This is a genomic window from Pseudomonas sp. DF11 (genome assembly GCF_058148565.1).
Genome location: NZ_JBYVYN010000015.1, coordinates 57,672 through 111,085, shown reverse-complemented (window position 1 = coordinate 111,085; position 53,414 = coordinate 57,672). Strand labels below are relative to the sequence as shown.

Genomic DNA, 53,414 nt, shown 5'->3' with positions numbered 1-53,414 from the left:
ACGCTGCTCGTAACGCAGGCGCAGGGCGCGGCCGGCGCCGTTGTCCAGGCGGCTGATGTCGCCATGGATGTTGCGCTGGACCGTCAGGCGGTTGTCGTGGCGGTCGCTGAGGGCGATCAGGTGGCCGTCGCGAAAGTGCAGGAACGCGGCGTCCGCACCGGGTTGGGCGACGATCAGTTCGTCCGACTCGGTACCGAGGTAGATCGCCGCCCGGGCCAGGCTGTTATGGATCGCCGGACGCTGGGTGGTGGGCAGTGGAAAAGTCGTGCGGCGGTTTTCCTGGTCGACCCAGACGACCTGCTCGCCGTCGAGCTCCAGGCGATGGGCCAGGGCATGGCTCCAGCCGCGCCCGAGCCCGACGTCCAGGTCGGCGGCGCTGGTGCGGTACAAACGGGTGAAGACGAACGGCAAGCGGCCATCGAGGGTGCCGTCGTCGAGGGTCAGCAGTTCTTCGCCGGTGACCATCGACACCGGGCAGCCGCTGGTCTGGGTCTGGGCCGCGGTATCGGCGCTGTCGCCGTTGGGGTTTTTCGATTGGGCCGGGGCGTCGTCGTGGGGTTCGTGTTTTTTCAGCGTGGTGTGGCGTTGCGCATCCCAACGCAGTTGCATCCGACCTTTCTTTATCCCCGCCGCGATGCCTCGTGCCGCCACCGTTTTGTAACGGTCCACGTAGGTCATGAAGCCGTTGAGCACCGCGAAAATCCCACGGATGAAACGCTGCGTGGCACTCAGCAGGTGTACGCCCACATTTCCCAGGCGCATCGACAGATAAGCGATACCGGCCCCCGCCCCAGTGAAAGTCAGGACTGCGCCGATCAACAGATCGATCAACAGCTGCACCGACACCCTCGACAAGGCTTCGGCCGTTTCGCCAGCAACCTCACTGGGCGGCAGCATTTCCAGCCAGAGACTGGCGGTGCGCACCAACAGGCATAAAGCCGCTTCGTCGCTGGCCAACAGCTGCAGCTTCGCCATCATCTGCGGCGTTTTTTCCGCCAGCTCCTGTAGCTGCATGGCGCTTTCGCCCAACCGCTCAACGAACTGACCGGGGTCCTTGAGGATGTCCGAGAGCAGGCTGATGCTGTCCCACACACTTTCAATCGCCGCCCAACTACCGGCGAGCAACCCGTTCCCCACCGCAGCCGCCGACGTTGCCACGGACTGCTGCGCCCATCGCGGCTTGAAGCCTTGCCATTCGCCGCGCAGCCAGTCCGTCAGATCACGGGTCAAGCCATCGTAGGAAGAAAACAGCTGCTCGATGTGCTGGGGAGACACCTCGCCTTGAACGTGTACCCGATAGGACTTGCCCGCCTCGCCCTGGAAGGTCCCCAGCCCCTGGGCATCTAGGGCGACTGGCGTGACCTTGCCGCTGTCCACGTCCACCACATCCACCACGATGTCGCCCAGCGGGATGTCGTACACCGACTCGAACTTGCTCTCGATCGTCATCGTCCCGCTTTTGGGGCACTGGACGACCGTGGAGAGGAAATCATCGTCGCCGGTGCTGACAGCGGTGGTGCTGTCGCCGAAGCGGATCAGCCGCTCCATGCCCATCAGCGAGGGCAAGTCGGCGGCATGACTGGCCCGGTCCGCCGCGCGGCTGTACCAGCGTGCGAGTTGTTCGCGATAGACCGACAGAATGTCGTTGAAGCTGTCGAGTTCCTGCTCGATACGGCTCACCTGATCCATCAGGACGGGGCTCGCTCAAGGGCCGGCAGGAAAAAACGGTCGAACATGGGCAAACGTCTCGCAGCGCTCAGGGAGCGCGAGACTTTGCCGGGGATGAGTGGAGAGTTAAGTCAGGGGAAGGAGATAGAGCGCGTAGGGCGATTCGCTAAATTCGTCTGATTTGCACACGAATAGCCTGTGGATAACCCTAGAGGTCCTGATCTTCAAGTGATTTGAGCTTGATCTCGGCCAATGGATGCCCGGCTTTCGCCGCCAAGGTCCACCAACGTGCCGCTTCAACCGGGTCCGGCGTCTTGCTGGCTGTACCGGCCAGGCTGATCACGCCAACCTGGTAGGCCGCCTTGCCATCCCCAGCCAATGCCGCCAGCCGCAGCAGGCGAATCCCTTCTTCACGAGCACCCAGCCCTTGGCCGCGAAACGTGAGGATGTGCCCATAGAAGCTTTGCGCACCGACGTCGCCCAGGTTCGCCATGCGGGAAAACTGGCCCTCGAGCCAGGCCCAGCCACGCGGTTGGCGGACGAACCAGGACCAATGAAACAACCGACGCGCCAGCCAGTAACCGCCCCGCGCCTTGATTCGCCAGAGCATTCAGGCCTCCGCCGACTCGGGGTACTCGTATTCAAAAACCCGAACCACTTCCGAAGCGTGCCAGGAGGCTGCCGCCACGCCATCGGAAGGCCCGGAAAAGCGGCCCAGACGCTCAACGCACTCAAAGAACCCCGTGCGTGGCAAACGACTGGCGCCCTGGCTGATCACCAATGAACTGCGCAGCGGCTGTTCCGCCCGGGCGTCCAGCGCAGCCAGGTGTTCAAGGGCCGCGGTCAAGGTCTGCATGGCCGGGCTGGGCAGTTGCAAGCGCTCCAGCAACGCCCGGTAAGTCAACAAATGGCGCTGGCGACGCGCCTGGTCCAATTCACCCAACAACCCATCCCAATGCTGCCGACTGATGCGTACGCTCACGATTCATCCCTCCAACCCGGCACCGTCAACTCCCAGGCCAGACTGCGCCGAATCGCGGCATCGGGCTGACGCTCGCCGCTCTCGATCAAGGCCAGATAAGACGGGCTGATACCTACCGTGCGGGCCAGCGCCTCGATGGCGATGCCCTTCCCTTCGCGCAAACTGCGTAATTGATCCAGGCCAGGGAGAACCTGACCGGGTGCCGCCGCGTGACGGACTGTCGCTTCGCGCGGCGGTGCTTGCTCGATGCCTGCTGCCTTCAACAACGACTGGTACTGATCCCACGGTAAAACCGCGTATTCGGGCTCACCGTCGCGTGTGATTATTTGGATATCCATGTCTACCCCGTAGGACAACAACACTTAGCGAATCAGCCTTTTTCCTTGGAAGTGTAATCCTAATACCGGCTAAGGTCGCGGTGCGATGAATTCTCAGGGGCAAGTGCTAGCGAATCAGGTCTTTTTCTGGCCTTGAAGTTGGAGTTGCTCCGGGGTATCGGGAAGCCTTTCGACCTGGGCCAGCTTCTCGGGGGATTGTCGATAACGCCAGGCACGGAAAGCCTCGAGTTCAACGTCGAGGGTTTTCATGACCCATGCCAGCACCGCGATATCGTCGAACATGCCAAACATCGGCAAGATATCCGGGATCGCATCCAGGGGGCTGAGGAAGTACATGAGCCCTGCCACCACCGACAACATCGACTTGGCGCTGACAGCGCGGTACTCGCCTCGCCAGTAGGCCAGGCACAAGGCCTGCAGCAGACGCAGGTCCTCCTTGAGCTTACCCAGCCGTCCGCCCTCCCGGGCACCTTTGCTGGCGACGGCAAACAGCAATGTCGGCAATCGACCGCGGGCCAGCAGGCGGCCTGCCAAGGGCAGAAATCGCGCAAAATTCCACGGCGCCTTCATTTTTTCTCCCACTGAAATGTTATCCACACAAATTGTGGATAACCTTGTGAACAGAGCTGCATTTCCACGCTGAAGCCCCCGTTTCATAAGGGCCCGGCTTAGATCGGGCGTTTTTTACTCACATAAAAAAACCCAATATTTCATTGACTTGACCGGCTGACTGCGTCTAGCCCAGCGCCTGTATTGCCTATGACTGTAGCCTGCATCATGCGTTCGGTTTTTTTGCCATTTTGCCGCAGCCCAGATACGACAACGCCCCGCATGAGCGAGGCGTTGTCGTTATAGCAGACGCGATTACTTGGCTGCGTCTTCTTTTGCCGGATCCTTGATCCCCAGCAGTTCCAGGTCGAACACCAGGACCGAGTTGGCCGGGATGGCCGGGCTTGGGCTCTGGGCGCCGTAGGCCAGGTCGCTCGGGATGTACAGCTTGTATTTCTCGCCGACGTGCATCAGTTGCAGGCCTTCGACCCAACCCGGGATCACGCCGCTGACCGGCAGGTCGATCGGGCTGCCACGTTCAACGGAGCTGTCGAATACGGTACCGTTGGTCAGCTTGCCGGTGTAGTGAACAGTCACCACGTCGGTCGGCTTAGGCTGTGGGCCGTCGGCTTTCTTGACCACTTCGTACTGCAGGCCGGAAGCGGTAGTGGTGACGCCGGCTTTCTTGCCGTTCTCTTCAAGGAATTTCTTGCCGGCGGCTGCCGACTCTTCGCTCATCTTGGCCATGCGCTCTTCGGCACGCTTTTGCAGCGCGGCAAAGGCTTCGACCAGCTCTTCGTCCTTGAGCTTCTGTTCTTTCTTGCCAACGGCATCTTCGATGCCCTGGGCGACCGCTTTGGAGTCCAGATCGTCCATACCTTCCTGAGCCAGGCTCTTGCCCATGTTCAGGCCAATACCGTAGGAAGCTTTCTGCGCCGGGGTCTTCAGCTCTACGCTGGTCTGCGAGTCGCAACCCGCGAGTACCAGGCCAACCAGGGCCACCGCCGCCGCCAACCGATGCTGTTTCATGCTATTTCCTTGTTCATGCGCCTAAAGGGCAATCGAATAAAGCCGCGAGCTTATCAGGCGGCCACGACCAATGGCTACCGGCATGTGAGCCGTAAAGTAACGATAAGTTCAGGTCCGCAAACGCTTTTTAACCCTGGACGAATGAAGCATCTGTCATCTGTTACGTACAGGGACAAATTGCCACTCCCCTGCAGGCCAGCGGTAATGGCCACTTGCCCGCCGCGCAGCACTGAGGCATAAGGACATATCAAAAAAACAAGGACGTTACCGTGCGCCTTCTCTCTCGCATTCTCTTGTTGCTCCTCGCGCTGCTGATCGTCGTCGTGGCCGTGGTGCTTTATTACGTCGCCAATCCTCGCTTGCCGTTCTATACGCCCGTCGAACAGGTGCATTACCTGGATCAATGGAGCGCCGCCGAGCGCCAGACGTATTACTTCACCCCCCAGGGCACCCAGGTCAAAGGCCTGCGCTACGACTGGTTCACCGCCCTCGAATTGCCATTCTCGCAACAACGCTTCGCTTCGCCTGAGTATCTGGCGCGCTTTGGCTTCCTGGTCGATCCGGCGCAGAAAGCCTCGCCTGACAATCCCGGCAACTTGCCGGTAGGGTTTGCACGGCACCAGAACCCGGGCAGCAGCGAGCAGTTCCTAGATATCACTTGTGCGGCGTGTCATACCGGCGAATTGCGCTTCAAAGGCCAGGCGATACGGATCGATGGCGGTTCGGCTCAGCACGTGCTGCCTTCCAGTGTTCCTACATTACGCGGTGGCAGTTTCGGACAGGCATTGGTCGCCAGTCTGGCGTCTACCTACTACAACCCTTGGAAATTCGAGCGCTTCGCCCGCCAGGTGCTGGGCAAGGACTACGACGCCCGCCACGAGGAATTGCGCAAGGCGTTCAAGGTCTCCCTGGACACATTCCTGCGGGTGGCCTGGAACGATACCCATCGCGGCCTCTACCCCACCGAAGAGGGCCCGGGCCGTACCGACGCCTTCGGCCGCATCGCCAATGCCAGCTTTGGCGATGCCATTTCGGCAGAGAACTACCGGGTCGCCAACGCACCGGTGGATTACCCGCAACTATGGGACATATGGACGTTCGACTGGGTGCAGTGGAACGGATCGGCCCAGCAACCGATGGCCCGCAACGTCGGTGAAGCGCTGGGGGTTGGCGCCACGCTGAGTTTCTTCGACGCCCAAGGCAAACCGCTGCAAGGCGATGCGCGCTACCCCTCCAGCGTGCGTGTGCGCGACCTGAACAAGATCGAGGAAACCCTGCAACTGCTCAAGCCTCCGGTGTGGCCGGAAGCGCTGCTGGGTGCGATCGATAAACCGTTGGCTGCCAAGGGCCGGGCCCTGTTCAGCGAAAACTGCGCCGGCTGCCATGTGCCCAAAGTGGTCCAGGGCCCCGACAGGCCGGTGCAGCAACTGCATATGCTGCCGGTACAGGTGATCGGCACCGACCCGGGCACCGCCAACAACATCGCTGACCACCGCTTCGACCTGACCAGCCTGCAATGGGATCCGGCCGAGCTGGCGAAGCTGGAAGTGCAACTGCACCCGACCCCGACGGAGCCGCTGGACCTGAGCCAACTCTCGGTCGCCAAAGGCCTGGCCTACGTCACCGCATTCGTCGAAAACCGCGCTTACCGCGACGCCGGCGTCACCCCTGCCGAGCGCCCGGCCCTGGACGGTTTCGGCCTGCCCATTGGTGTACGCGAACTGCGCGCCTACAAGGCCCGGCCGTTGGCGGGTGTCTGGGCCACGCCGCCGTTCCTGCACAACGGCTCGGTGCCGACGATCTATCAATTGCTGTCGCCCCAGGACGAACGCGCAACCACTTTCTATAAAGGCAACTTCGAATACGACCCACGCCACCTGGGCTATCGCACCGAAGCCTTTACCAACGGCTTCCTCTTCGATACCCGGATTACCGGCAATCACAACAGCGGCCATGAATTCCGCGCGGGCGAGCGAGGCAATGGCGTCATTGGCCGCCTGCTGCAACCGCAGGAACGCTGGGCCTTGCTGGAGTATTTGAAGGTGCTGGGCGGGCCGTTGGAGTCGCAACTGTAATGATGAACCCCACAGGTAAAAGGATGTTGGCATGTTGATCACGCTCTGGCTGCGCCTCGGCGCCTTTTTGGGCAAGACGCTCCTGTGGCTGCTGGGCATCGGGTTGCTCGGCTGGGCCTTGTCCTCGGCCTGGTTCGCCTGGCAACACCGCGGGCCAGTCTCGGACAAGGAGCAGATTGCACCCGGCGAAACCGCCATGACCCAGGACATCATTCAGACCGCTATTCGCATCGTCGACCAGCACCGTGAAAGCACGCGCTATCTGCGCGACGCCCACGCCAAGGCCCACGGTTGCGTCATGGCCGAAGTCCAGGTGCCGAGCGACCTGCCGGCACCCTTGCGCCAGGGCGTGTTTGCCGAACCGGGGAAGACCTGGCAGGCGACGATTCGTCTGTCCAACGGCAACGCCTATCCGCAGTTCGACAGCCTGCGCGATGCCCGTGGGATGGCGATCAAGCTGCTGGACGTGCCCGGCAAACAGTTGCTGGCGGATCGGCAATCACACGGCGAGCAGGACTTCGTGATGTTCAATCATCCGAACTTCTTCGTCAGTGATGTCGCCGAGTACCGTCAGAATGTGGCCGCCCAGGCTGACGGGAAGAAGGCGATGGCTTTCTTTCCGAGCCTGGACCCGCGCACCTGGCAGATCCGCCATCTGTTCATCGCCCTGGCGACACTCTCGCCGCCTCCGGCTAGCCCGACCCAGACCACTTACTTCTCGGTGTCGCCCTACAAGTTCGGCGCGGCCAATGCCAAGTTTCGCGTAGCCCCGGACCCGGATAGCTGCCCGGCCTATACCCTGCCAGCGCAAAACCAGGACCTGCCGAATTTCTTGCGTAGCGCGCTGAACCAGCAGTTATCCACAGACCGGGTGCCGGCGTGTTTTGTCTTGCAGATCCAGCGCCAGGATCCGAGCAAGTACATGCCGATCGAAGACACCAGTATTGAATGGCAGGAAAGTGACGCACCGTTCGAGACCGTGGCCCACATCAAGGTGCCAGCCCAGGACTTCGACACACCCAAGCTGAACCTGGCCTGCGACAACCAGTCGTTCAACCCCTGGTTCGGCATCGAGGCCCATCGCCCCATTGGCGGTATCAACCGCTTGCGTAAAGCGGTGTATGAGGCGGTCAGCGATTACCGACACAGCCGTAACGCCGAGCAATAGAGGCAGGCAAATGCCAGACAGCAAAAAGCCCGCTCAATGAGCGGGCTTTTTGTGGGGACCTGGCGTTCAGCGTTCCAGGTGACCGAATATGGCGCAGCGGACGGGACTCGAACCCGCGACCCCCGGCGTGACAGGCCGGTATTCTAACCGACTGAACTACCGCTGCGCGTAACACTGAAAGTTTGGTGGGTGATGACGGGATCGAACCGCCGACATTCTGCTTGTAAGGCAGACGCTCTCCCAGCTGAGCTAATCACCCTTCACTTTCGATGCGGGGCGCATTCTCTCACAGTTTTTTGTAACGTGCTGATTTAATTAGCAAATTCAGCAAAAAAATATGAACGATGCACATCGCAGGAACTGCAAACAGCAAAAAGCCCGCGTTAGCGGGCTTTCTGTGGCGACCTGGCGTTCAGTGTTCCAGGTAACCGAATATGGCGCAGCGGACGGGACTCGAACCCGCGACCCCCGGCGTGACAGGCCGGTATTCTAACCGACTGAACTACCGCTGCGCGTAACACGTTGAACGAATGGTGGGTGATGACGGGATCGAACCGCCGACATTCTGCTTGTAAGGCAGACGCTCTCCCAGCTGAGCTAATCACCCTTCGCTTTCGGTGTGGCGCGCATTCTACGGAGCACTCTTTAAGCTGGCAAGCACTTTTTAAATTAATTTTTTCAGGCCTTCCAAAGGCTTAGCGAAGGGTTGGCCTATGGCGCCGCGAAGAGAATAATGCCCCCCTTTGTATAAAGGAGAGACTCACCCCATGTGGTTCAAAAACCTGCTTATCTATCGCCTGACCCAAGATCTGCCTTTTGATGCCGAGGCGTTGGAAACTGCACTGGCCAGCAAACTGGCGCGTCCATGTGCAAGCCAGGAGTTGACCACTTACGGTTTCGTCGCGCCGTTTGGCAAAGGCGAAGACGCGCCGCTGGTGCATATCAGCCAGGACTTCCTGCTGATCGCCGCGCGCAAGGAAGAACGCATCTTGCCAGGCAGCGTCGTACGCGACGCCCTGAAGGAAAAGGTCGAAGAGATCGAAGCCGAGCAAATGCGCAAGGTCTATAAAAAGGAACGGGACCAGCTCAAGGATGAAATCATCCAGGCGTTCCTGCCGCGTGCGTTCATCCGTCGCTCGTCCACCTTCGCCGCCATCGCGCCGAAACAGGGCCTGATCCTGGTGAACTCGGCCAGCCCGAAACGCGCCGAGGACCTGCTCTCGACCCTGCGCGAAGTCATCGGCTCGCTGCCGGTCCGCCCGCTGACGGTCAAGATGGCCCCCTCCGCGACCATGACCGACTGGGTCAAGACCCAGAAAGCCGCGGACGATTTCTTCGTGCTGGACGAATGCGAACTGCGCGACACCCACGAAGACGGCGGCATCGTGCGCTGCAAGCGCCAGGACCTGACCAGCGACGAAATCCAGCTGCACCTGAACACCGGCAAGGTAGTGACGCAACTGTCGCTGGCCTGGCAGGACAAGCTGTCCTTCGTGCTCGATGACAAGATGGTGGTCAAGCGCCTGAAGTTCGAAGACCTGCTGCAAGACCAGGCGGAGCAGGACGGTGGCGACGAAGCCCTTGGCCAACTGGACGCCAGCTTCACCCTGATGATGCTGACGTTCGGCGAGTTCCTGCCGGCGCTGGTTGAAGCACTGGGTGGGGAAGAGATTCCGCAGGGGATCTAAAGGTAACGGGTTGCCCTTGTGGGAGCGAGCCTGCTCGCGATAGCGGTATGACAGTCACAGAAATGTTGACTGATCCTCTGCTATCGCGAGCAGGCTCGCTCCCACACTAGTATTCGGTGTTCTTAACAATAAAGGATCAGGTCATGCGCGCACTGGCTGCATTGAGTCGCTTCGTCGGCAACACCTTCGCTTACTGGGTACTGATTTTCGCCGTCGTGGCGTTTGTGCAGCCGGCCTGGTTCATTGGTCTGAAAAGCGCCATCGTGCCGCTGCTCGGGCTGGTGATGTTCGGCATGGGCCTGACCCTCAAGCTCGATGACTTCGCCGAAGTCGCGCGTCATCCCTGGCGCGTGGCCCTGGGCGTCGTCGCGCATTTCGTGATCATGCCCGGTGTGGCCTGGTTGCTCTGCCAGGTGTTCCACCTGCCGCCGGAAATCGCCGTCGGCGTCATTCTCGTGGGCTGCTGCCCAAGCGGCACCTCGTCGAATGTCATGACCTGGCTGGCTCGGGGTGACTTGGCCCTGTCGGTGGCCATCGCCGCCGTCACCACCCTGCTCGCTCCGCTGCTGACCCCGGCGCTGATCTGGCTGCTGGCCTCGGCCTGGTTGCCGGTGTCGTTCATGGAGCTGTTCTGGTCGATCCTGCAAGTGGTGCTGCTGCCGATCGTATTGGGCGTGGTGGCGCAACGGCTGCTAGGGGACAAGGTACGGCATGCGGTGGAGGTGTTGCCGCTGGTGTCGGTGGTGAGCATCGTCATCATCGTCACCGCCGTGGTGGCCGCCAGCCAGGCGAAAATCGCCGAATCGGGCCTGCTGATCATGGCCGTGGTGATGCTGCACAACAGCTTCGGCTTTTTGCTCGGTTATTTCACCGGGCATTTGTTCAAGCTGCCCCTGGCCCAACGTAAATCCCTGGCCCTGGAAGTGGGCATGCAGAACTCCGGCCTCGGCGCGGCGTTGGCCAGTGCGCATTTCTCGCCGCTGGCGGCGGTCCCCAGCGCGTTGTTCAGCGTCTGGCACAACATTTCCGGGGCGCTGCTCTCGACGTATTTCCGACGCATGAGTGAAAAACAGGACCGCGAAACCCTCGCCGCCCGGCAGACAGCCGACTGAAGCAGACTTGATCGAGTGGTCAGTAATTGGCACTATCCATCCAGCGCGGGGACGACCCCGCCACTCGATCGAGTGCCTAAATCCGGGGACGACCCCATCCATCGATGGAGGTATGTGATGTCCTGGATCATTCTGTTTTTTGCCGGCCTGTTCGAAGTCGGCTGGGCGGTCGGCCTGAAGTACACCGACGGTTTCAGCCGCCCTCTTCCCACTGCACTGACAATCGCCGCCATGGCGATCAGCCTCGGCCTGCTGGGCCTGGCGATGAAGGAATTGCCATTGGGCACGGCCTATGCGATCTGGACCGGGGTCGGTGCCGTGGGCACGGTGATCGCCGGGATCATTTTGTTTGGTGAGTCGATGGCGCTGGTTCGCCTGGCCAGCGTGGCGTTGATCGTTGCCGGGTTGATCGGCCTCAAGGTCAGCGCTTAGGCCTCTACCGCTATCGCGAGCAAGCTCGCTCCCACATTTTGATCGAGTTGCCCAAGCTGGCCGCGATCCACTGTGGGAGCGGGCTTGCTCGCGAAGGCGGCGTGTCAGCCAACATCATCGTTGAATGTCAGTCACTATTCACGAGCAAGCCCACTCCCCACAGGTTTATGTGCAAGGCGCAGAACCACAGCGCACCGCTGATCCAATGTGGGAGCGAGCCTGCTCGCGATAAGTCGAAAGGTCGCTGCCTATCTGACAGTCCCGCGCAACTCCCCCACCAGCGCTTGCAACTGCGAAGGCGTTGCCGCCTCGACCGCCACCGCCGAACCCGCTACCAGCGTCACCCGCGACCAGAACCGCCGAAACAGCCCCTTGGCCGGGTCGCGACTGAAGAAACTGCCCCACAAGCCCTGCAGCGCCAGGGGAATCACCGGCACCGGGGTCTCCTGGAGAATGCGCGTCAGTCCGCTCTTGAACTCATTGATCTCACCGTCACCGGTCAATTTTCCTTCAGGGAAAATGCAGACCAACTCACCGTCCTTCAGGTATTGGGCGATTCGCTTGAAGGCCTTTTCGTAGATATGAATGTCCTCCTGACGCCCGGCAATCGGAATCGTCCCAGCTGTGCGGAAGATGAAATTCAACACCGGCAGGTTGTAGATCTTGTAGTACATCACGAAGCGAATCGGCCGACGCACCGCACCACCAATCAACAAGGCATCGACGAAGGACACGTGGTTGCAGACCAGCAACGCAGCGCCTTCATCGGGAATCGCCTCCAGGTTGCGATGCTCCACGCGGTACATGGAATGGCTCAGCAGCCAGATCATGAAGCGCATGCTGAACTCGGGGACGATCTTGAAGATGTAGGCGTTGACGCCGATGTTGAGCAACGAGACCACCAGGAACAACTGGGGGATTGACAGTTTTGCCAGGCTCAGCAACACGATGGAGACGATGGCCGAGATCACCATGAACAACGCGTTGAGAATGTTGTTGGCGGCAATCACCCGCGCCCGCTCGTTCTCGACGGTGCGCGACTGGATCAGCGCATACAGCGGCACGATGTAGAAACCACCGAAGACACCCAGGCCAAGAATGTCGATCAACACCAGCCAGGCGTGACCGAAGCCGAGCACTTCAAGCCAGCCGTGGCCCTCGACGCTGTCGGGGATCCCGCCGGAATGCCACCACAGCAGCAGGCCGAACACCGTCAGCCCGAACGAGCCGAACGGCACCAGGCCGATCTCGACTTTACGCCCGGAAAGCTTCTCGCAGAGCATCGAACCCAAGGCGATCCCCACCGAAAACACGGTCAGGATCAGGGTCACCACGGTTTCATCACCGTGCATCCACTCTTTGGCGTAGGCCGGAATCTGCGTCAGGTAGATCGCGCCGACGAACCAGAACCAGGAGTTGCCGACAATCGAACGGGACACCGCCGGGGTCTGCCCCAAACCCAGCTTCAGGGTGGCCCAGGATTGGCTGAAGATATTCCAGTTCAGACGCATTTGCGGCGAGGCCGCCGCCGCGCGCGGGATACCGCGGCTGGCCAGGTAACCGAGCACGGCGATGCCGATAATCGCGGCGGACACGACGGGGGCGTAATACGCCGAGGACATCATGATCCCGGCGCCGATGGTGCCCGCGAGGATAGCCAGGAACGTGCCCATCTCCACCAGGCCGTTGCCGCCGACCAGTTCATCCTCGCGCAAGGCCTGCGGCAGGATCGAATACTTCACCGGGCCGAACAGCGCCGAATGCGTGCCCATGGCAAACAGCGCCACCAGCATCAACGACAAATGGTCGAACAGAAAACCCACCGCGCCCACCGCCATGATGACGATTTCGCCGAGCTTGATCAGGCGAATCAACGCGTCCTTGGCGAATTTTTCCCCGAACTGCCCCGCCAGCGCCGAGAACAGAAAGAACGGCAGGATGAACAGCAATGCACAGAGGTTGACCCAGATCGAGCGGTCGCCGTCGATGGTCAACTTGTAGAGGATGGCGAGAATCAGCGACTGCTTGAATATGTTGTCGTTGAACGCGCCCAGGGACTGCGTGATGAAGAACGGCAGGAAACGCCGTGTGCGAAGCAAGGTGAACTGCGAAGGGTGACTCATCTTCCATGTTCCTGAGTGGCGTGGACGCTTATTGGAATGAACGTTTTTCGATCCAGGCCACACATTACCTGTCTTTAGCGATTATTTCGCCAGCCCCGCAATGCACGGCGATACAAACAACTCACCGTGCCAGGCGCCCAGGACCGTACGCCGCCCGACGATCAGCCACATCACCACCAACATCGCCACCAGCACGCAACCGAATACGCGGAAAAACGCCAGGCCGAGCAGGTCCGCAAGCTTCAGCGTGGTCAGCGCATACACGCCCAAGGGAAAGGTAAAGCCCCACCAGCCAAGGTTGAAGGGAATGCCGGCCCGTAGATAACGCGCAGTAATCAACAGCGCCATCAACATCCACCACAACCCCAGGCCCCACAGCGTAATGCCGGCCACCAGGCCCAACCCGGCAGCGATTTCGCCCACCCCGGGAAAGCCATTGGCGGCAAAAATCAGCGGAGCATCGCTGCCCAGCAGCAACATGCCCAGGGCGCCGGTGCCGATCGGGCCGAGGGCCAGCCAGCTCGAGGCGGCCATGTTTTCGTGGGGCAACTTGTGCAGGGCCATGCGCAACAGCAGGATCGTCAGGATGCTGAACGCCACCGGTAGGGAAAAAGCCCAGAGCACGTAGCTAGTCACCAGCATGACCAGTTGCCCATGGGCGTCGGCCAGATGCGGCGCCAGCAGCCCGCCACTGGCCGCCGCGACTTCAGCGGCCACCACCGGCAACAGCCACACGGCGGTCATTTGGTCGATGCGGTGTTCCTGACGGGTAAACATCAGGAACGGAATCAGCACACCGCAGGCCACGGACATGGCCACGTCGATCCACCACAACGCTTCGGCCAACGGCAGCACACCGTCGCCCCAGCGCGGCAGCCCAAATACCAGAAAGCCGTTGATGATCGTCGCCAGGCCCATGGGAATGGTGCCGAAAAACATCGAAACCGTTGAGTGGCCGAAAATCCGCCGCGCCTCGTCGAAGAACAACACCCAACGGGCCGCATACAAACCGGTGAACACCACGAACAACAGGATGTTGAACAACCACAAACCTTCACCCAGCAGGCGCAGGCCCGATACATTTGCGGGCCACTGCGCCAAGGCCAACGCCAGCACACCGGTGCCCATGACCACGGCGAACCAGTTGGGTGTGAATTGGCGAATGGCCTCCAGCGGCCTTGGCAAATGGCTCAATGGACGCAAGCGGTTTTTTGCAGCACAGCATGTCATGGCGAACTCCTGTCCTCGGATGAGGTGGAGCCATGCTAGAGCCGAATCGAATATCTATATAACGGGTAATTTCTCTATATGTTATCTGTTTTACAGATAATCATCAGGCACTGCCCTCGGTCTTGATCACGGGTTTCACCGACTGACGCGATAACCCCAGCAATGCAGCGGCCGACAACACGATCAGCACCGCGCCATAACCATCGGTGGTCGGGATCAACCCGAACACCCGCGTCAGATTCCCGGCCAGCAGCGATGGCAGGCTGAACGCCAGGTAGCTGAGGACATAAAACGCCGACATCAAGCCGGCCCGCTCGTGGGGCAAGGCCAGCGGCATGATGCTGCGCAACGCCCCCAGGAACCCGGCACCGAAACCGCTGCCGGTCACCAGCGTGCCAATGAAGAACAACGGCAAACTGCCGCCGTGTACCGCGATCAGTACCAGCGCCAGGCCGATCACCAACAGGCTCGCGGACAGGCGCAGCATTTTGTCGGCTTCCTGGTTGCGCAGCGTGTAGATGGACAACGCGCCGGTGAGCGTCAACACCGCCACCAGTGCACCGCCGATCAGGTTGGATGTCGACCCGGTCGCGGCTCGCACCAGGGAAGGCGCCAAGGACAAATAAAAACCGCCCACCGCCCAGGCCGCCAGGTTCAGCGGCAGTACCAGCCACAAGGCCCGCCGCGCCTGGACCGGCACATGCAAGGTCGGACGCAGCGACTGCCAGGCACCGGGTTGCGGGCTGACGCTTTCTTTCAGGCGCCAGAGGTAAACGGCCTGGGCCAGGAATAACCCCAGGAGCAGCCAGTAGGTCAGTTGCAACGGCAGCGGTGCGAACTCGGCCAGCAGGCCACAGCCCAGCGCCCCGCACGCCATGCCCAACAGCGGCGCAACGCTGGTGATCAAAGGACCTTGGCGACGATCGAAATCCAGCAAGGCCGCCCCCAGCACACTGGTGGCCATGCCGGTGGCGAAGCCCTGGATCAAGCGGGCACTGATCAACCAGGCAACGCTGTTGGCGCTGATAAACAGCAGCATCGCCAAAATGTTGAGCAGCAGCGCCACGAAAATCACCGGTTTGCGGCCCAGGTAATCCGACAGCGACCCCACGGTCAGCAAGGCCGCCAGCAGACTGAAGGCGTACACGCCGAAAATCAGGGTCAGAACGGCCGGGGAAAACTGTAACTGTTCCTGATAGAGGTGATACAACGGCGTCGGCGCGCTGGACGCGGCGAGAAAACCGAGCAAGGTGAGCGCCAGGAAGATCAGGCTGGCGCGGGTCGAAGCTGGACGGGACATGGGCACGCTCCACAAGAACATTCGCAAAAGCTAATTTTTTGCTTTTGCGGAGTGTGCTACCGGCGTGCGCTTAAAGCAAATTCTTTGTGTTAAGGTCTGACACATGGCTATTAAAGAAGGTTTACGCCCCGGCGGTCGAAGCGCCCGGGTCCAGGAATCGATTCATTCGGCGGTCCGCGCCCTGCTGCAAGAGCAGGACCGCGCCACCCTGACCGTGCCGCAAATCGCTGCGCGCGCCGGGGTGACGCCGTCCACCATCTACCGGCGCTGGGGCGATTTGCCGGCGCTGTTGGCCGACGTCGCCATCGCCCGCATGCGCCCCGACAGCGAACCGGCCAATACCGGCAGCCTGCGCGGCGACCTGCGCGCCTGGGCCGAGCAGTACCTGGACGAAATGAGTTCCGAGCCCGGTCGCAACATGATGCGCGACATCCAGGCCTGCGCCACGCCGGGGCATTGCGTGGGCATCCTCAGCGCCCAGTTGCAGATCATCCTGGATCGCTATCCCGAGGCGCCAAACCCTGGCATCGAGCGGCTGATCAATGTGGTGGTGGCACCGACGGTGTTTCGCATCCTCTTCGCCACTGCGCCGCTGGCGGTCGAGGAGTTGTATCGGTTGGTGGATATCGCGTTGGGTCAGTAAGGCCGCCATCGCGAGCAGGCTCGCTCCCACATTCGATCTGCTGCGAATACAAAATTCATGTCCACCTGAGACCCAGTGTGGGAGCGGGCTTGCTGGCGAAGGCGGTGGCACATTCAACATTGATGCAAGCTAACCCAGCGCTCCCACAAGGGACCTGAGGTGAATACAAATCCATGGTTCACCCCCAATCAAATGTGGGAGCGAGCCTGCTCGCGATGAGGCCCGCCAGAACACCCTATAACCCAATGCTGATCGTAACCCGCGACACCCCGCCACGCCTCGACCTTGGTCGACACTGACGAACCCGGGCCGGCATGCGAGACTGTCCTGCCGGGCCCAGGTCCCGGTGTCTTTGTCCGGGAGTTTCCATGTCGTTGTCCAGCGGGCTGATCGCCATTGTCGCCCTGGCCTATATGGCCATCATGTTCGCCATCGCCTTCTACGGTGACCGACGCAGCACGCCGCTGCCGCCACGCATGCGCGCCTGGGTCTACAGCCTGTCGCTGGCGGTGTACTGCACCAGCTGGACGTTCTTCGGTGCCGTCGGCCAGGCCGCCGAACAGCTCTGGTCCTTCCTGCCGATCTACCTCGGGCCGATCCTGCTATTGGTGCTGGCGCCGTGGGTCCTGCAGAAGATGGTGATGATCAGCAAGCAGGAGAACATCACCTCCATTGCCGACTTCATCGCCGCCCGCTATGGCAAGTCCCAATCCCTGGCAGTGGTGGTCGCGCTGATCTGCCTGGTCGGTGTGCTGCCGTACATCGCCTTGCAGCTCAAGGGCATCGTGCTCGGGGTGAACCTACTGATCGGCGCCGGGGCCGACGCCATGGGCACCCGCGCCCAGGACACCGCGCTGGTTGTCTCGCTGATCCTGGCGCTGTTCACCATCGTGTTCGGTACCCGCAACCTCGACGCCACCGAGCACCACCGTGGCATGGTGCTGGCGATTGCCTTCGAATCCCTGGTCAAGCTGTTCGCCTTCCTCGCCGTTGGCGCGTTCGTGACATTCGGCCTTTACGACGGCTTCGACGACCTGTTCAACCAGGCGATGCTCGCCCCACGCCTGGAGCAATACTGGAAAGAAACCATCAACTGGCCGTCCATGGTGGTGCAGACCGGGGTGGCGATGATGGCGATCATCTGCTTGCCACGGCAGTTCCATGTGACCGTGGTGGAGAACATCGAGCCTCAGGACCTGCGCCTGGCCAAATGGGTATTCCCTGCCTACCTGGCCCTGGCCGCGCTGTTCGTGGTGCCCATAGCCCTCGCCGGGCAAATGATGCTGCCCAGCTCGGTACTGCCGGACTCGTTCGTCATCAGCCTGCCGCTGGCCCAGGCCCATCCGGCCCTGGCAGTGCTGGCGTTCATTGGTGGCGCCTCAGCGGCGACCGGCATGGTGATCGTCGCCAGCGTGGCCCTGTCCACCATGGTTTCCAACGACATGCTGTTGCCCTGGCTGCTGCGCCACAACAACGCCGAACGGCCCTTCGAAGTGTTCCGCCAATGGATGCTCTCGGTGCGACGAGTGAGCATCGTGGTGATCCTGTTGCTGGCCTATGTCAGCTACCGCCTGCTGGGTTCGACGGCGAGCCTGGCAACCATCGGCCAGATCGCCTTCGCCGCCGTGACCCAACTGGCCCCTGCCATGCTCGGCGCGCTGTACTGGAAACAGGCCAACCGCCGCGGCGTGTTCGCCGGCCTCGCCACGGGGATTTTCCTGTGGTTCTACACCTTGGTGCTGCCGATCGCCGCCCACAGCCTGGGCTGGTCGCTGAGTAGCTTCCCGGGCCTGGCCTGGTTGCACGGCAACCCATTGAACTTGCCGATTACCCCACTGACCCAAGGGGTGGTCCTGTCCCTGGCCGGCAACTTCACCGTGTTTGCCTGGATCTCCGTGCTGTCGCGCACGCGCGTTTCGGAACACTGGCAGGCCGGACGCTTCATCGGCCAGGAAATCAGCGCCCGCCCCAACCCCCGTTCAATGCTGGCGGTGCACATCGAAGACCTGTTGCAACTGGCCGCGCGCTTCGTCGGCGAGGAACGGGCACGGCAGAGTTTCATCCGCTTTGCCTACCGCCAGGGCAAAGGCTTCAACCCGAACCAGAATGCCGACAGCGAATGGATCGCTCACACCGAGCGTCTGCTGGCCGGTGTACTCGGGGCCTCTTCGACAAGAGCGGTGGTAAAAGCCGCCATTGAAGGTCGGGAGATGCAGCTCGAAGACGTCGTCCGGATCGCGGACGAAGCGTCGGAAGTGCTGCAGTTCAACCGCGCCCTGCTGCAAGGCGCCATCGAGAACATCACCCAGGGCATCAGCGTGGTCGACCAGTCCCTCAGGCTGGTGGCGTGGAACCGTCGCTACCTGGAGCTGTTCAAGTACCCGGACGGCTTGATCAGTGTCGGCCGGCCCATTGCCGACATCATCCGCTACAACGCCGAACGGGGCCTCTGCGGCCCTGGCGAAGCGGAGGTCCACGTCGCCCGACGCCTGCACTGGATGCGCCAGGGCCGCGCCCACACCTCTGAGCGGCTGTTTCCCAACGGCCGAGTCATCGAGTTGATTGGCAACCCGATGCCCGGCGGCGGTTTCGTCATGAGTTTCACCGACATCACCGCTTTCCGTGAGGCCGCGCAAGCGCTGACCGAAGCCAACGAGGGGCTGGAGCAACGGGTGGCCGAACGCACCCGGGAATTGTCACAACTGAACCTGGCCCTGACCGAAGCCAAGAGCACCGCTGAAGCGGCCTATCAATCCAAGACGCGGTTCCTGGCAGCGGTCAGCCACGACCTGATGCAACCGCTCAACGCCGCGCGGCTGTTCTCCGCCGCGCTGTCCCACCAGTGCAACGACTTGCCGGACGAAGCGCGACAACTGGTGCAGCACCTGGACAGCTCACTGCGCTCCGCCGAAGACCTGATCAGCGATCTGCTGGACATTTCCCGCCTGGAAAACGGCAAGATCAACCCGGACCGCAAGCCCTTCGTCCTCAACGAACTGTTCGATATCCTCGGCGCCGAATTCACTGCCCTGGCCCAGGAACAAGGCCTGAAATTCCGCGTGCGCGGCTCGCACCTGCGGGTGGACAGCGACATCAAGCTGCTGCGCCGGGTCTTGCAGAACTTCCTCACCAACGCCTTCCGCTACGCCAAGGGTCCGGTGCTGCTGGGAGTTCGCCGGCGCAACGGCGAATTGTGCCTGGAGGTCTGGGATCGCGGGCCGGGCATCGCCGAGGACAAGCTGCAGGTGATTTTCGAAGAGTTCAAGCGCCTGGACAGCCACCAGACCCGTGCCGAAAAGGGCCTGGGCCTGGGTCTGGCAATCGCCGACGGGCTATGCCGCGTGCTGGGCCACACCTTGCGCGTACGCTCCTGGCCAGGGCGCGGCAGCGTGTTCAGCGTCAGCGTTCCCCTGGCCCATACGCAGGCCGTCGTACCCAGCGTGGTGGCCGAACCCAACGGCCATTTGCCAAGCGGCGCTCAGGTGCTGTGCGTCGATAACGAAGACAGCATCCTGATCGGCATGAATAGCCTGCTGACACGCTGGGGTTGCCAGGTGTGGACGGCGCGCAATCGAGAAGAATGCGAGCGTTGGCTGGCCCAGGGTGGCCGGCCGCAACTGGCCCTGGTGGATTTTCATCTGGACGACGGCGAGACCGGCACCGAGCTGATGGCCTGGTTGCGCACACGCATGGGAGAGCCGGTGCCGGGGGTGGTGATCAGTGCCGATGGCCGACCGGAAACGGTGGCCCAGGTGCATGCGGCGGGCCTGGATTACCTGGCCAAGCCAGTGAAGCCGGCGGCGCTGCGGGCGTTGTTGAGTCGGCATTTGCCGTTGTAGGAAAGATCGACTTCCCACTGGCGGGCATCAAACCTGTGGCGAGGGGATTTATCCCCGCTGGGTTGCGCAGCAACCCCAAAACAGACATCACGATGCACCGATGAATCGCATAGGCCGGGTTGCGCCTGCTGCGCAGCCGAGCGGGGATAAATCCCCTCGCCACAGGCTTTTGTTTCAACCTTGGGTTTTGCTCCAGCTGGAGTTCAGTTTCAGTCTTGGTTTTTTGCAGTTTCTTCCGGCAACTCCGGCAACCCATCCACATCGGTCATCGCCCGCTCGAGCAATTCGCTGGGCAAGCTTTTGCTGGCCCGGGCGCCGAGCAGCTTGAGCTGTTCGCTACGGCTGATCAGGTTGCCGCGCCCTTCTGTCAGTTTGTTGCGCGCCGCGCTGTAGGCTTTGTCCAGTTGCTGCAAGCGACTGCCGATCTCGTCCAGGTCCTGGATGAACAAGACGAACTTGTCATACAGCCACCCGGCCCGCTCGGCGATTTCCCGGGCGTTCTGGCTCTGGCGTTCCTGTTTCCACAAGCTGTCGATCACCCGCAAGGTCGCCAGCAAAGTGGTCGGGCTGACGATCACGATGTTGCGGTCGAAGGCCTCCTGGAACAGGTTCGGCTCGGCTTGCAGGGCGGCGGAAAACGCCGCTTCGATGGGCACGAACAACAGCACGAAATCCAGGCTATGCAGGCCATCCAGGCGCTTGTAATCCTTGCCGGCCAAGCCCTTGACATGGGCGCGCAACGACGCCACATGTTGCTTGAGGGCGTGTTGGCCGATGGCGTCATCCTCGGCCGCCACGTACTGCTGGTAGGCCGTGAGGCTGACCTTGGAATCGACCACCACTTGCTTGTCGCCCGGCAGATAAATCAACACGTCCGGCTGGAAACGCTCGCCGTCCGGGCCCTTGAGGCTGACCTGGGTCTGATACTCACGGCCCTTTTCCAGGCCGGCATGTTCGAGTACCCGCTCCAGGATCAACTCGCCCCAGTTGCCTTGGGTCTTCTGACCCTTGAGCGCCCGGGTGAGGTTGGTCGCCTCGTCGCTCAAGCGCAGGTTCAGTTGTTGCAAGCGCTCCAGCTCCTTGCCCAGGGAGAAACGTTCCCGGGCCTCGGCCTGATAACTTTCCTCGACGCGTTTTTCGAAAGACTGGATGCGTTCCTTCAACGGATCGAGCAACTGGCCCAGGCGCTGCTGGCTGGTTTCGGCGAAGCGCTGTTCACGTTCGTCGAAGATCTTCCCGGCAAGCTCGGCGAACTGTGCTCGCAACTCGTCTCGCGAACCTTGCAGGTCATCCAGGCGTTGCTGGTGGCTTTCCTGCTGCTCGCGCAGTTCGGCGTGCAACGACGCCGCCTGGGCATCGAGGCGCCGCAGCTCCGCTTCCTTGTTGGCGCGTTCGAGGTTCCAGGCGTGGGCCGCATCCCGGGCATTGTCGCGTTCGATCTGCAACAACTCGACTTCGCGACAGGCCGCGGCGAGCTCGGCTTGCTTGGCGGCGTTGGCCTGGCTCAGGTCACTGATCTCGTCGCGACAGGCATCGAGCTGGGCGTTAAGGCCATCGTGGGCCATGTGGGCAGTGGCCAGGCGCTCTTCCAGCAGGGCCAGCTCGGTCTGTGCGGCACTGGCCTGGCGTTGCAGGTGCCAGGCCAGTGCCAGCAACGGCACCGCAGCGCCTGCCAGGCCAAGCAACAGGCTGGTCAAATCCATAGCCATGACAATTCCTGCCGATCAAATAAAGCCCGAAGGTTAACCAAGCGGCTGGGGGTTGCCCAGCGCAGTCTGCGTTTTCAGTCTTGGATTTCACCGAGGGCCCGGCGAGCACGATCATCACCGGCCCGCGCGGCCTGGCGCAGCAGGTCGTGGCCAATGCGTCGATCCCGGGCGTTGCCGCACTCACGGCACATCAACTGCCCGAGGCGACTTTGCGCAGCCACCACGCCTTCACGGGCCGGTTGCTTGAGCAGACGGCCGGCCAAGTGCTTGATGCTGGGGCTGTCCCCCAGTCGCGGGCTGTCGAGCAGCCACTCAGCCAGCCGCATCGAAATTCGCTTGGGTGGGGTAACACGAGGGGGTACGGAGGTAACAGGATTTGATACTGAGCGAAACTTCATAAAACACTGTGGGACAGATCGGAAGGCGCGCCACTCTACTCCTTTTTTCGTACGGGTAAAGCCGAAAAAAACCAGCACGCCCGTGCTAGAGCAAGCGCTTGGGACAATCCACAGAAGCTGTGGATAACTCAGTGGACAACCCACCCTGAACCCGCGCAAAGCCCTGTGGAACGGGGCCTGCGCTCAAACTGACGATTTTTTCACCAGTAAAAAAAAGCGATGTTTTTCATTGACTTAAATTTTGGATACAGGCACCCACCCCGGATTGTTTCGACATGACAGCACAGTGACAAGTGGTGTAGCGAGTGTGCACAAGTAACAGCCGAACTGGTTATAACGCTGGGATTTTTTGGCGCATCTGGCGGTAAAACCTGGGGATAACCCTGGGGCCTCGCGCACGGCGTCAGTGGCGCGGGACGCATCTGCATACGCTTGAATCCTGTGCTATACGCTCCTCCCTCACCCGGGTTTATCGCCCTATTGAATATTTTTTAACCAACGCCCTTCCCTTCGTGGGTTCGATCCGTTAGTATCCGCAGCGTTAGTACCAAGCTGAAAGTCAATTCCGGGTCGAACACATCTCCACGGTCAGCCATCCTTCAAAGGACGCCTCACCGAAAAAAGAGACCGACCCCCTCGATGGTTTCCAGGTAAATCTTGCGCCAACACAGCCTTTGATCGAATGCAAAGGGTGTTGCCAGGCTCATTACTCTGACCGAACCAACCTGCAAAATTGATCAGGATCTTCACCCCGGGCCCAGAACCTTTGCCCTCGCTGTGTTGCCTGCCCTCCTAAGTACCTACCTGCCAGCCCAAGCGCGCACTTTATATAGCGCTCAAACTGGCTGCTTTGTTCCAGTCGGGTTCTTCGTTCGACCAATGGTGGTCGACGTTACTGGAACGTTTTAACGTTGCACGGTTCTTAACCGTGTCATTTGCAGGAACACCCATAACATGTCCAATCAAATCCATGCACAGGATGCTATCCGCACCCTAACCAACGCTTTTGCCCCGATGAACTGCCTGATCATGGCCGCTCGCAAAGGCTGCTTCAGCTTCACCCTGGTCAACGAACACGGCATCGCCCGTCACAGCGAACGCCTGTACCCCGATCAGTACTCCAGCGCCGAACCGCTGCAGGCCGTGATCGAGCGTACTCGCCAGGCACTGGTTGCCTGAGACGCCAGAAAGGCTGAAACCCAAAGGCCCCGCCCAGAAAGCGGGGCTTTTTATTGCCTGGAATTTCTCGATCAAGCGAAACGGCGTAAGCACCAAGGGATATAACAGTTATAACCGTTCGTTAAAGATGTTTTAAAAACAGTCCTTTACAGCGCAAATATGACACTACACTTCAAGTCAAGCGGCATGATCCGCTTCCGGCGGAGCCTGGACCGATCCACAGCTGCCAAGCCCACACTCTTCAGGCTCCGCCCCTTTCACGCTTCGAGGGTTTTATGGGTATCGCTGCCAGAGAACTGTGTCGATATGTGATCCGCCCGACGCTCCTCTATCTTGAGCGTCACAGCGCAACGGCGGAATCCTTGTTACTGGGCATTGCCGCCAGCCAGTCCGCCCTGGGCTCAGCCCTGCATGATCGACGCGGGCATGGCCTGTATCGCATTACCGAACCCCGACACCAGGCACTCTGGGACCATTACCTGGCGCTGGACCCGGAACGCGCCAGCCTGGTACGTGGCCTGGCCAGCCAACACGCCTTTCTCAGCGGCCCGCATCTGGAACTGACCGTCAACCTGCGCTACGCCACCGCCATTGCCTGGCTGTTAGTGGAGGAACAGAACACCCCGCTTCCCGAAGCCGATGACCTGTTGGGCATGGCCCGCATCTGGCGACAGACTTTTCACCCCCAAGGGCGCCTGCGAGATTTTACCTGCGCCTGGCAAAGCTGTATTTCGCCTCTGAACCAAGTCGCTTGCTGATAGGAAATTTGGAAAGTTCCTACAACGAGCGCAAATTTGGTCGGATTGTCCTACAAAACCGCTCTAAATCAAGCCATCCAGGCTATAGCGCTTGAACGAAAATGTTGGTAATTTTCGCCCCGGTGATCACCAGGAGTTCTAACAATGAAAAAAATGATGCTCAAAACCACCCTTGGCCTTGCCGTTACCTTGGCATCCACTCAACTTTTCGCCAGTGGCTTTGCCTTGAACGAACAAAGCATCAGTGGCATGGGCACTGGTTTCGCTGGTCGTTCTTCTGTTGCCGATGATGCAAGTACCGTATTTGGCAACCCTGCCGGCATGTCGCGCCTCAAGCGCCAGCAAGTCACCGGTGGCTTCGCCGCCATTGATGCCTCCACCGATATCGACGATGCCAGCGGCACCCAGTCCGGCACCAACAAGGGCGACATGGTCCCGCTCACTGGCGTTCCGATGGGTTATTACGTCAAGCCCATCGATGATCAGTGGGCATTCGGCCTGGGTGTCTACGCACCGTTTGGCTTGATCACCGATTATGAAAACGGCTTCCAGGGCGGCAACTTCGGCAGCAAGAGCGAAGTGAAGGTCGTCACTTTCCAGCCAACCGTCAGCTATGCCTTCAACGACAAGGTATCGATCGGTTTCGGCCCGACCATCAACCGTATCTCCGGCTCACTGGAATCGACCCTGAGCACACCACTTTCGCCTAACGATGGCGACGTGAAGATCAAGGGCGACGACATTGGTTATGGCTACAACATTGGCGTGCTGGTCCAGGCGACCGATACCACTCGTGTTGGCCTGACCTATCATTCCAAGGTCAAGTACAAGCTTGAGGGCCACACTGAAGTGACTCCGGGAGCCGGTACGCCTGCTTTCCTGCTCGACAGCGGTCGCTACGATGCCTCGCTGGATATCACGACCCCGGAATCGGTGGACTTTTCGGTCACCCAGCAAATCAATGATGCCTGGACCGTCTATGCAGGCAGCACCTGGACCCGCTGGAGCCGCCTGAAAGAAATCACCGTGAAGAATGAAGGTGTGACTGGCCCCCTGGCGCCGAACTTCTTCAGCAACATCACCGAAGAGCAAAACTGGCACGACACCTGGGCCTACGCCATCGGTACCTCCTACCAGTTGAACAAGCAGTGGGTACTGCGTACCGGCCTGTCCTTCGACCAGGCGCCGACCAACAACCAGGACCGTTCGCCACGCATCCCGACCGGCGACCGGACCATCTTCAGCCTGGGTGCCGGCTGGAGCCCGACCGACGACCTGACCATCGACGTGGCTTATTCCTACCTCAAGGAAGAAAAAGTTAACGTCAGTGGCAGCAATGCCCTCGGCCAGTCCTACAACGCCAAATACGAAAACAGCGCCAACGGTTTCGGTGTCGGTGCAACCTACCGCTTCTGATGTTTTTCGGCGAACCTGAACCCCTCGCCACCTGAAGCGAAAAAAAGCCCCGCACTCTGCAAAGAGGCGGGGCTTTTTCATGGCTGGCGATCAGGGCTTGGAGGCGATGGCCGCTTCTACCGCCTTGATGAAGTCGGGATCGTCAGGCTTGATCCGGCTGGAAAAACTGCCAACGACCTTGCCCTGGCGATCCACCACGTACTTGTAGAAATTCCATTTCGGCGCACCGGCTTGTTCCGCCAGGTGCTTGAACAACGGTATCGCATCCGCACCGCGCACCGGCTGTGGTTCGGTCATGGTGAAGGTCACGCCGTAATTGACGTAGCAGACCTTGGCCGTTTCAGCGCCATCCTTGGACTCCTGCTTGAAATCGTTGGACGGCACGCCCAGTACTTGCAAGCCTTCGCCCTTGTAGCGCTGGTTCAACGCTTCGAGGCCTTTGAACTGCGGGGCAAATCCGCAAAAGCTGGCGGTGTTGACCACCACCAATGGCTTGCCGGCGAAGCGCTGGCACAGATCGATGGTTTCCTTGGCCCGCAGCTTGGGCAGCGAGCCCTCCAGCAACGGCGGGCAAGCGGCTGCCCATACGTGCCCGGTCACAGTCAGTAACAGAGCGGGAACAGCAAGCCAGCGCATCAGCATGTCGCAATCTCCTTGAAAGCACTTCAGACCACGACGTTACTCCGCTGCGCCTGACCCCGTCCATCGTTCAACAGCTGCCCATGCCCAATTGCATCAAGGCCAACCCGCCCTGATGCCACCCCCACCAGGCGAGCGCCAGCAGCAGGCCGGCGCCAACGGCGATCAACCACGGGCCGGCGCGACTCATGCGACACCGGCCTGGACTTGCAAGCGCGCCACCGGACGTTCACGTACCGGCCAGTTCAACGCCGCCGCCAACAGGCTGAGCAGGATCGATACCTGCCAGATCAAGTCATAGCTGCCAGTGCGGTCATACACCACCCCGCCCAACCAACCACCGAGGAACGAGCCCAACTGGTGGAACAGGAATACGATCCCACCCAGCATCGACAGATTTCGCACGCCGAACAAGGTCGCTACCGTGCCATTGGTCAACGGCACCGTCGACAACCACAAGAAGCCCATCGCCATCCCGAACGCATAAGCCGTGGTGGTAGTGACCGGCAACCACAGGAACAGACCGATTACCACCGCCCGCACCAGGTACAACCCGGTCAGCAGCCGCGGCTTGGACATGCGCCCGCCCAGCCAACCAGCGGTGTAGGTACCAAAGATGTTGAACAGCCCGACCAAGGCCAGCACGGTAGTACCGACGCTGGCGGGCAGGTGTTGGTCCACCAGGTAGGCCGGCAAATGCACGCCGATGAATACCACCTGGAAGCCGCAGACAAAAAAGCCAATCGCCAACAGCCAGAACCCGGAATGGCTGCATGCCTCGCGCAACGCCTCGGACAAGGTTTGCTCATTGCCCGTCAGCGGCGCCGGCACGTCCTTGAGCATGCTCACCAACGGCACGATCAAGGCCACCAGCAGGCCCAGCGCCAACAGGGCGGCAGACCAACCGAGCCAACCAATCAGCCCCAGCGTACCGGGCAACATGGCGAACTGGCCGAAGGAGCCGGCGGCACTGGCGATACCCATGCCCATGCTGCGTTTTTCCGGTGGCACGGCGCGTCCGACCACGCCGAGGATCACCGAGAACGACGTGCCGGACAGGCCGATACCAATCAACAGACCCGCGCTCAGCGACAGCGACCATGGCGAGTCGGCCATGCCCATGAACAGCAGGCCGACGGCATAGAGAACGCCGCCGATCAGCACCACTTTCGCCGCACCGAAGCGGTCGGCCAGCGCGCCGGTGAACGGCTGCGCCAGGCCCCAGATCAGGTTCTGCAGGGCGATGGCGAAGGCGAACACCTCGCGCCCCCAGCCGAACTCGGCGCTCATGGGTGCCAGGAACAGCCCGAAGCCATGCCGCACACCCAGGGACAACGCCAGAATCAGCGCGCTCCCCACCAGGACCCAACCACAGGTACGCCACATCGATGTCATTCTTATTCTCCGCTCGCGGGTATATACCCGCTTGTCATCGAACGAACCGGCGTCACGCCAGTTCATCCAGCAAGGCCAGCAACGCTGTGCGCTTCTCGGCGCCCAACTTATCGATCAACCGTTGTTGCGCCGCTTCCCAGGCCGGCAACGCCGCCGCCAACCGGGCACGCCCGGCCTCGGTGAGTTCGACGATGCGGTTGCGCAAGTCTTCCCCCTCGGCCAGCGCCACCAACCCCTCGCCTTCCAACACCCGCAGGTTACGCCCCAGGGTGCTGCGGTCCAGGCCCATGGCCTCGGCCAGGGAGGAAATACTCGGCTGGTCGAGGCGCGCCAGGTTGCTCAGCAAAGAATACTGGGCAACGTTGATCCCGAAGCCATCGAGGGCGCCGTCGTAATACCTGCTGACGCCACGTGCGGCACGACGCAGGTTGATGCACAAACATTGGGAAGGAAGCATGGTGCGTGTATATACCCGTGATTAAGGGAATGCAAATTTTAATGGAGCAACGCAAAACCTGCGAATCCACCAGACCCTGAAAAAAGCCTAAAATATCAACCAGTTCGGCCTGACAGCCGTCGCGACCATTCATCACTCAGCGCCCCCCACCTGTAATGTCTGACAGGTTTCAGCTGGGTTGAATCGAGATATAACGAACCCGTGCCTCCAGCCCTGCACCAGGGCTTCGAAGAAGGGCCGTGTGAACCATGCCGTCAAGCAGTAGGAAGATTCCGCCGCCCCCACGCCATCAATGATGATGAATGGGAGAATTTTCATGTACCACGCCACCGTTGTTCCTGGACATCCGTCGCCCTACCAGACCCGCTTCCAACCCACCGAGAGCAAACCGCCTCAAGCCGTCCGACTGACAAACCGGGAAAAGGAATTTTTGCAGTGGAGCGAGGTTGGCAAGTCTTCCTGGGAGATTGCCATGATCGTCGATTGCAGCGAGGCCAACGTCAATTATCACTTCAATAACATCCGCCGAAAATTCGGTGTCAGTTCACGTCATCTCGCGGGGAAGATTGCGCGTGAGCAGGGATTGATCTGAGTGCTTGATGGCGTATCTACAGCAAAATCTGGAACGAGTAATCCTGGGATGTTGGGCGGGCAAATTGCAGCCCAGCTCAATCGCTGTGAAAAAATCATTAGTCGATGAAAGCGCACCGCCATGGACAAGTTGAGGCTTGGTCATGGCGGTGGCTTGGTGAAGTTTAGCGAAAGCAGGCATTGAGCCCATGCCCAATGAGATCCGCAACTGGAAAGCGATAACACAGTTAATCACTTCCCAGCCTCCAAAAAATCACCAATATCATGAGACCTTCTTAGCTATACAGCTCTCACCACCTAAGACCTTTATTAGACATTTGAATATGTGCGAACGTTTGGCGAACAGGAACTCCGAACTTATGGTCCCACCCAATTAAGGCATCAGCTGTTACTATCTGGGACCCATGAGCAGTTTCACCAACTACTTTCCCCGGCTGACTACGCCTTAGAGCTTGCTTATATCCCTTAGGATCCTTCTTACGATTAAACTCTATCTGCCGCTTCCGAACTCTAGCCTTTTCAGCTGGTGTCTGAGGGCCTGCTGAGAGGCGCTTCTTTTTAACGTTTGCTTGATTACCTGGGATCGAGTCTATCATGTCCCGTGTGGGCGTATATTTGGTTGGTGGGATCGGGCGTGCAGCCTCCAGGCGTACAGGTTGAGGTTCCGCTACGGGTCGAGGTTCCGCTACGGGTTGTTTTAAGCCCTCGTGAAGAGGGTTACGTGTGAACTTATGTAGTGGCTCCCCCGTGATCTCACTAACATCTTTAGGTGTCAGGGTAAACTCCCCTTTTGATTTAAACCCAAATAACTTGCGAACAAAATCCCAAATACCGTGCCCCGTCGGATCCGTAAAATTAATCGGATCCCCGTCACAATAAGCATAAGCATTCACCCCCCCATCCCCAAACGGACTCCAACTGTCCGGACTATGAAACCTCATCAGCAACGGATTGAACGCCCGGTAACCATTGCCCAGCAAATACCACCCGGTCTCATCCCTGACTTCACCGTTATAGCCCGGATGTGAAGCCACCGGCTGGGTCGCATCGCGATACCCATAAGCGCTGTAAGCGATTTCAGTCACTTCACCGCCTTCAACCTCCCTGAGCACACTACCGCTGCCGTCACCGGCCAGTATTAAAGACTTTGGGGATGCACCTTCCTGCCGCTCGGCGAGCGTCACTCCGTCGGCCGATAGGTAAGTCCTGCTCTGGGTCGGGCTGACTGAATTGACGGGTTTCCCATCGCGATAAAACTGTTGCTCCCGGTGAGTATCGCTGCCGCTGGCCGACAACTGATCGCCGCCGTCGTAAGCGTAAAACCGGCTCGCCCCCGAATCGGGCCCACTCACTTCAACCAAACGGGACAGCAGGTCATAGGACAAGGAGCGCCCTTCTTCGTCCTTGATCAGGTTGCCGTTGGCATCGTACTCAAGTTCAATATTCGGGTAATCGGCATGGCTGTTGGTGACGCGTGTCAGTTGCACCGGGTCCGGGCCGCTGTATTCGAAACGCGCCGTATTGCTTTCCGTGGTCTGGCCCTTGATGAAGGTCGTGCGCACTTCTTCATGATTATCCAAGGCATCGAAGAAAAACATCTGCCGTGTCATGCGGTTGCCCATGGGATCCACTGGCGACTGGGGCCCTTCACAGCGGTATTCTTCGAGCCGCCCGCGAAGTTCGTATCGATAAGTCTCGTTGCGAAGCAAGGTGTCGCCCTGGCTCGCGCCCTCACTCAACTCACGCTGTACGATCTGGTCCAGGCCATTCCAGACCTGTTTCAACCATGACTTGCTGCCATTGAGATTGAACTCGCGCAATGTTTCGCGCCCCTGGGCATCGTACTCAAGATCGATGACCGCACTGCTGTTCGCGCTATCCACCGTAGCAATACGCTTCATCAAACCCTGGTCGTTATAGGTAAAGTCACTCCGGATATAGCCGTCGGTGCCCATTTGGCCAAGTTGGGTATAGGTCAACCTGCCGTTGGTTCGATCATAGTCAAACAGCTGAACCTGCTCCGTGACATCCTGGTAACGAATCAGCCGCCCGAGCCGGCTATGGACATAAACCATTTCATAGGGCTCAGCGGCATCCGTCACCGTGCGTGTTTCCGTCTTTATCTCGCCCTGGACGTCATAAGTCCGTTCCAGCTCGATATCGAGCTCCGATGAACTGAGAAGCCGGGCGTTCTGCGAATCATAGTCATAGGTGGCTTTGATCGGCGTGGGCACTGCATTCAGACGGCTGATCGTTTCTTCGCCCGCAACAGCGTTGCGGATGAGCGGTTCATCCGTCAGCTCATAGGCATATTCATAATGGATGACATCGCCGCTGGGTTGGATGACCCGATTGGCCTTGCTGTAGGTGGTGTCGTACTCATGCCGGGTGACTCGCCCACCGGTCGTCGACAGGGTGATCCGCTCCAGGCTATCGAACGCCTGTGTACCCAGTTCCGTTGCCCCCACTTTGATCGACGTCGGCAGATCGCCACGGCTGTGGCCTGCGTATTCACGAACCACCTTGTCCGTTGTCGGTAAAGTGGTTTCAAGCATGCGATCAAACACATCGTAGGTGTAGGAGGTCTTGTATCCCGCGGCGTTTTCTTCCTGGACGGTACGGCCCAGGCCGTCATACAGATAGCTATGGAGGCTGATGGAGTTTTCAGCCAGATCGAAACGTTGAACTTTCACCGGCTTTTCAAGGCGATTATTCGTCGTGACCGTCTGGCCCATGCCTTGGGTCCACTCCGTTTTGGTGAAAGCGATAGGGTCCTCCACGGTGTGTTGCGTGACGCCCGCCGGGTCGGTGCTGCTGGATTGTTGTCCCCAATCGTCAAAGGTATAAGTGGTTGTCAAAGGCAAGGGTTCGAGTTCCAGCCAGTCGATTTCCTGCTCTTCAGTCAATTGCCCCAACGCGTTGTAGGTCGCCCGATAGATGTCTCGATAAGCGCCATTGGAGAAATCGGCATCCTGCTGTTCTTCCCGGACAGCGCGGTTCAACCCATCGAACCAGGTGCGGGTCTTGATCTTCTTGACGTTTTCGACTTCCTGGAATGCCTGCCCGGTCGAGGGCTCCTGGCCATCGTCTGTCGGGCGGACGAGCCTGTAAGTGTAGGCACGCGTCGCCGCGTAGGTGGGGTCATCGGGGGCGACCGTTTCCGTCAGTACCCGCACCAAGGCGTCATAGGTCGTGCGAATCCTGATGTCCTTGTCCTGGGTCAACAAGGGTTCGCCATTGAGCAGCGAGCGTTCGGCAGAGATAACTTTGACCAGGCCGTCGTGACCGGTGAAGGTCTCGGTTGTCGCAAACACGGTTTCACCGAGCAGCATTTCGTTGGCGTTATTGATTTTATTATTTTCCGACTTGCCCTCGTCCGTCTTGATTCGGTACTCGTACCCCGTCGTCGAGACGTAATTGCGGCCCAGTCCCACCATGGTCAGCGTTTTCAGCTTCTCGAGCCCATGCAGCAACGGGTCATCAGGCGTGTCGAAATAATCGAGGTCGCTGGTCTCCAGCAGCACTTCAGTCTGGCCAACCATCTGATGCAAACTCTCCTCGGTCATGACCACCGAAACTTCGCTGATGGCACTTTTATCCAGCGCTGGCAAAGTCTTATAGCTGTACCGAGTTCGTAATGTCGGCGCACCGGCCTGCAGGTCAGGCACCAGCTCCGGATCCGTTGCCGGTATGATCGTGGTGTGTTCGACATGCCTGACAAAGCCATAGGGGTCTTTTGGGCACTTGTCGGGCACTCCACCAGCCGGGTAGTAGGAAGTGGCCTCGGCGACGCCACTGGCCTGGACGCTCAAGGTCTGGTTGCCGTGGATGTCGTACTCACTTCGCTCGACATCTTCACGCCATTTACGCGCATCGTCCGTCAACTCCCAGCGGGTAATCGCCTCTTTGGGCAACTGGCACTGGCGTGGTTGCGCATCGAAAGACAACGTATCGTCGTCATCGGCGTAATAGCGGGTTTTTTGGGTCTGCTTGTGGGTGCCCTGCAGGGTGGTTTCCGACACCAGCAAGTGGAAACGGTTGAACCGGCGGGTCACGCTGCGTACCGCGTTGGTCCCGACCATCAATGTCTCGGTGGACTCATACTCGTAGGGGTCGAGTTCCTTATAAAGGTTGTCCAGATGATCCTCCGTCCATGCGATGCCACTGCCATAGCCGAGAAAATTATGGCCGTCGGCGCCATAGGTGTACTTCACCACGATGGGACGCTGTCCTCCGCCCGGATCGGTAATATGGTCGGTCACCCTGGGTAATTTGCGTTGCTCATTGCCGGCACCGGGAAAACCATGGCCCGTATCGTTGTACATAACGGTTTCATGGGCGCCCAAGGGCGTCCAGACCTCGCGGATGCAGGTGAGGTCTTTCTCCGGGTTATATTTGAAACGCCAACCGGCATTCTCGGTGGTCGGCAAGGTAATTCGACCGACACGATCACTCTCCATGCTCAGGACCACCTCGGCCAACGGCGAACCATTGACGATCCTGAAGCCTATATTGACGGCATTGGTGATGAGATGACGGGTAACTTGCAGCAATAGACCATTGCTGTCTCGGATGGCTCTGAGCATCGGCTCTCCGGAACCGACTGTCATATATTCCAAGGTAATTTCGTGTCCTTGCGGGGAATACATTCTTACCGGCACGGCCACCTGCGGGCTGGCACCTCTGAGTTCCAATATCTCGACAAGCCCGGCCTTGTGAACGATTTTGAACTGGTCGCCAGGCAGCTGGTAAAACTGAAAGTCTTCGATTTTTTGCTCTTTCATGCGCTTACGATTGGCCACGCCTTCATAGGGGCCAGTGACTTTGAATGTCTGCCCCGAATACACCGAGACGACTTGGGTACTGGGCGTGTACTGGCTAAGGGCAAGGTTCCAACCCTTGCCGTATCCGCTATCCGTCAGATTCAAGGGGTTATAGTTAAGCGTCAATGGAACGGACGGCCCCCGCAGAGAATGACTGAACAGTTCCGGCAACGATAACGACACGGTATAAAAGCCGGTTCGTGGATCGACGCCAGTCTGGATGAAACTCATAAAGTTAAAGGCGTTGGAGTGCACAGCGGTGGACGCAGTCATGGCTAACCTCACGAACAATTCAATATAGATAGCTAATACATGCAATGCGACTGACGCCGCACTGCATGCAAGCAACTTACCGAAATCCAAGCATGCTTCGATCAACTTTCCGGACGGGCATACCGGATGACCTACATCTGTTCACTGTCATCAAAATGATCCACATATAATCGATTGCGGTCCGAAGCAGGAAAACCAATAGCAAGGCTATGTTTATTGCCTTCATCATCCGTCAAATAAACATTAATTTTTTTATTCCTTAGAGGATATAACTTCTCCCGTTGATCCTGCCGAATACCGTCGGAATGCTCACAGCGAAACAAGCCAATTCTAAACTTACCTTCAGCCAGGGAATGCCCAGGTTTCATCTCGGTCTGCACGGGAAGACCAAGGTTCTGGACCAATAGCGTTTCATAACGCATGATATTTCCATCACTCGGCTTCAACGGATCGTTATAGCCATAGCCGGTGTAACTGAACATGGTTTCATTAGGGGCAGGGCTTTCCCATTGCACGATCGACCGCAACCCTCGAACCTCCGCCCTCAGGAAATCGACACCGACTTGACCTTCCCGCAGATAAGTCAGCGCCCAATAATCCGTCGTCTTCAAGTACCAGTCGAAGTCATAATCACTGTCTGGATCACTCCCGCCACCTCCATCAATACGCTGACGTGTCAATTTATAGTGATCAATGTGGGGGCTTGGCGGAGGGACGGGGGTAAACTGAATAATCCCGTCTGGATTTCCCGGTGTCGGCTCAACGTCCGAGCGCCAGGGATGTCCCAACTCATCCTCAAACAGCGCATAAAATTGGGTGGCCTTGGTGGCGCGAGTCACCATGAATACATCGACCCTACTGGGTAGCGATGCACGGTCGTCAGGTTCCGGTTGTGTTTCGCGCGGAGCCGAACCCGGGTACGGTTTAAAACGGTTGAAATCCCTCGTCTGCGCCCACCTCCGTTCGGCTTCCGGCGAGCCCTCATCTTCAATACCCTCTTGCAGGGCCGGCACCTCAGGTACAAGTTGGTTTGATCCGACGTAGACCATCCTCAATGAATCTTCTTCCGCCTGGGTCAGCCTCGCGTCGCCAATGGTCTGGATAACCGCTTGCAATGACACCTGTTGAAACCCGTTGGCGAACAATTGGTCGGAACGCAATGACACCAACTTAAAGCTCGTGAGGCCCGACCACCTGGCTTCCTCAATGTGGGATGCCAGTTTTATGATGCTGTAACCCGCATAGACGAGCATGCCCGAGGCAGAAATTTCGCACCTGACGATGTCGTAGGGCCGACGAGGCGTCGCCGGGGCGGTGTAGACACCATCATTACTGACAGTCCCGTCTCCAATCACCCGCCAGGTGCGCTCAATAGTCGCCGGGGCGCCTGACTTCTCGGTTAACGTCACGGTCGCCGAGCGCCCCACATTGACAGAATACCGTGGCTCTATTTCCAGCGTAGGTGCAGCCCTCGTCAGCACCACCGCTGCCTCAACCGTCTCGCCCGTGTCATCCTCGACGGTAATAGTGTCCACGACGGTGAATTCAGGCAGGGCAAGCAATACGGCGGCCGACGGCGGTGTATAGATGGCAGTATTACCGGTTGCGGAGAGTCTTCCATACGTGGGTTGTTTCCAGGTCAACGTCGCCCCCTTCAGCGCTGTTGCGACGAAGGTCACGGTATTCGTTTCCCCCTCGATGCGTGCTACGACCCCCGGCGAAATCGTCATCGATTGGGTCGTGACCAGCAACAACGCCTGGACTTTATGCTTTAGCTTTGTCTGCGGATCGACGTAGGAGGCCGTGACGATATTGCGCACCAGCTCCCGGCCCAAATCGGCAGCCGCGACGGGCTGGTAAAGCCCGGAGGTCGGGTTGATCGAACCCGCCGATGTGTTCGAGTTGAGACTCCTGACGCTCCAGCTGACATCCATCGCGACGCCATTAAGATAAGCCTTGAATTCAACCGGCTCGCCACCAGCCTTCATTACGTGAACCCCAGGCTCGATGATCAGCGACGTGCTGGAGGGGGCCAGGCTGCCGAATATCACCAGGTCGGCAGGTTCACGGCGAGTATGTTCCACAAAGGTATTTTTTTGTCCGGGAAACAACAGACTGTGGATCAGCTCTAATTTGTCGTCGTCGGATCGATCGACATATTCCTGAGCCAGTACGATGGTGGCCGAATAGTCCTGGTCGCTGTCATCGGGAATCAGGTAGGGGAAACGTTCCGGGGACGGAATATCCCCGCCATGGGCGCTGCCTCGCAGTTTGACCATGACCACCACAGCGCCGTCGGCTGCATTCTTCGCCCCGGCCACTGCAGCCCCGGGCGCCCGCTGGGTCAGGACAATGAAGTTCGTCGGGGTTAAATCACTGCCCCCCTTCAGATTGAGGATACCCAGCACATAAACCTGCTTCTCGGGCGGCAAGGCCTTGAACCGCTGGTCAAAGTACTCACCGAGCTTGGCCTGGCTGTCGCGTGGCCCCACCAGGTTGCAGGAAAATCGGGTGCCCTTGGACAAATCCAGCGTCACCCTGCCCAGGCGATCGACCACACCCACCACCAACGAAAGGTCCAACTCCACGGTCAATGTGTAGCCATGTGCCTCGGTAATGTCGAACTCATACAACAAGCCAACGGTCTTGTCATGAACGCTGAAGTTCCCACCGAGAATACTCAAGGTCAGCTTGGCCCGGGATGTATCCAGCCGTGCAGGTTCGAACGACAGCAGCGGCTTACCCAGCAGGATATTTTTCATGACCCCATATTCGGTTGCTGGGGTATTGAGGTCCATCGTGCCAGAGAAGGTCGGCAAATAGTTGGAGCCATCGTATTTATCCAGCCATTGCTGCTGGAGTACCCGATTAAGCCGCTCACGGTTGAAGACACATACAGCACCCCAACCCCAGGTAATCGAGCCTTCTTTCATTTTTTCAACAATATCGGCAATGGAGTTAGTGGCCATTTTGAGCGTCCTCAGCAAGTGAAGCGATATGGTCCAGATACTCTTTGGCCTTTTCGCGGACGTCAGAGTCCTGGCTGAACTGTTCAACTTTTTCGTAGACGTCTTCCAGCAAACCGTTCAGGTCATCAAGAGCGGTAGTTTGTGGGATTTCAGGTGGAGGCTTCGCCGGAAGGGGAGCGAGTGGGAAGGAAAGAATAGTGAAGCCGGAAAATTGCACCCAACCCAGATCAACCATCGAAGTGATCAGAGCGAACTGACTGTTGGTTGTTTGTCTGACGGTAAAAATCCCGCTATCTGAATCAATGTCCCCAGCGTCTTCGGGTATACATTGCCAAATAACCGGTTCTGTTGGGGTGGCGCCACTGATCAAGGGGAGCAGCCGTACTTGATTTGCCGACACCCCGTCAAAACTGGTGTCTATAACCATTGAAATATAATGCCTAACGACAATCAGGGTTGTTTGCTCCACATTTGTCGCCGTGTTTTTAACAATGACTTTATCTATCGTGAAGGCCGGGGCGGGCGCTAACAGCTTCGGCGGAGCGTAGTATGTATTTTCCCCATTTTCATTAGCCGTTTCGTTAATACGACCGTCGCCCTCGACACGCCATCTCAAGGCCCCACTCGTGCTATGGGCCGAAAGCATGCGACTTTCTTCGGGTTCCCCAGCTTTAGAGCCATTACAAACCTCGATCAGCGGATTCAATGTGATTGCCCTGGCCACCACCGTCACCAGTGCCTTGCTTATATGGGGGGGATTGTTGCCGATACGCGCGGTGGCGACTATCTTGACCCGCTTATAGGTCCCATGGATATCCGCCAATGAAGGGGCGGTATATTCACCTGAAGTGGGATGTATGCGTCCGACTCCCACAGTATTGCCCTCAAGGTCCTCGACACTCCAGGTCACCCCTGGCACCGAAGGCTCTGCCTTGAACGTATGGGTCCCATCGTAAGTCAACATGTGCTCTACAGGTTCGATGGAAAACGTGGTCAGGCGAGGACTGATGGAGCCGAATAGCGCCATTTCCCCGGTAAGGTGCAAAGACTTGAGCTGTACGGCATCCTCGCTGTTGAAAAAAAGCGTGTGTAGAACGAATACATCGATATCCTCAAGCCCGTTGAATAGTGTCATCGACACATTAGCGACGTTTTCACCTATCCGATCCTTGAAAACATCAGACTTCATAAAGCTTCGCACATCCTCCGGGAAGGCCTCGAGCCCGGCGTCGGACACATTCAAATACGTGCGGTACTCCTTCATTCTAACCTGAAGCCGACGCGAGGTTGAGTCGATCGAAAAGTTATAGGTCGCACTAAAGCCAAGCCCCATGGAAAACGTTTGTTCACCGTTCAGATAAAATTTCATCTGACCGAACACATCATCGCCTCCCATGCCCACTTCAAAATAGGGCTCACCACTACCAGAGTAGTAAAGCGTCATCGTGAGCAACTTATTAGCATTTATATAAATTGGAATCTTATAACCGAAAAAGGTCAAGTACCTGCTGCCCACGATGGCTTGAAATTGCGGAATTTCCAAATAGCCTTCGGTACCTGCTTTAACTTTTATTCTATTAGTGAAAAGGCTGTTATCTTTCTCGCCCACAAACTCAGCGGTTGGTGAGTTAAACGCCCGCGCCGTACCTTTACCTATAATGCCGTGCATGAAGAAGTGACTGCCAAATATCATCATTGCATCAAGATCGGGTCGGTCACTGGGCAAGGGATACAACCAATCATCGCCTGGAGTACCACCCCGTATTTCGTCATCCATGGCGATGCGCACTTCAACGGCGCCGCTGCCAAAGTTCGCGGCTCCACGTGTAGCGGCGCCTTCTTCCATAATGGTGCGCAGCTTGAACGTCTGGGGTTTCATGAACGCCTGGGTGGTGGTCGCCAACATCCCCAGGAAAAATGTCCGCTTTACCGGGTCGGCCTCCCGGAATTTACGCTTGAAGAAAGCCCCAGCCATGCGGCGCTCATGCTCGACCCGGTCGCCCTTCACTTCCCAGATGTAACGTTGGGAACGAGGATCGCCCAAGTCCAGCACCACCTGGCCATCCTTCTGGACGGTGCCCTGGATATCTTTCAGTTCTACCCTGTTACCCACCAATGTCGGATGATCCAGCGGGTCGTAAGAGCTGATTTTATTGATCTGAGCGAAGCCGAGCACGTCATCCATCGTTATATTTTTACCCCCGAGAATGGCCATGCTCATATTGGCTTCAGCCGAATCCAGGTCGGGGTTGTTCTCGAAGCTCAAACGTGGCGCATCGGTGACGTAGTCAATCAACCAAGTCCACGTCTTGTCTGTTGAACCATAGGGTTCACTGATAGGAGGCATCACCGAATGTTTGTCATGTTTTTCGATATATTCCTGCAGCAGTAACTGGTTGCATTTGCCTCGATCGTAAGCCACCAGCGCGCTCCAGTCAGTGGTACGCGGTTTGATGGCGGCCCATTCCAGATATTGGGCAAGGGTTCTTCGCGGTGCGGCCATGATGTGTATCCTCTTCTCAGGACATGAAAGGACTTGCCGATCGTCACGAATGAATAGGCAAGTTATCCGTACACGTTGTGTCAGTGCAGGTAGTTGAAGAGCGCTTTGTTCGATTGGACAAAACTTCTGGGGCGGGCTTGGGCGCAAGGGGGGCGAGCGGTAAAGGAAGAATGGTGAAACCGTCGGCCTGAAGCCAGCCTAAATCAATCCGCACGGTGATGAGTACAAATTGACTGCTGGTCGTTTGATTGGCAGTGAATAAACCCGTGTCTTGATCAATCGTCCCGGCAACTTCGGGTATACATCCCCACATTGGTGGCTCTGGTGGAGTGCCGCCGCTTAGTTTGCAAGTCAACTTCACTCGATTGGCGGGCATGTCCTCAAAATCGGTGTATATAACGACGGCCGAAACAAAATGTTTGAGTACCATCAAGGTTGTTTGCTCTTGATGGGTGGTTGTATGGGTAACGATTATTTTATCTAGCGTAAATGAGGGCCCGGGCGCTGCGTGCTTCAGCGGCGCGTAGTATGTATTCTCGCCATTTTCATCAGCGGTTTCGTTAATACGACCGCCGCCCTCGACACGCCATCTCAAGGCCCCCCCCATGCAATGGGCCGAAAGCGTACGACTTTCTGCTGGTTTCCCAGATTCGGAGCCATTACAAACCTCTATCAGCGGATTGAGCGTGATCGCCCTGGCCACTACCGTGATCAGCGCCCTGCTGATATGGCGGTTGCCGGGTCCGGTCGCAGTAACTTTTATCCGCTTATAAGTGCCTGGGATCTGTGCCAGGGACGGGGCGATATAAGCACCGGTGTCGGCATTCATTTGCCCCGCACCCGCAGCGTTACCCTCGAGATCTTCCACCGTCCACTTGACCCTTGAGGTGGCGGGCAGTGTTCTAAACTGGTGAGCTTGTCCGTGGCTCAACAGAACTTCCACTGGATCAATGACAAATGTGCCCGCGCCAGGGCCAATAGAGCCGAACAGCAGCATTTCACCCGTCAGATCGGCGGTCTTGAGTTGTATGGCATTCTCGGCATTGAATAAGAGCGTATTCAGCGTGAATACATCGATCTCTTCGAGGCCGTTGAATATCTGCATCGCTGTGAGGGCGACAAGATTGCCCAGCCCTGTTCGGAAGGCAGACGTGTCCATGTAGGAAAGCACGTCAAGTGGCAAGAGCAAGTTCGGAGCGTAACGTACGAACGAATTGAATGAGCCCAGTTTCACCTTTAAACGATGCGACGCTTGATCCAGTGAAAATCGATAAGTGGCGCTCAAACCAAGGCCCATTAAACAATGGAATGGCACGCCATTCACGGTGCAGACCATCAGCCGTCTTACATCTTGAGAGCCCATGCCCACACCCAGCGATAGCGAGCCATCCGCGTCCCGGAAAAGTGTCATGGTGAGCCGATGATCAGCACTGAGATGAATGGGAAGTTTATAGTTGTGGAACGTCAGTTTTTTTGTGCCAATCAATGCCTCGAACGGTGGAATTTCCAGGTACCCTTCAGTTCCATACTTGACGCCAAGCCATTCGACGAATCCTCTGGAATCCGTTCGACTTTCAAATTGGGCATTGGGCGCATTGAATGCCCTGGCCGTGCCTTTACCAATAATCCCATGCATGAAGAAGCGGGAGCCGAACATCATCATTGCATTGAGATCCACTCGGTCACTCGGCAGGGGGTATACCCAGTCTTCCCCTGGCTCCCCACCTCGGAGGTCATCATCCAAGGCGATGCGCATTTCAATGGCGCCATTGCCGAAGTTCGAAGCCCCACGAGAAGCCGCGCCTTCTTCCATGATGGTGCGTAGCCGGAAAGATTGAGGCTTCATGAAGGCTTGGCTGGTCTGTGCCAGCGTCCCCAGGGTAAATGTCCGCCGAACCCGGTCAGCCTCCCTGAACTTACGCTTGAAGAAGGCGCCGGCCGCCAGGCACTCATGTTCTGACTCATCGCCAGAAACTTGCCAGTGATGGCCCTGGTAATCAGGATCGCCCAAATCCAGCAACACCTCGCCGTCTTCGGTGATCCCGCCCTGAATGTCTTTGAGCTGTACCCGTTCGACCTCCAATGTTGGATGGTCCAAAGGGTCGAAGGAGCTGATTCTATTGACTTGAGCGAAGCCGCCCGCGTCGTTCAGCGCTATGTTCTTGCCTCCGACAATGGCCATGCGCATGTTGACTTCGGCCTTCTGGCTGTTCGGATCATTTTCGAAACTCAGGCGTGGCGCATCAGTGACGTAATCGAGCAACCAGTGCCAGGTGAACTCCGATGAGCCATAGGTTTCATTGATGGGGGGCATCGTCGAGTGTTTGTCGTGTTTCTCGATGTATTCCTGCAACAGCATCTGGTTACATTTATTTCGGTCATAAGCCACCAGCGCACTCCACCCACTGGTCCGTGGTTTGAGTGCGGCCCATTGCAAATACTCTGCAAACGTTTTCCGGGGCGCGGCCATGGTACTTATTCTCTTCTCGGGAAATGGAGTGGCTGCCATCCACTTAAAGTTGAGGGTCAATCCGCCAATACAAAACCGGCAGGTAGATAGGCTGTTTCCGCACCTTGCTCATAGGTAATAGTGACTTGCACATTGATGCTGCCACGTTTCAAAGGCTGAAACGCCGCAGGTAAAACAGCCTTTGCAATTAACCTGGCCGTAACGTCCGTATCCTTGACAACATAGTTTTCAAGAATGAAGACCGATACGGGAGAATCACTGTTGTTCTTCCCATTAATGACCGCATTGACGATCTGGTCTTCACGCATATACGGCCAGGCATGCAGGGTGAACAACTCGCCAACCGGGGTAATTCGGCTGACATAGATGGTCCCGTTGTTTTGCTGGGCCTGGGCGGACTGAATGGTCTGGTAACGATACTTGTCGATGGGCAATACGCGGACAATGAACACTTGCGACGGCACCGGCGCCGGTTCTCCCTGCTGCATCACGGTGTAGTAAACCCGAACCGCCTTATCCAGGTTCGCAGGAATGTGTTGTGGGGGAATGTTGTACGTACGCCCCCCAGGGGTCACGGGCGCCAAGGCAACATGTTTGCCACTGGTACCGTAGCCGTCCCAATACACTTTGACTTCGTCATCGGGCCCATAGTTGGCTTGCGGGTCAATATCAATGGTCACGCCGGAGGCGCTTAAGCTCAGGACATCCAAGACGCCCTCACCCGGTACCGGATCCTCCGGATCGGGTCGGGCGTTCTGAACGATGACCATCGGCAGATTTAAAGGTGTGCGCACGTTGACCTGATAGGGTGTAGCCGCGAGCGCCGCACCGACCCTGGCGTATTCGTAGCGTAAGTCGATCCCGGCGCCCTGGCTGACGCTGACCCATTCGGCATCGAGCATGAATTCAAAAAAGCCTTTGTCCAGGGTCGATGCGTCGACCCTGGCCCGCAAAACGATCGGCGCCACGCCCGTGGCGGATGAAACGGCATGGCAGAGGAGGTCATCACCGTCGCTCATGCCGGGATAACCCTCGATGCGCAACGGCAAGCCATCGGGAAACAACAGAGGGTTGATCGTGCCGCCCTCGTGTCCGACGATCGTCAACTCCGGCAACATCGCCGAGCTCGGGGCCAGGAGTTGAAAGGTTTGCCGAGCGGAGAAGGTGACGGCCTGCTCGGTGCCGATGTATTGGATACCGTAGTGCAATTCAATGGAGCCATCCTCGACCCGCATCAGGTCGGAGCGGTTGAGAAACAGGCCCAGGGGTTTGCCCGGCTGCCCCTCCTGGATAACGCTCGGATAGGCCAGCGCCGGGAGATATTCGCTGCCGTCAGGGTAAAACCTGCGGCAATGCAAAGTGACCGTATCGCCCACCGCCATCGCCTGGTACGGCACCATCCACGGGGTGATGATCAACTCCGCCTTCTCCAGGTCCAGATGAAGGTCATGGGACTCTCTGATCTGCACCACCGGCAGTGGATTGGGCTGCGTCCGAATCGTCATGCTCCGGGTTCCTTATGCTTTAAAAATACTTAATGAAGTTTTTTCAGCGATGCAAAGGACAGCTACTGGGCTCCTGTCTTTAAGATTTACGCCTGAACGAGCGGCTTTGGAACTATCAGAAGTGTTAGGTTTACGCGGAAAAATTTTCGGTTATATTTTATGCGAACCGCACCCTCTAAAAGCTGAGATCAGAATATGAACACTTTCAGAAAGAGCTTTACCCTTCTTTTATTTAGTCTAATAGGTTCCCATTGCATAATCACCGCAAGCAATGCCGCAGGATACATTATGGTTCGTGAAGGTGATGGCGTCCGAGAGTGCAGCATCCCAGCTATTCCAGGGGAGTATTATGTTGGAAACTATGGATGCACAAATGATCAGGCATATACCGTTCGCTTCGTTAACGTACCGTCCGCACTCCACATCACTTTTTTGGATGATAGGTGGCCTCATGGAGGTAACTGCAGATGGAACGATAGTTGGGAAATAGAAGTTCGCACGACAAAAGACCCGACCACCACCCCCGCTGACAGCTACATATCTCTCGCTGTAATGTACTCAGCACCTTTGAACTCGGTCATTGCACCTGGCGTATTGAAGATCAGGCATCGCGCAGGCGACAGCCAGATCAATGGACATCTTAGCTGCGTATCTGTCAGCGAAGGACAATGAAATATTAATATTACGCTTCAAGAGACATTAATATGGCCACCACCACCGCCGTCCACTCCAACGCCTTCAACTTCCTAAGTTTCGTCCAATCCGGAGTCGACGCGCGCACGGGCCAATACACGGTTTCCTTATCTCTACCAGAAGTCAAAACCTGCGAACTCAGCGGCCCGGTGGTGCCCCTGACACTCAACTTCAACCCCCTCAACACCGTCGACGCTGGTTTTGGCCTGGGTTGGGAAATGGGCCTGACGCAATATGCGTCCGACACCCAGATCATCTCGTTGCATTCAGGCGAAACGTTCAGGGTGACGGGGCCCTACCCCGGTTTTACCCATCGCCTGCGGATGAAAGAGCAGAAAATAGAAAACTTCCATTTATTCACCCTGCCCGATAACGATAACCGATTCAAGGTCGTGCACAAATCCGGGCTTGTAGAAGTGCTCGAATTGAAGGGGGCCTCGCCACAAGTGGCCGTGCCGGTAAAAATGTATTCCCCGCAAGGCCATGAGGTCAGCCTTGAGTACATTACCGCCCCCAGTGGCCAACCGATGCTCAGTGCCCTTCTCGACAGCACCGGGGCATTGCTGCGGATCACCCGCGATACGGCCGCGCATACCGTCACGTTTGCCATGGGCCTCACCAATGGGATCCCTTCGGCGCAAGTGGTGCTGAACCTGATAAATGATCACGTCGAACGCATCACCCTGCCGACCACCGAAGGCGCCGGCTGGCGCTTCGAATACCAGACGGAAAAAACCCTGAGCTGCATCAGCGCGGTCTGGACGCCTTTGGGTGCCCATGAAACCATCCTGTACAACGACGAGGGCCATGGTTTCCCCGGCCGGGATACCCAACGCAAATTGCCCAGGGTGACCCGCCACACCACCGACCCGGGCGGCGATAATCCGCCCATTGTCGTGGCATACAGCTACGGGGCCGATAGCCATAATTTCCTCGGCTATGGCAGCGCCATCAACTGGGATGACGACGGCCTGGACAACCTGTTCAAAGTCCTCGAACCCTACACCTACACCACCACCGAAAGCCTGATGAGCGGGACCGAGACGGTGCGCAGCATCACCCGCACGTTCAACCGCTTCCACTTGCAGACCCAGGAAGTCATCGCCCAGGGCAACCACCAGAAAACCATACGCACCCGTTATTACGCCGATGATGACGACAAGCTGTCCTTCGACAACCAGCCACGGCAATGCCAGTTGCCAAGAAAAATGTCGACGTTATGGTCGATCAGTGATGACCCACGGTTCTGGCGCCTGGACACGGAAATCAACGAATACGACATCCATGGCAACCAAACGCTGCGCATCGAACCCAGCGGCCTTACCGAGTCAATCAGCTACTACCCTGCCGACGGTGTCGCAGGCTTTTGCCCGGCAGACCCGTACGGTTTCGTGCGGCATGTCCGCGAGAAAACGGTAACGCCGTCAAGCGACCCCGAGCGTGTCCCGGACCTCGAACCCGGCGCGTCGGCCAAGCGCACCCGGTTTCGCTATCAGACGTTGCCGGCCATCAGCGGCAGCGCGATCACGCTGCCCTGGCTGTGCGTGGTGGAGGAGCGCCTGTATGAGTTGACCGACGAGACGGAGCGACAACTTTCACTCACTGTCTTCGACTACATCAACACCCCCAGCACCCCATTGACCCACGGCCGGCGCGCTCGGCAAGCCATGACCATGGGCGATGACACGGGGCCGACTTCGGTCATCGATTACAGCTACACGAAAAATCCCACCAACCAATCCTTGCGCACCGTGCAGCAGTTCTCGTCGGATGTCGACAATGCCGCACGCACGGTGGTCGACGAGCGCTCGATGCTCAACGGCGAGCCCTTGCTGGTCACTGAAAACGGCATTGAGCACAGCTACCGTTACGACGCCTTGAACCGGGTGCTGAGCGAAACCCAGGCGCCCAACAGCGACTATCCGGCAACTCGTCGCTACAGCTACCGCCTGATACGCCCGGCCGATGCAGGACAGAACCCGATCACCACCCAGGCCTACCAGCAAATGGAGGACGTCAAGGGGGTCAGGGTGCGCACGCACTTTGACGGCTTGAGCCGGGCTGTGCGTGAGGAGATGGAAGACCTCGACCACTCCGGCGGCAGTTATCGCGATATCTACAGCGCGAAGTACAACGCCAAGGGCTTTTTGGTCGAGGAAACCGAAATCGACTGGCTGGAGGCCGTCGACCTTCGCTTGACGACGTCCTACACCTACGACCTGTGGGGCCTCCAGGACAGCGTCACCCGGCCCGATGGGGTGAAACAGTGGACCCTCAACAACCCGATTGCCTTTGCCACCGAAGAGTGGGTCGACGGCACTGCACGCACCCGAACCGTCACCAATCGTTTCGAAAAAACCGTCAGCGTCGAACGGATCGGTGTGGACGGGCAGCGCATCAGCCAGATCTCGTTCAAGTACGATGGCTTGGGCAATTGCACGCGAGAGGTCGACGCGCTCGGCCAGGTCACCCGCTATCGCTACGATGCGTTCGCCCGCCTGCTCAGTACCACACTGCCTGACCTGAGCACCGTCCGTCACACTTACGCCGAGCACAGCCAGGCCGAACTGCGCACCTCCATCGAAGTGGAGCCGGGCAACACCCACTTGCCCACTCGCCGCCTCGGCGAACAACGGTTCGACGGCCTGGATCGGCTGACAGGTTTGAAGGTGGGCCCTAGGGACGAACAACTGGTGTACGAAGCCGGCCATTTCCAACCCAAACATCGGATCACCCCGGCCGGCAACCAGATCGACTATCAATACAAGCACGGCCTGAGTGAACAGCCGACCGTCGTCACCGCCCCCGATGATGAGTCCACTTTCGAAGTCGACCTGCTGGACGCCCGGCTCGACAGCTCGAAAAACAGCCAGGGCGAATATCATTTTTCCTATGATGAAGCCGGCCGCCTGATCGCCGAGAGCTGGAAGGACATCGTCGACAACAAAACCTACACCACCCGCTACAAGACCTCGCTCAAAGGTCGACGCCTGAGCCGCACCGACATTGGCAACCATCAGACCCTCATGGATTACGACCGACGCAATGGACGGCTGCTCAGCATGGAACAAGGGCAATTGCACGCAGCCTTCGATTACGATGCGATCGGTCGCGTGTTCCGCACCACCACCAAAGACAAGACGACCAACAACACGCTGACCACCACCCTGGAGTTCGACGAAGTGGGGCGCGAAACCTTACGCACCCTGGTGATGCTGGACGCGCAAGGCCGCCCCATCGAAGCCGAGCGCTCCATCGAACTGACGTACCTGGCCGACAGCAACGTAAAGACCCGACACCTGAGGGTCGACGGCGCCAGCGCCCTGCTGGAAACCTACAGCTACGACCTGCGCGGTCGCCTGGAGCGCTATCGGTGTTCGGGCAGCGACTTGCCCAAGGACCGTTTTGGCAACGCCATCGTCAGCCAATACTTCGAGTTCGATACGCTGGACAACATCATCTATACACGAACGGTGTTCAACGATGGCAGCCTGGACATCGCGCACTTCACCTTTGCCGACGATGACCCTTGCCAACTACTCGGCGCCAACCACAGCCATCCGGACTATCAACACCTGGAACGCCGTTTCAGCTATGACCTCGACGGTAACCTTGAGCACGACGAGACCGGTCAGCGGCTGAGCTACGACAGCCAGGGCCGCCTGGTGGCCGTCATGACCCCGGCGGGGCAACCCGTGACAGCATACCGCTATGATCCCCATGACAATTTGCAAGCAGTCCTGCCGCAAGGCGACACTCAAACCCTGCGCTTTTATCAGGGAACGCGGATCACCGACACCTGGCATGACGATCAACACATTCAGTTTCTCTACCATGAAGGCCAACCCCTAGGACAGCAGAATCCCAGCGACACCGGGCAGACATTGTTGCTGCTGACCGACGCCAAGCACTCGGTCATCGCCGAGAACCAGGGCAGCGCAGTGCGCGACGTGGTGTATGGCGCGTATGGCGAACGTGATGAGAACAATGGCCTGGAAAGCTTGCTGGCCTTCAACGGCGAGGCGGTTGAAAGCACCGGCTGGTATTTGCTGGGTAATGGCTACCGAGCCTATAACCCGAGCCTGATGCGCTTCCACAGCCCGGACTCCATGAGCCCCTTCGGCGCTGGCGGTCTCAATGGCTATATGTATTGTGCCGGCAACCCGATTGCTTTCAGCGACCCGACCGGGCATCGGACACAAAGTCTCGTCAACAACTATGCCTTCCAGGGAGGATTGTTCGGGGCCTCGATACTCTTGGGAATTCTATTGTCAATTGCAACGGCTAACGCTGGGCCGCTTATTGCATTCGTGGCTGAGGCAGTAGGTACCACAAGCGCGGCGGTGGCCAACACCTTTAATACGGTGGCAACTGTCGTAACCTGGGGCTCGATGGCGACAGCAGGGGGGACGGAATTTGCGAGGACGTTTGTTCCGGATGAACAAGCCAATGACACATTGGGGTGGCTCGGGGCAGGGCTCATTTTGATTACGTTGCCGAAGGTGAAGGTACCGAAGGTGCAGCAACCGTCCAATTGGATCCTGAAAGCCCGAGAACCAATACCAATGAAGAAACAGTTGCTCTGGAAAGAAAGAAGATTCCTCGATCCAGAATTCCGGCTATCCCAACGTGCCGATGACCCCGCTTCGCTCCCCACCCGCAAGAATCCAAGCCCGGAAGGCTCTTTGAGGAGAGCAGGAAAAGAGCCGCCATTGTCTAGACGGTCGAGCGAAGTTTCAAACTCTGGCAATGGCACAGAACTCGGTATCGATAGCACGGCTAAAAGTTCGGTCGAATCAGGGCAGGTAGCCCCTCCAGCTCCGGTCGAACGTGCTCGTGTTCGCCTTCACGAACTATTAGCGAGTGACAAGAAAAAGCTGACGGATAATATTGTAGAAGAGGGTCAACTTTATTATCAGCACAGACAAGCTGGAGATCCGCGAATACCACCCTGGACTAAGCCTGTCTAAATGAAACCAGGCAACCTTCTGTTGCCTCGGCGCTCCACAAAAAAGCACCAGTAAACAAGCACCCACCACTCCCTCAAGTATCAAGAAGGCTGGTCAGGTTCATTGTGGCGTACACTCGCCTGATGTCAGTCAGGAAACTGTGGGAGCCAAGCTTGCTCGCGATAGCAGTCTTTCTGTGCCGCTGATGTTGGATGTGCCGACATCATCGCAAGCTTGCTCCCACAGGGGGAACCAGGCTGGATGCCAAGTTGTGATCACCTCGCAAAACGGTGATGCTCATATTGGCGAATCCAGCCAAAACACCTACCACAATGACCACCCGGACTCACTCGATCAGCGTCGGCGTCAAAAGGTCGAACCGTGTCCATCTTTCACCCCCATCGAAGCTGACTTTGGTCTCGACGGTGAATTTTTGATTAGCCATAAGAGACGACATAAAGGCCTTCGGCAACCGGACACGTATCCCTGCCGTGACCTCCGCCTGTTGAACCCGATGCTCGTTCAACACAATTTCGCTCACGTTTTGAGCCTGGGCATTCTTACCCAACACCGTAATGGTCACCAGGCACGCCTCGCTGATAAAAGCCCATGCACGTTGATAAACGGGTACTCCCGCATCGGTAATACTCGCTTTAGAGACAGGGTCGGTAAAAGGGGACTCAAGCTGAGGCACGTGGAATCGATACACAGGGTACGAGCCAATCGCTACCGTCAGGGCCCCGGACTGTTTGTTCGAGGAGTCTGCCAGGACCAGATCGTAATAAACCGTCACGCGCTTTTGGAACATCGCCGCAATATTGGCCGGTGGTACGCGCACTTGTTTTGTGCCCCAGGGCACGGGAATGGGGATGGCCCCCACCGTACCAGGCTCACCAAACTGCATATGGACGATATCGTCATTGTAATAGACGGCATCGCCAGGGATTTGCGCCGTGGCACCGGCTATTACGTTCTGTGGGTTCAGGTCGGCATACTCCGCGGGGCTTCCTTCAGCCTCGATGATCCACGGATGAGGCACGTAATGCGGCGCGCGCACCACCGCTACTTGAAACGAAACCGCCGTGGACTCGGCTGTTTCATTACCGGCCCTGTCGGCCACGTGGTAGGAAATCGAGCGCATGCCATCGCCCACGATACGGATCAGCGCTTCAGGGAAATCAATGAATATGGGGTCTTCATAGTCATCCCGTGTAAGGTCCTTGATAACCTCTTCGTACTGACCGTTGTTTTCATTCAGCCATTTTGCCGTGATTTTATCGCCGGGATTGGGCTCCGTATAAGGAGGAACCCTCACGGTGACAACCCCGCCATGGTCGATGAGGTACTGCTCGGAGAGGCCCTTCTCGATGATGTACGGGTCGATCAGTAATTGACTGTTCACCGCCAGAATCGGCGCGGTGGTATCGAGCGTGATCACCAACACGGCGGATGTATCAGTCTCATGGTTATAACCCTGCGTCTTGTAATGCAACCGATGACGCCCGTCATTACCGCGCAGAAATCGTTGAAACAAGGTCACATACTGGTCGGATGGCTCAATATCTGCTCCCTCCCAGGTACGGCGATCTACCGGGTCCGGGTTGTCGTCAAGAAACAGTTCAACCGACTCTTCACCCAGCTTAGGATCAGAGTGCTCCCACAACTCAAACCAGACCTTCAGGTCGTCGTGCGTGGCGGCTTCCGGGAGCAAATTGGGTTCACCACCCGGAATGTTATCGAGCAGTTCCTCCACGCTGGGTGCAAGCAGCTCTTTAGGGCTATCGGAAGACGACGTATTCGTTGACTCGCTCATGAAACAAGACTCCTTAAAGAAGCGCGAGGACAATGACCGTGGCCGTTATCCTCGCAGCGTGTAAAGAACATTGAATGTGTCGCGCAGCGTCAGCCCATTGAATTACCAGAGATAGCGCACGCCCACGTTGGCCCCCCACGGTTGCTCGATCTTATTGCCGTTGCTGTAATCGAAATCGGCGTGGACCGACACCTTGTCGGTCAGTGTCATAGCGATACCTGCCCCCAGCTCGCCGCGCGAACCCGAAAGATCGTTTTTGAACCTGCTGTCGTTAACTTTCACTTCATTGTTATTGGCGAACTCGTGCACGTAAGCGGCACGCAGGTATGGCTGCAGCACTTTGCCTTCGCCCAGGTCGAAATTGCGCCCGGCTGTTGCACCGACCTTGCCCAACAGCGAGTGCATGCGGTCACCTTCGGCAGCCAAGCCGTTATCCAGGCGATAGTCCTTGCCCTGGATGATCACACCCGAGAGCTGGGTGTAGGGTTCGACAAAGTAGTCGTCGGCCAGCTTGACGTGACGACCGAACTCCAGGGAACCGCCGACGCTGTGGTTGTCATAGCTACCCTTGGTTTTTTTGCCATCGCTCAGTTGGACCGAAGATTCGTTCTGGAAGCGGTTGAACTTGAGCACACCGTCGAAGTAGTAGCCGCTCTCGTCATCCAGCCACGTGGTGTAGGCACCGAGGTAGTAACTGTCGACTTCGCCGGTGGTGCCGCGGCTCAGGTCCAGGTCGGACTTGCTGTAGCCTCCCAGCACGCCCACCAACCACTGCCCGTCACCGCCTGGCAATGGCGCATCGGCACCCAACGACAGGCCCTGCTGGGTTTGTTTGTAAGCCACGCCGGAGCTGGCGCTGACATCGAACTTGTTACCGTAGGCGCGAATCCAGCCACCGGCCTTGCCTTGGTCCCTGCGCACTTCGCCCATGCGGCTGCGCAAGATGCTGAGTTCGCCTTGCCAGACCGTCGGCGCGGCATTGAACAACGCCATCACCGATTGGGTACCGGGGCTGATGACTTTCGAAGCGGTGTCCAGATACCAGTCATTGTCACCTTGCTTGATCAGGTTGTAGGAGAAAGCCCCCAGGTCCACCTCACCACCCAGCAAGGAAAACTGGGCATCGCCACCACCGATGTGGACCACCGGGATAGAAGCGGCGGCACCGGGTTCCGAGCCGCTGCTGTCGAGCGCCACCTGATAATTACCGGTGGCCGTCCCGGTCACGGTCAGCGTATCGACCTGGCCCGTGGCAAAGTTGGTGTGCATGAAGAAGGTACCGTTGCCCGACAGCTCGCCCACGGTCAATTTGTAGAATTCGCCCGGGTTGCCGAACTGAATGCCACCGCCGTTCATGGAAAGCTTCTCGACCTCGCCATCACCGACCATGATCCAACGGGCTTCGTTGTTGATGGCCAGGCTCTCGACGTTTTCCAGGCGACCGGTGAGCGTCGCGAAGTTATCGAACACAACGTTAGCGCTGCTGCCTTCCTCCACGATGATGTCACCGACCAATTGGCTGTTATCGGCCTTGAAATTCGCCGAAGAACCATTGACGACTTCCAAGAGCTTACCGTTGCCAGCCACCAGGGTAGAGCCGTTGTTGACTTCGATATTCACCCGTTCGTTGTTGGTCTGGGTCTGGCCATCGACAACGATCGCCGAACCGGTCAAGCCTTCGACGCGGGAGTTATCCAGGATCAATGCGTTGTCGGCGGACAGGTTGAGGTCGGCAAACACGTACACACCGTTGAGCCCCCCAACGATGGTGCTGTCGGTGGCGGAAATCTTGCTGCCGAAGCTACGCACGCCAATGCCATCGGCGTTGCTGCCAATCAGGGTGGAGCCTGCCTCAAGTATCAATTGGCTGCTGGCACTGAGGGTTGCCCCTACTCGCCCACCGATGATTTCGCTGTCGCTGACCACCGCGGTAGATCCACCGGTGGCTGATGTTGCCAGACGCAGCCCGATGTTGCTGCTGACGACTTTGCTGCCGTTGGCGATAGTCGCTTCGCTGCCGGCTAAATCGACTCCGTTGGCATTGCCTTGAGCGGTAACCTGGGTATCGCTCAGATTGATCGTCGACCCGCCGGATGCACGGATCTGGTAAGTCGTTGCGCCGTTGGCCGTCAGCTTGCTTTCGGTCTCCACCAGGTAATCGTCAGTCGTGGTGGTGGCACCGATGGTCTTGGACGCACCGTTTTCGATGAGCGTCTGCGCCAGGCCGGTCGGGCTCAGTAGCAGCAATGGCGCGAGGGTCACAAGTTTGAGAACGCGCGCAAGCGGCGTGATGGAGAATGAGTGGCTGACGGACATGAGTAACTCCTGGGTGAACAAGCTGTCTGGCAATCGCCCTTGCCTGGCCTTGCCGCCTTGCTCTGGACGATCAAAAGGCGGCAATCCTAAGCACTCGTTTCCGGAAGATATGTAGGACTTATCCCTGTGTTCGTGAGATTTTTCTCATTGCTTCGGTGTGAAATATCGATGTAGAGGTCCCTCCATGAGGGAGCGTCAACATGCACACCCGGGCAACAAACGCCCGGGTGCATGCTTCCAGGCTAAGGCCTTGGGATCTCGCACGGCGTGTCCGGCAGGTGGAAGGCGGTGATGGTTGTGTGCGGTGTCGATTCAAGTATTTCCGAGCCGTCATCGTGGAAATACTGGATCTTCGCCCGGCCCCTGCGATTCGTTCCTGCGT

The 53,414-nt window shown here is 58.3% G+C and carries 34 protein-coding genes and 4 tRNA genes (1 of these 38 only partly in view); 12 read left to right on the top strand and 26 right to left on the bottom strand.

The features are described 5' to 3' along the window. The 6 genes from AC30D9_RS28520 to bamJ form a co-directional block, all read right to left on the bottom strand. On the bottom strand, positions 1–1,689 hold a 1,689-nt coding region (locus tag AC30D9_RS28520), incomplete at its 3' end, for a DUF6531 domain-containing protein (protein WP_490145317.1). A gap of 187 nt (positions 1,690–1,876) precedes the next feature. Then, entirely contained in the window at positions 1,877–2,278 is a 402-nt protein-coding gene (locus tag AC30D9_RS28515) for an SEL1-like repeat protein (protein WP_490145316.1), read from the bottom strand. Next, on the bottom strand, positions 2,279–2,650 hold the full coding sequence (locus AC30D9_RS28510; protein WP_003179080.1) for a hypothetical protein: 372 nt from the start codon (positions 2,648–2,650) through the stop codon (positions 2,279–2,281). It abuts the gene before it with no gap. After that, positions 2,647–2,988 (bottom strand): helix-turn-helix domain-containing protein, encoded by a 342-nt coding sequence (locus AC30D9_RS28505; RefSeq protein ID WP_134925381.1) that lies wholly within the window; start codon positions 2,986–2,988, stop codon positions 2,647–2,649. Before AC30D9_RS28505 ends, AC30D9_RS28510 begins: the two co-directional genes overlap by 4 nt. Before the next feature lie 114 nt (positions 2,989–3,102). Next, positions 3,103–3,558, bottom strand: coding sequence for a YkvA family protein (locus AC30D9_RS28500; protein ID WP_212799431.1), 456 nt, complete (start codon positions 3,556–3,558; stop codon positions 3,103–3,105). Between the two features lie 294 nt (positions 3,559–3,852). Continuing rightward, positions 3,853–4,566, bottom strand: coding sequence for a BamJ family beta-barrel-assembly machinery protein (gene bamJ, locus AC30D9_RS28495; RefSeq protein ID WP_134925383.1), 714 nt, complete (start codon positions 4,564–4,566; stop codon positions 3,853–3,855). Between the two features lie 269 nt (positions 4,567–4,835). Here bamJ and AC30D9_RS28490 point away from each other — a divergent pair, with 269 nt between their 5' ends. Together AC30D9_RS28490 and AC30D9_RS28485 are read left to right on the top strand one after the other, a co-directional pair. Then, entirely contained in the window at positions 4,836–6,641 is a 1,806-nt protein-coding gene (locus tag AC30D9_RS28490; protein ID WP_307574118.1) for a di-heme-cytochrome C peroxidase, read from the top strand. 31 nt (positions 6,642–6,672) lie between these two features. Next, complete coding sequence (locus AC30D9_RS28485) at positions 6,673–7,809, top strand: catalase family protein (protein ID WP_134925384.1); 1,137 nt, start codon at positions 6,673–6,675, stop codon at positions 7,807–7,809. An 89-nt stretch (positions 7,810–7,898) separates the two neighbouring features. On the opposite strand, the gene AC30D9_RS28480 is transcribed toward AC30D9_RS28485, so the two are convergent. The 4 genes from AC30D9_RS28480 to AC30D9_RS28465 all read right to left on the bottom strand — a co-directional run bounded on the left by AC30D9_RS28480 (position 7,899) and on the right by AC30D9_RS28465 (position 8,416). Beyond that, positions 7,899–7,975, bottom strand: a tRNA-Asp gene (locus AC30D9_RS28480). 17 nt (positions 7,976–7,992) lie between these two features. Then, positions 7,993–8,068, bottom strand: a tRNA-Val gene (locus AC30D9_RS28475). A 176-nt stretch (positions 8,069–8,244) separates the two neighbouring features. Continuing rightward, positions 8,245–8,321 (bottom strand) — tRNA-Asp (locus tag AC30D9_RS28470). 19 nt (positions 8,322–8,340) lie between these two features. Then, a tRNA-Val gene (locus AC30D9_RS28465) sits at positions 8,341–8,416 on the bottom strand. Between the two features lie 160 nt (positions 8,417–8,576). On the opposite strand from AC30D9_RS28465, the gene rdgC reads away from it, so the two are divergent. From rdgC to sugE, 3 genes are all read left to right on the top strand, one after another. Beyond that, positions 8,577–9,497 carry a recombination-associated protein RdgC gene (gene rdgC, locus AC30D9_RS28460; protein WP_135846711.1) on the top strand — a complete coding sequence of 307 codons (921 nt, stop codon included), beginning with the start codon at positions 8,577–8,579 and terminating at the stop codon, positions 9,495–9,497. 143 nt (positions 9,498–9,640) lie between these two features. Continuing rightward, positions 9,641–10,609 carry a bile acid:sodium symporter family protein gene (locus tag AC30D9_RS28455; RefSeq protein ID WP_305485109.1) on the top strand — a complete coding sequence of 323 codons (969 nt, stop codon included), beginning with the start codon at positions 9,641–9,643 and terminating at the stop codon, positions 10,607–10,609. Between the two features lie 117 nt (positions 10,610–10,726). Then, positions 10,727–11,041, top strand: coding sequence for a quaternary ammonium compound efflux SMR transporter SugE (gene sugE / locus AC30D9_RS28450; protein ID WP_003204587.1), 315 nt, complete (start codon positions 10,727–10,729; stop codon positions 11,039–11,041). A 248-nt stretch (positions 11,042–11,289) separates the two neighbouring features. On the opposite strand, the gene AC30D9_RS28445 is transcribed toward sugE, so the two are convergent. From AC30D9_RS28445 to AC30D9_RS28435, 3 genes are all read right to left on the bottom strand, one after another. Beyond that, positions 11,290–13,164, bottom strand: a complete 1,875-nt coding sequence (locus AC30D9_RS28445) for an MFS transporter (protein ID WP_490145315.1) — start codon at positions 13,162–13,164, stop codon at positions 11,290–11,292. A gap of 81 nt (positions 13,165–13,245) precedes the next feature. Further along, complete coding sequence (locus AC30D9_RS28440; protein WP_490145314.1) at positions 13,246–14,394, bottom strand: TDT family transporter; 1,149 nt, start codon at positions 14,392–14,394, stop codon at positions 13,246–13,248. A gap of 103 nt (positions 14,395–14,497) precedes the next feature. Beyond that, on the bottom strand, positions 14,498–15,694 hold the full coding sequence (locus AC30D9_RS28435; protein WP_490145313.1) for an MFS transporter: 1,197 nt from the start codon (positions 15,692–15,694) through the stop codon (positions 14,498–14,500). A 103-nt stretch (positions 15,695–15,797) separates the two neighbouring features. Between AC30D9_RS28435 and AC30D9_RS28430 the strand changes: the two genes are divergently transcribed. After that, a complete protein-coding gene (locus tag AC30D9_RS28430; RefSeq protein ID WP_134925387.1) occupies positions 15,798–16,337 on the top strand; it encodes a TetR/AcrR family transcriptional regulator in 540 nt (179 codons plus the stop codon). Positions 16,338–16,705: 368 nt separating this feature from the next. After that, positions 16,706–20,176 (top strand): hybrid sensor histidine kinase/response regulator, encoded by a 3,471-nt coding sequence (locus AC30D9_RS28425; protein WP_490145312.1) that lies wholly within the window; start codon positions 16,706–16,708, stop codon positions 20,174–20,176. Between the two features lie 209 nt (positions 20,177–20,385). Here the strand turns inward: AC30D9_RS28425 and AC30D9_RS28420 are convergent, their stop codons facing one another. After that, positions 20,386–21,771 (bottom strand): DNA recombination protein RmuC, encoded by a 1,386-nt coding sequence (locus AC30D9_RS28420; protein ID WP_490145318.1) that lies wholly within the window; start codon positions 21,769–21,771, stop codon positions 20,386–20,388. A gap of 188 nt (positions 21,772–21,959) precedes the next feature. Continuing rightward, entirely contained in the window at positions 21,960–22,283 is a 324-nt protein-coding gene (locus tag AC30D9_RS28415) for an SEL1-like repeat protein (protein WP_134925395.1), read from the bottom strand. A gap of 954 nt (positions 22,284–23,237) precedes the next feature. Between AC30D9_RS28415 and AC30D9_RS28410 the strand changes: the two genes are divergently transcribed. From AC30D9_RS28410 to AC30D9_RS28400, 3 genes are all read left to right on the top strand, one after another. Then, entirely contained in the window at positions 23,238–23,462 is a 225-nt protein-coding gene (locus AC30D9_RS28410; RefSeq protein ID WP_053124246.1) for a hypothetical protein, read from the top strand. Between the two features lie 275 nt (positions 23,463–23,737). Continuing rightward, positions 23,738–24,220 (top strand): hypothetical protein, encoded by a 483-nt coding sequence (locus AC30D9_RS28405; protein ID WP_307574131.1) that lies wholly within the window; start codon positions 23,738–23,740, stop codon positions 24,218–24,220. Positions 24,221–24,364: 144 nt separating this feature from the next. Further along, positions 24,365–25,636 carry an OmpP1/FadL family transporter gene (locus AC30D9_RS28400; protein ID WP_307574133.1) on the top strand — a complete coding sequence of 424 codons (1,272 nt, stop codon included), beginning with the start codon at positions 24,365–24,367 and terminating at the stop codon, positions 25,634–25,636. A 90-nt stretch (positions 25,637–25,726) separates the two neighbouring features. Here AC30D9_RS28400 and AC30D9_RS28395 read toward each other — a convergent pair whose 3' ends face one another. The 3 genes from AC30D9_RS28395 to AC30D9_RS28385 all read right to left on the bottom strand — a co-directional run bounded on the left by AC30D9_RS28395 (position 25,727) and on the right by AC30D9_RS28385 (position 28,127). Further along, on the bottom strand, positions 25,727–26,278 hold the full coding sequence (locus AC30D9_RS28395; RefSeq protein ID WP_134925398.1) for a glutathione peroxidase: 552 nt from the start codon (positions 26,276–26,278) through the stop codon (positions 25,727–25,729). 183 nt (positions 26,279–26,461) lie between these two features. Continuing rightward, positions 26,462–27,670: an MFS transporter gene (locus AC30D9_RS28390; protein WP_134925399.1), complete on the bottom strand. Its 1,209-nt coding sequence runs from the start codon at positions 27,668–27,670 to the stop codon at positions 26,462–26,464. A gap of 52 nt (positions 27,671–27,722) precedes the next feature. Further along, entirely contained in the window at positions 27,723–28,127 is a 405-nt protein-coding gene (locus AC30D9_RS28385) for a MarR family winged helix-turn-helix transcriptional regulator (RefSeq protein WP_134925400.1), read from the bottom strand. A 316-nt stretch (positions 28,128–28,443) separates the two neighbouring features. On the opposite strand from AC30D9_RS28385, the gene AC30D9_RS28380 reads away from it, so the two are divergent. Then, a complete protein-coding gene (locus AC30D9_RS28380) occupies positions 28,444–28,719 on the top strand; it encodes a helix-turn-helix transcriptional regulator (RefSeq protein WP_135846725.1) in 276 nt (91 codons plus the stop codon). A 289-nt stretch (positions 28,720–29,008) separates the two neighbouring features. Here AC30D9_RS28380 and AC30D9_RS28375 read toward each other — a convergent pair whose 3' ends face one another. The 5 genes from AC30D9_RS28375 to AC30D9_RS28355 form a co-directional block, all read right to left on the bottom strand. Next, positions 29,009–33,814 carry an RHS repeat-associated core domain-containing protein gene (locus AC30D9_RS28375; RefSeq protein ID WP_490145311.1) on the bottom strand — a complete coding sequence of 1,602 codons (4,806 nt, stop codon included), beginning with the start codon at positions 33,812–33,814 and terminating at the stop codon, positions 29,009–29,011. A gap of 131 nt (positions 33,815–33,945) precedes the next feature. After that, entirely contained in the window at positions 33,946–36,783 is a 2,838-nt protein-coding gene (locus AC30D9_RS28370) for a hypothetical protein (protein WP_307574140.1), read from the bottom strand. After that, positions 36,773–39,286: a hypothetical protein gene (locus AC30D9_RS28365; protein WP_490145310.1), complete on the bottom strand. Its 2,514-nt coding sequence runs from the start codon at positions 39,284–39,286 to the stop codon at positions 36,773–36,775. The genes AC30D9_RS28370 and AC30D9_RS28365 overlap by 11 nt, the downstream gene beginning before the upstream one ends. 43 nt (positions 39,287–39,329) lie before the next feature. Further along, positions 39,330–41,675 carry a hypothetical protein gene (locus AC30D9_RS28360; RefSeq protein WP_490145309.1) on the bottom strand — a complete coding sequence of 782 codons (2,346 nt, stop codon included), beginning with the start codon at positions 41,673–41,675 and terminating at the stop codon, positions 39,330–39,332. 137 nt (positions 41,676–41,812) lie between these two features. After that, the gene (locus AC30D9_RS28355; RefSeq protein WP_490145308.1) at positions 41,813–43,261 is read right to left on the bottom strand and encodes a hypothetical protein; all 1,449 of its coding nucleotides are present in this window, start codon (positions 43,259–43,261) and stop codon (positions 41,813–41,815) included. 704 nt (positions 43,262–43,965) lie between these two features. Between AC30D9_RS28355 and AC30D9_RS28350 the strand changes: the two genes are divergently transcribed. Beyond that, entirely contained in the window at positions 43,966–48,924 is a 4,959-nt protein-coding gene (locus AC30D9_RS28350) for an RHS repeat-associated core domain-containing protein (RefSeq protein ID WP_490145307.1), read from the top strand. A 325-nt stretch (positions 48,925–49,249) separates the two neighbouring features. Here AC30D9_RS28350 and AC30D9_RS28345 read toward each other — a convergent pair whose 3' ends face one another. The 3 genes from AC30D9_RS28345 to AC30D9_RS28335 form a co-directional block, all read right to left on the bottom strand. Continuing rightward, positions 49,250–50,716, bottom strand: coding sequence for a hypothetical protein (locus AC30D9_RS28345; protein WP_307574150.1), 1,467 nt, complete (start codon positions 50,714–50,716; stop codon positions 49,250–49,252). Positions 50,717–50,818: 102 nt separating this feature from the next. Further along, entirely contained in the window at positions 50,819–53,032 is a 2,214-nt protein-coding gene (locus tag AC30D9_RS28340; protein ID WP_490145306.1) for an autotransporter outer membrane beta-barrel domain-containing protein, read from the bottom strand. Between the two features lie 242 nt (positions 53,033–53,274). Then, positions 53,275–53,414, bottom strand: partial view of a hypothetical protein gene (locus AC30D9_RS28335; RefSeq protein ID WP_490145305.1) — the end only. 1,882 nt of this gene lie beyond the right edge of the window; only the last 140 of its 2,022 coding nucleotides appear in the window; its start codon lies beyond the right edge, outside the window; the stop codon is at positions 53,275–53,277.

What these genes read in the sequence shown, in the direction of transcription:
- AC30D9_RS28515 (WP_490145316.1), bottom strand. Translation starts at nt 2,278, where the DNA reads ATGCTCTGGCGAATCAAGGCGCGGGGCGGTTACTGGCTGGCGCGTCGG.
- AC30D9_RS28505 (WP_134925381.1), bottom strand. Translation starts at nt 2,988, where the DNA reads ATGGATATCCAAATAATCACACGCGACGGTGAGCCCGAATACGCGGTT.
- AC30D9_RS28500 (WP_212799431.1), bottom strand. Translation starts at nt 3,558, where the DNA reads ATGAAGGCGCCGTGGAATTTTGCGCGATTTCTGCCCTTGGCAGGCCGC.
- bamJ (WP_134925383.1), bottom strand. Translation starts at nt 4,566, where the DNA reads ATGAAACAGCATCGGTTGGCGGCGGCGGTGGCCCTGGTTGGCCTGGTA.
- AC30D9_RS28485 (WP_134925384.1), top strand. Translation starts at nt 6,673, where the DNA reads ATGTTGATCACGCTCTGGCTGCGCCTCGGCGCCTTTTTGGGCAAGACG.
- rdgC (WP_135846711.1), top strand. Translation starts at nt 8,577, where the DNA reads ATGTGGTTCAAAAACCTGCTTATCTATCGCCTGACCCAAGATCTGCCT.
- AC30D9_RS28455 (WP_305485109.1), top strand. Translation starts at nt 9,641, where the DNA reads ATGCGCGCACTGGCTGCATTGAGTCGCTTCGTCGGCAACACCTTCGCT.
- sugE (WP_003204587.1), top strand. Translation starts at nt 10,727, where the DNA reads ATGTCCTGGATCATTCTGTTTTTTGCCGGCCTGTTCGAAGTCGGCTGG.
- AC30D9_RS28445 (WP_490145315.1), bottom strand. Translation starts at nt 13,164, where the DNA reads ATGAGTCACCCTTCGCAGTTCACCTTGCTTCGCACACGGCGTTTCCTG.
- AC30D9_RS28440 (WP_490145314.1), bottom strand. Translation starts at nt 14,394, where the DNA reads ATGACATGCTGTGCTGCAAAAAACCGCTTGCGTCCATTGAGCCATTTG.
- AC30D9_RS28435 (WP_490145313.1), bottom strand. Translation starts at nt 15,694, where the DNA reads ATGTCCCGTCCAGCTTCGACCCGCGCCAGCCTGATCTTCCTGGCGCTC.
- AC30D9_RS28430 (WP_134925387.1), top strand. Translation starts at nt 15,798, where the DNA reads ATGGCTATTAAAGAAGGTTTACGCCCCGGCGGTCGAAGCGCCCGGGTC.
- AC30D9_RS28425 (WP_490145312.1), top strand. Translation starts at nt 16,706, where the DNA reads ATGTCGTTGTCCAGCGGGCTGATCGCCATTGTCGCCCTGGCCTATATG.
- AC30D9_RS28415 (WP_134925395.1), bottom strand. Translation starts at nt 22,283, where the DNA reads ATGAAGTTTCGCTCAGTATCAAATCCTGTTACCTCCGTACCCCCTCGT.
- AC30D9_RS28410 (WP_053124246.1), top strand. Translation starts at nt 23,238, where the DNA reads ATGTCCAATCAAATCCATGCACAGGATGCTATCCGCACCCTAACCAAC.
- AC30D9_RS28405 (WP_307574131.1), top strand. Translation starts at nt 23,738, where the DNA reads ATGGGTATCGCTGCCAGAGAACTGTGTCGATATGTGATCCGCCCGACG.
- AC30D9_RS28400 (WP_307574133.1), top strand. Translation starts at nt 24,365, where the DNA reads ATGAAAAAAATGATGCTCAAAACCACCCTTGGCCTTGCCGTTACCTTG.
- AC30D9_RS28395 (WP_134925398.1), bottom strand. Translation starts at nt 26,278, where the DNA reads ATGCTGATGCGCTGGCTTGCTGTTCCCGCTCTGTTACTGACTGTGACC.
- AC30D9_RS28390 (WP_134925399.1), bottom strand. Translation starts at nt 27,670, where the DNA reads ATGACATCGATGTGGCGTACCTGTGGTTGGGTCCTGGTGGGGAGCGCG.
- AC30D9_RS28385 (WP_134925400.1), bottom strand. Translation starts at nt 28,127, where the DNA reads ATGCTTCCTTCCCAATGTTTGTGCATCAACCTGCGTCGTGCCGCACGT.
- AC30D9_RS28380 (WP_135846725.1), top strand. Translation starts at nt 28,444, where the DNA reads ATGTACCACGCCACCGTTGTTCCTGGACATCCGTCGCCCTACCAGACC.
- AC30D9_RS28375 (WP_490145311.1), bottom strand. Translation starts at nt 33,814, where the DNA reads ATGACTGCGTCCACCGCTGTGCACTCCAACGCCTTTAACTTTATGAGT.
- AC30D9_RS28370 (WP_307574140.1), bottom strand. Translation starts at nt 36,783, where the DNA reads ATGGCCACTAACTCCATTGCCGATATTGTTGAAAAAATGAAAGAAGGC.
- AC30D9_RS28365 (WP_490145310.1), bottom strand. Translation starts at nt 39,286, where the DNA reads ATGGCCGCACCGCGAAGAACCCTTGCCCAATATCTGGAATGGGCCGCC.
- AC30D9_RS28355 (WP_490145308.1), bottom strand. Translation starts at nt 43,261, where the DNA reads ATGACGATTCGGACGCAGCCCAATCCACTGCCGGTGGTGCAGATCAGA.
- AC30D9_RS28350 (WP_490145307.1), top strand. Translation starts at nt 43,966, where the DNA reads ATGGCCACCACCACCGCCGTCCACTCCAACGCCTTCAACTTCCTAAGT.
- AC30D9_RS28345 (WP_307574150.1), bottom strand. Translation starts at nt 50,716, where the DNA reads ATGAGCGAGTCAACGAATACGTCGTCTTCCGATAGCCCTAAAGAGCTG.
- AC30D9_RS28340 (WP_490145306.1), bottom strand. Translation starts at nt 53,032, where the DNA reads ATGTCCGTCAGCCACTCATTCTCCATCACGCCGCTTGCGCGCGTTCTC.